Source organism: Bifidobacterium sp. LH_558 (genome assembly GCF_056356295.1).
The window spans coordinates 115,109-172,779 of the sequence record NZ_JBKETZ010000001.1 but is presented as its reverse complement, the minus strand read 5'-3'; the positions used below and the strand labels follow the sequence as shown (position 1 = coordinate 172,779).

Annotated in this window: 50 protein-coding genes and 5 tRNA genes (2 of these 55 running past the window's edge); 33 read left to right on the top strand and 22 right to left on the bottom strand. The window is 60.8% G+C overall.

Annotated elements, in window-relative coordinates:
- The 15 genes from AC1AV0_RS00805 to AC1AV0_RS00735 all read right to left on the bottom strand — a co-directional run.
- Positions 1 to 2,237: the 5' portion of a VirB4-like conjugal transfer ATPase, CD1110 family gene (locus AC1AV0_RS00805; RefSeq protein ID WP_094636093.1), read on the bottom strand. It extends 109 nt beyond the left edge of the window; only the first 2,237 of its 2,346 coding nucleotides appear in the window; the start codon lies at positions 2,235 to 2,237; the stop codon falls past the left edge of the window.
- Positions 2,230 to 2,601, bottom strand: a complete 372-nt coding sequence (locus AC1AV0_RS00800; RefSeq protein WP_072724092.1) for a PrgI family protein — start codon at positions 2,599 to 2,601, stop codon at positions 2,230 to 2,232. The genes AC1AV0_RS00805 and AC1AV0_RS00800 overlap by 8 nt, the downstream gene beginning before the upstream one ends.
- A 9-nt stretch (positions 2,602 to 2,610) precedes the next feature.
- On the bottom strand, positions 2,611 to 3,429 hold the full coding sequence (locus tag AC1AV0_RS00795; protein WP_072724093.1) for a VirB6/TrbL-like conjugal transfer protein, CD1112 family: 819 nt from the start codon (positions 3,427 to 3,429) through the stop codon (positions 2,611 to 2,613).
- 36 nt (positions 3,430 to 3,465) lie between these two features.
- Positions 3,466 to 3,672, bottom strand: a complete 207-nt coding sequence (locus AC1AV0_RS00790) for a hypothetical protein (RefSeq protein ID WP_072724095.1) — start codon at positions 3,670 to 3,672, stop codon at positions 3,466 to 3,468.
- Between the two features lie 159 nt (positions 3,673 to 3,831).
- Positions 3,832 to 8,595, bottom strand: coding sequence for an LPXTG cell wall anchor domain-containing protein (locus AC1AV0_RS00785; protein WP_072724097.1), 4,764 nt, complete (start codon positions 8,593 to 8,595; stop codon positions 3,832 to 3,834).
- A gap of 239 nt (positions 8,596 to 8,834) precedes the next feature.
- Positions 8,835 to 9,884 (bottom strand): colicin transporter, encoded by a 1,050-nt coding sequence (locus AC1AV0_RS00780; protein ID WP_476570618.1) that lies wholly within the window; start codon positions 9,882 to 9,884, stop codon positions 8,835 to 8,837.
- Positions 9,885 to 10,005: 121 nt separating this feature from the next.
- Complete coding sequence (locus AC1AV0_RS00775) at positions 10,006 to 10,827, bottom strand: DUF2786 domain-containing protein (RefSeq protein WP_072724101.1); 822 nt, start codon at positions 10,825 to 10,827, stop codon at positions 10,006 to 10,008.
- Positions 10,820 to 11,041, bottom strand: a complete 222-nt coding sequence (locus AC1AV0_RS00770; RefSeq protein ID WP_072724103.1) for a hypothetical protein — start codon at positions 11,039 to 11,041, stop codon at positions 10,820 to 10,822. Before AC1AV0_RS00770 ends, AC1AV0_RS00775 begins: the two co-directional genes overlap by 8 nt.
- Positions 11,038 to 11,631, bottom strand: coding sequence for a ParA family protein (locus tag AC1AV0_RS00765; RefSeq protein WP_072724106.1), 594 nt, complete (start codon positions 11,629 to 11,631; stop codon positions 11,038 to 11,040). Before AC1AV0_RS00765 ends, AC1AV0_RS00770 begins: the two co-directional genes overlap by 4 nt.
- Positions 11,632 to 11,691: 60 nt before the next feature.
- Positions 11,692 to 12,207 carry a WhiB family transcriptional regulator gene (locus tag AC1AV0_RS00760; RefSeq protein WP_083570119.1) on the bottom strand — a complete coding sequence of 172 codons (516 nt, stop codon included), beginning with the start codon at positions 12,205 to 12,207 and terminating at the stop codon, positions 11,692 to 11,694.
- Positions 12,204 to 13,577 (bottom strand): helix-turn-helix domain-containing protein, encoded by a 1,374-nt coding sequence (locus tag AC1AV0_RS00755; RefSeq protein WP_072724108.1) that lies wholly within the window; start codon positions 13,575 to 13,577, stop codon positions 12,204 to 12,206. The genes AC1AV0_RS00760 and AC1AV0_RS00755 overlap by 4 nt, the downstream gene beginning before the upstream one ends.
- A gap of 169 nt (positions 13,578 to 13,746) precedes the next feature.
- Positions 13,747 to 14,187 (bottom strand): hypothetical protein, encoded by a 441-nt coding sequence (locus tag AC1AV0_RS00750; protein ID WP_072724111.1) that lies wholly within the window; start codon positions 14,185 to 14,187, stop codon positions 13,747 to 13,749.
- A 135-nt stretch (positions 14,188 to 14,322) separates the two neighbouring features.
- Positions 14,323 to 14,523 (bottom strand): hypothetical protein, encoded by a 201-nt coding sequence (locus AC1AV0_RS00745; protein WP_072724113.1) that lies wholly within the window; start codon positions 14,521 to 14,523, stop codon positions 14,323 to 14,325.
- Positions 14,524 to 14,848: 325 nt separating this feature from the next.
- Positions 14,849 to 15,136, bottom strand: a complete 288-nt coding sequence (locus AC1AV0_RS00740; protein WP_072724115.1) for a hypothetical protein — start codon at positions 15,134 to 15,136, stop codon at positions 14,849 to 14,851.
- A 502-nt stretch (positions 15,137 to 15,638) separates the two neighbouring features.
- Positions 15,639 to 15,715: transfer RNA gene (locus AC1AV0_RS00735), tRNA-Leu, on the bottom strand.
- A 153-nt stretch (positions 15,716 to 15,868) separates the two neighbouring features.
- Between AC1AV0_RS00735 and AC1AV0_RS00730 the strand changes: the two genes are divergently transcribed.
- The 6 genes from AC1AV0_RS00730 to glgX all read left to right on the top strand — a co-directional run bounded on the left by AC1AV0_RS00730 (position 15,869) and on the right by glgX (position 24,067).
- Entirely contained in the window at positions 15,869 to 16,468 is a 600-nt protein-coding gene (locus AC1AV0_RS00730) for an NUDIX domain-containing protein (RefSeq protein ID WP_476570617.1), read from the top strand.
- 83 nt (positions 16,469 to 16,551) lie between these two features.
- Positions 16,552 to 17,334 carry an ANTAR domain-containing response regulator gene (locus AC1AV0_RS00725; RefSeq protein ID WP_476570616.1) on the top strand — a complete coding sequence of 261 codons (783 nt, stop codon included), beginning with the start codon at positions 16,552 to 16,554 and terminating at the stop codon, positions 17,332 to 17,334.
- Complete coding sequence (gene polA, locus AC1AV0_RS00720) at positions 17,324 to 20,191, top strand: DNA polymerase I (protein ID WP_476570615.1); 2,868 nt, start codon at positions 17,324 to 17,326, stop codon at positions 20,189 to 20,191. Before AC1AV0_RS00725 ends, polA begins: the two co-directional genes overlap by 11 nt.
- A gap of 84 nt (positions 20,192 to 20,275) precedes the next feature.
- The gene (locus tag AC1AV0_RS00715; RefSeq protein ID WP_476570614.1) at positions 20,276 to 21,187 is read left to right on the top strand and encodes a Nif3-like dinuclear metal center hexameric protein; all 912 of its coding nucleotides are present in this window, start codon (positions 20,276 to 20,278) and stop codon (positions 21,185 to 21,187) included.
- Positions 21,188 to 21,206: 19 nt separating this feature from the next.
- A complete protein-coding gene (locus AC1AV0_RS00710) occupies positions 21,207 to 21,926 on the top strand; it encodes an NUDIX hydrolase (protein WP_476570613.1) in 720 nt (239 codons plus the stop codon).
- Between the two features lie 20 nt (positions 21,927 to 21,946).
- A complete protein-coding gene (gene glgX / locus AC1AV0_RS00705) occupies positions 21,947 to 24,067 on the top strand; it encodes a glycogen debranching protein GlgX (RefSeq protein WP_476570909.1) in 2,121 nt (706 codons plus the stop codon).
- Positions 24,068 to 24,237: 170 nt separating this feature from the next.
- On the opposite strand, the gene AC1AV0_RS00700 is transcribed toward glgX, so the two are convergent.
- A tRNA-Pro gene (locus tag AC1AV0_RS00700) sits at positions 24,238 to 24,311 on the bottom strand.
- 108 nt (positions 24,312 to 24,419) lie between these two features.
- Between AC1AV0_RS00700 and AC1AV0_RS00695 the strand changes: the two genes are divergently transcribed.
- The 3 genes from AC1AV0_RS00695 (at position 24,420) to aroA (ending at position 28,076) form a co-directional block, all read left to right on the top strand.
- Positions 24,420 to 25,592, top strand: a complete 1,173-nt coding sequence (locus tag AC1AV0_RS00695; protein ID WP_476570612.1) for an ABC transporter permease — start codon at positions 24,420 to 24,422, stop codon at positions 25,590 to 25,592.
- Positions 25,593 to 25,722: 130 nt separating this feature from the next.
- On the top strand, positions 25,723 to 26,652 hold the full coding sequence (locus AC1AV0_RS00690; RefSeq protein ID WP_476570611.1) for a hypothetical protein: 930 nt from the start codon (positions 25,723 to 25,725) through the stop codon (positions 26,650 to 26,652).
- Positions 26,653 to 26,702: 50 nt separating this feature from the next.
- On the top strand, positions 26,703 to 28,076 hold the full coding sequence (gene aroA / locus AC1AV0_RS00685) for a 3-phosphoshikimate 1-carboxyvinyltransferase (RefSeq protein ID WP_476570610.1): 1,374 nt from the start codon (positions 26,703 to 26,705) through the stop codon (positions 28,074 to 28,076).
- A gap of 255 nt (positions 28,077 to 28,331) precedes the next feature.
- Here the strand turns inward: aroA and AC1AV0_RS00680 are convergent, their stop codons facing one another.
- From AC1AV0_RS00680 to AC1AV0_RS00670, 3 genes are all read right to left on the bottom strand, one after another.
- Positions 28,332 to 29,558: an acetate/propionate family kinase gene (locus AC1AV0_RS00680; RefSeq protein WP_476570609.1), complete on the bottom strand. Its 1,227-nt coding sequence runs from the start codon at positions 29,556 to 29,558 to the stop codon at positions 28,332 to 28,334.
- 162 nt (positions 29,559 to 29,720) lie between these two features.
- Entirely contained in the window at positions 29,721 to 31,388 is a 1,668-nt protein-coding gene (gene pta / locus AC1AV0_RS00675) for a phosphate acetyltransferase (RefSeq protein WP_476570608.1), read from the bottom strand.
- A gap of 197 nt (positions 31,389 to 31,585) precedes the next feature.
- Positions 31,586 to 34,063, bottom strand: coding sequence for a phosphoketolase (locus AC1AV0_RS00670; RefSeq protein WP_476570607.1), 2,478 nt, complete (start codon positions 34,061 to 34,063; stop codon positions 31,586 to 31,588).
- A 449-nt stretch (positions 34,064 to 34,512) separates the two neighbouring features.
- Between AC1AV0_RS00670 and guaA the strand changes: the two genes are divergently transcribed.
- The 11 genes from guaA to AC1AV0_RS00615 all read left to right on the top strand — a co-directional run bounded on the left by guaA (position 34,513) and on the right by AC1AV0_RS00615 (position 44,277).
- Complete coding sequence (gene guaA, locus AC1AV0_RS00665; RefSeq protein ID WP_476570606.1) at positions 34,513 to 36,075, top strand: glutamine-hydrolyzing GMP synthase; 1,563 nt, start codon at positions 34,513 to 34,515, stop codon at positions 36,073 to 36,075.
- A 498-nt stretch (positions 36,076 to 36,573) separates the two neighbouring features.
- The gene (locus AC1AV0_RS00660; protein WP_476570605.1) at positions 36,574 to 36,888 is read left to right on the top strand and encodes an ArsR/SmtB family transcription factor; all 315 of its coding nucleotides are present in this window, start codon (positions 36,574 to 36,576) and stop codon (positions 36,886 to 36,888) included.
- A gap of 87 nt (positions 36,889 to 36,975) precedes the next feature.
- Entirely contained in the window at positions 36,976 to 37,977 is a 1,002-nt protein-coding gene (locus tag AC1AV0_RS00655) for a permease (RefSeq protein WP_476570604.1), read from the top strand.
- A gap of 16 nt (positions 37,978 to 37,993) precedes the next feature.
- Positions 37,994 to 38,338: a thioredoxin family protein gene (locus AC1AV0_RS00650; protein ID WP_476570603.1), complete on the top strand. Its 345-nt coding sequence runs from the start codon at positions 37,994 to 37,996 to the stop codon at positions 38,336 to 38,338.
- Positions 38,339 to 38,633: 295 nt separating this feature from the next.
- Positions 38,634 to 39,998, top strand: a complete 1,365-nt coding sequence (locus AC1AV0_RS00645) for an ABC transporter permease (RefSeq protein ID WP_476570602.1) — start codon at positions 38,634 to 38,636, stop codon at positions 39,996 to 39,998.
- Between the two features lie 16 nt (positions 39,999 to 40,014).
- Entirely contained in the window at positions 40,015 to 40,662 is a 648-nt protein-coding gene (locus AC1AV0_RS00640; RefSeq protein WP_476570601.1) for a response regulator transcription factor, read from the top strand.
- 67 nt (positions 40,663 to 40,729) lie between these two features.
- Positions 40,730 to 41,896 carry a sensor histidine kinase gene (locus AC1AV0_RS00635; protein WP_476570600.1) on the top strand — a complete coding sequence of 389 codons (1,167 nt, stop codon included), beginning with the start codon at positions 40,730 to 40,732 and terminating at the stop codon, positions 41,894 to 41,896.
- A 54-nt stretch (positions 41,897 to 41,950) separates the two neighbouring features.
- Positions 41,951 to 42,550 carry an ABC transporter permease gene (locus AC1AV0_RS00630; RefSeq protein ID WP_476570599.1) on the top strand — a complete coding sequence of 200 codons (600 nt, stop codon included), beginning with the start codon at positions 41,951 to 41,953 and terminating at the stop codon, positions 42,548 to 42,550.
- 12 nt (positions 42,551 to 42,562) lie between these two features.
- Positions 42,563 to 43,195, top strand: a complete 633-nt coding sequence (locus tag AC1AV0_RS00625) for an ABC transporter ATP-binding protein (RefSeq protein WP_476570598.1) — start codon at positions 42,563 to 42,565, stop codon at positions 43,193 to 43,195.
- 157 nt (positions 43,196 to 43,352) lie between these two features.
- A complete protein-coding gene (locus AC1AV0_RS00620; protein WP_476570597.1) occupies positions 43,353 to 43,754 on the top strand; it encodes a TIGR04076 family protein in 402 nt (133 codons plus the stop codon).
- A gap of 103 nt (positions 43,755 to 43,857) precedes the next feature.
- Entirely contained in the window at positions 43,858 to 44,277 is a 420-nt protein-coding gene (locus AC1AV0_RS00615) for a peptide deformylase (protein ID WP_476570596.1), read from the top strand.
- A 27-nt stretch (positions 44,278 to 44,304) separates the two neighbouring features.
- Here AC1AV0_RS00615 and AC1AV0_RS00610 read toward each other — a convergent pair whose 3' ends face one another.
- The gene (locus AC1AV0_RS00610; RefSeq protein ID WP_476570595.1) at positions 44,305 to 45,096 is read right to left on the bottom strand and encodes a YdcF family protein; all 792 of its coding nucleotides are present in this window, start codon (positions 45,094 to 45,096) and stop codon (positions 44,305 to 44,307) included.
- A gap of 180 nt (positions 45,097 to 45,276) precedes the next feature.
- On the opposite strand from AC1AV0_RS00610, the gene AC1AV0_RS00605 reads away from it, so the two are divergent.
- The 9 genes from AC1AV0_RS00605 (at position 45,277) to AC1AV0_RS00565 (ending at position 52,802) form a co-directional block, all read left to right on the top strand.
- Positions 45,277 to 47,139 (top strand): acyltransferase family protein, encoded by a 1,863-nt coding sequence (locus tag AC1AV0_RS00605; protein WP_476570594.1) that lies wholly within the window; start codon positions 45,277 to 45,279, stop codon positions 47,137 to 47,139.
- 86 nt (positions 47,140 to 47,225) lie between these two features.
- Entirely contained in the window at positions 47,226 to 48,248 is a 1,023-nt protein-coding gene (locus AC1AV0_RS00600; protein WP_476570593.1) for a ribose-phosphate diphosphokinase, read from the top strand.
- A gap of 115 nt (positions 48,249 to 48,363) precedes the next feature.
- Positions 48,364 to 48,434 (top strand) — tRNA-Gln (locus AC1AV0_RS00595).
- A gap of 104 nt (positions 48,435 to 48,538) precedes the next feature.
- Entirely contained in the window at positions 48,539 to 49,924 is a 1,386-nt protein-coding gene (gene glmU / locus AC1AV0_RS00590; protein WP_476570592.1) for a bifunctional UDP-N-acetylglucosamine diphosphorylase/glucosamine-1-phosphate N-acetyltransferase GlmU, read from the top strand.
- Between the two features lie 2 nt (positions 49,925 to 49,926).
- Positions 49,927 to 50,334, top strand: a complete 408-nt coding sequence (rsfS, locus tag AC1AV0_RS00585) for a ribosome silencing factor (protein WP_476570591.1) — start codon at positions 49,927 to 49,929, stop codon at positions 50,332 to 50,334.
- A 48-nt stretch (positions 50,335 to 50,382) separates the two neighbouring features.
- The gene (locus AC1AV0_RS00580; RefSeq protein WP_476570590.1) at positions 50,383 to 51,081 is read left to right on the top strand and encodes a histidine phosphatase family protein; all 699 of its coding nucleotides are present in this window, start codon (positions 50,383 to 50,385) and stop codon (positions 51,079 to 51,081) included.
- Between the two features lie 133 nt (positions 51,082 to 51,214).
- Complete coding sequence (locus AC1AV0_RS00575; RefSeq protein WP_476570589.1) at positions 51,215 to 52,390, top strand: hypothetical protein; 1,176 nt, start codon at positions 51,215 to 51,217, stop codon at positions 52,388 to 52,390.
- Between the two features lie 182 nt (positions 52,391 to 52,572).
- Positions 52,573 to 52,645: transfer RNA gene (locus AC1AV0_RS00570), tRNA-Ala, on the top strand.
- Positions 52,646 to 52,729: 84 nt separating this feature from the next.
- Positions 52,730 to 52,802 (top strand) — tRNA-Ala (locus AC1AV0_RS00565).
- Positions 52,803 to 53,052: 250 nt separating this feature from the next.
- Here AC1AV0_RS00565 and AC1AV0_RS00560 read toward each other — a convergent pair.
- Positions 53,053 to 53,559 carry an LURP-one-related/scramblase family protein gene (locus AC1AV0_RS00560; RefSeq protein ID WP_476570588.1) on the bottom strand — a complete coding sequence of 169 codons (507 nt, stop codon included), beginning with the start codon at positions 53,557 to 53,559 and terminating at the stop codon, positions 53,053 to 53,055.
- Between the two features lie 189 nt (positions 53,560 to 53,748).
- Here AC1AV0_RS00560 and AC1AV0_RS00555 point away from each other — a divergent pair, with 189 nt between their 5' ends.
- From AC1AV0_RS00555 to AC1AV0_RS00540, 4 genes are all read left to right on the top strand, one after another.
- The gene (locus tag AC1AV0_RS00555; RefSeq protein WP_476570587.1) at positions 53,749 to 54,840 is read left to right on the top strand and encodes an NAD(P)/FAD-dependent oxidoreductase; all 1,092 of its coding nucleotides are present in this window, start codon (positions 53,749 to 53,751) and stop codon (positions 54,838 to 54,840) included.
- Positions 54,841 to 54,951: 111 nt separating this feature from the next.
- Positions 54,952 to 55,722 (top strand): DUF1287 domain-containing protein, encoded by a 771-nt coding sequence (locus AC1AV0_RS00550; RefSeq protein WP_476570586.1) that lies wholly within the window; start codon positions 54,952 to 54,954, stop codon positions 55,720 to 55,722.
- Positions 55,723 to 55,850: 128 nt separating this feature from the next.
- Entirely contained in the window at positions 55,851 to 56,255 is a 405-nt protein-coding gene (locus AC1AV0_RS00545) for a pyridoxamine 5'-phosphate oxidase family protein (protein WP_476570585.1), read from the top strand.
- 224 nt (positions 56,256 to 56,479) lie between these two features.
- Positions 56,480 to 57,520: a hypothetical protein gene (locus AC1AV0_RS00540; RefSeq protein WP_476570584.1), complete on the top strand. Its 1,041-nt coding sequence runs from the start codon at positions 56,480 to 56,482 to the stop codon at positions 57,518 to 57,520.
- A 12-nt stretch (positions 57,521 to 57,532) separates the two neighbouring features.
- Here AC1AV0_RS00540 and AC1AV0_RS00535 read toward each other — a convergent pair whose 3' ends face one another.
- Positions 57,533 to 57,671 carry the 3' end of a THUMP-like domain-containing protein gene (locus tag AC1AV0_RS00535; RefSeq protein WP_476570583.1) on the bottom strand. Its footprint extends 1,115 nt past the window's final position, so the window shows 139 of its 1,254 coding nt (coding positions 1,116–1,254); its start codon lies off the right edge, out of view — the gene reads right to left on this strand; it ends in the stop codon at positions 57,533 to 57,535.

Genomic DNA, 57,671 nt, shown 5'->3' with positions numbered 1-57,671 from the left:
GGCTGGACGCCGGTGAAGAACTCGCGCTGCTCATCGGACAGCTTCAGCAGCTCGCACAAGGCGGCCGCGTCGGTCGCGGTCTGGTTCATCAATAGCAGGAACGAACTGTTGGACAGCATCAGCCGCGCCTCGTCGTTCAGCAGCAACTCCTCGATGTTCTGCGTGATGCCGGTGACGCCCAATCCCCATTTGCGACCGCGTTTGTACAGGCGCAGGAAGTAGTCGGCCGCGAACGGATTCGAGAACAGCATGTGGAACTCGTCAACCCACAGCCATGTCCTTCGTCCCTGGGCGCGGTTGCGCACCACACGATTCCAGACTTGATCCAACACGACCATCATGCCGAACGTCTTCAACTCCGCGCCCAGGCCGGACACGTCGTAGACGACCATGCGATTGCGCACATCGACATCCGTGGGATGCGCGAAGGCGTTGAGGCTTCCGGCGGTGTAGATCTCCAACGCTTGGGCCGCCTCGTGCGCGCGTTCCTCGTCCAGGGACTCCAGCATGTCGCGCAGGTCGGCCAGGGTCGGCATCAGGAGGCGTTTGCCGTCGCGCAGGTCACGGTACAGCGTCATCAGGCATCGGTCGATCAGCGCGCGGGCCACCTTGTCCATCCCCTCATCGCCGCCGATCAGCGCGCCGATCATGTTCAACGCGGCCGCGCACTTGGAACGGATCGGGTCACCCTCGGAATCGTCCAGCAGTTCGATGTCCAAAGCGTTGATATGGGACGGGCTTGACTCGCCTATTTCGATGCGCTCACCGCCAAGCTGCATGCACAACGGAGTGAACTCGTGTTCGGGATCGATGACGACCAGATCATCGTCGGGACGGGTCAGAAAGATCTGCGTGATCTCGTTCTTCGCCGCCTGGCTCTTGCCGCTACCGGCCGTGCCAAGGATGAAGCCGTTGGCGTTCATGTTTTGTGCGCGATCATAGACGACCGCATTGCCGCTCCGCGCGTTCGTGCCGGCCATCACGCCACCCGCCTGGAACAGCTCCTGCGTGGTGAACGGCAATAGGATGGCCGCGCCGCTCGTCGTCAGGGTCCGCCGCATCGGCAGCGGGTTGACCCCGAGCGGCAGCACCGCGTTGAGAGCGTCGCCCTGCATGTAGGTGAGCGTGTCCGCGACGCACGATTGCGCGTCGATCACGGCGATCACATCACGCACCAGACGATCCAACCGCTCCTCGGTCTCGGCGCACACATCGATCACGACCAAAGAGGACACCAGACGCTCGCCCTGATGTTTGAGATCGTCGCGCATCTCGGCCGCCTCATCCATCGACTCGGACAAATCATGAGGCAGATAATCGTCCGGCTGATGCCTTTTCCTATTCTTCGACCGCTCGTCGGCCGCCTGCATCTCCATCTCCGCGATCTTGCGGTTCACCAGCTTCAACCCCTCGGCCTTGCCCTCGGGAGTCAGATGCACCGACACGGTGATATCCGCCTTGATATCGGTCAGATCCGCGATCAGCTGGTCGGACAGATAATCGGGAAAATCGCTCACATACAACACCTGATGCAGCATCGACACATCGCCGTCATCAATGGTCAGACGACGCTTGTCCCGCATATCCACCGCCCACGGACACGCGTAATCCTTCGTGCTCGCATGCCGCCGTGCGGCGAAATCATCCTCATCAAACGTGAAGCGGGTGCCCCGGCGCAGCAGCGAATGCAGCACGCGCAGCCGTTCCCGACGGTTCAGCTTCACAGCCTCGCAGCCATACAGGCTGCGCAGTTGCGATTGAACGGACAACGCCTGACGATTCAGCAAATTAATGGCCCGCTCGTGATCGGAATTGGACAGGCTGAACGTCAGGTATTTGTCCGTCACCGTGCTCTTTGACGAACCGGACAGCTGACGGCGCACGTTGCGGTTGAAATCCTCACGCAAATCATCATGCCCGTCACCGGCCGGAGCCATCGTGATCTGGGCGCTCACCCGCTCGGGATCGAGCGTGCGGGTCATGATCGTCTCCTCGACGCTCACCCCGTTGCCCACGGAATTAAGGATCTGACCCCAACGGTCCACGATATCCAACTGCTGATCCTGCGTCGCGATTGCGTAATTGATATCGCCAAGACGCAGCGACACACTCCAGACATCACCGCCGAGATACATCTGACCGCCCGGCAGGAGCGCGTCATAGGCCACAAGCTCCTTGACGGACCTGGGCGCGCCCTGACGGGATGCTTCTTTCTCTGACTTTTCCTTCTTACGCATGTCGCCTCCTTGATTGTGATTGGTGCTCATTAACTGATGGTTTGGCCGATGAGTGATGGCTGGCCGGACCGTCGCGAAACAGCAGATTCGACCCGAACTTGTGCCGCAGCACATAGACGGCGTATTTTTCAGGCATCAGACCTTTCGGCCTCCACCAGCCCCACGCCGCAAGAGGCGCGCACACCACGAACAACAAGGCCGCGCCCAAATTCGTCTGATGCAGGAGCCAGAAGAACACGAACGTCTCCCCGCCACCAACAACGAGCATCAACGCGCCGGCCAGCATCTGCCTCCAGCTCATGCCCCACTGGACCTTCGCCTCGACCCCGTGGATCTCCTTATAGACCCTCATCTGCAAAGCCATAAAACCTCCTCACTCGCCGGCCACCGCGCGGCTCACACGCTGGGAAAGCTGGATAACGAAGAACAACAGCACCGAAGCCATCAACAGTTGGGCGAAATGCCCGGTCACCCAACCGACCATGTCTCCCTCCGCAGCGGACAAACCAACAGCGTCCGCAACGATCGCCTGATAGATCGCCAGACAGATCAACAACGTGACCGCATTAATGCAGGTCCGCGCATACGCCTTGAAATAACCAATCGCGATTGGTTTGGTGTCGTCATGGATCAGCAATGCGAACGGCAGCGACTGGAAGGCCGTCAGCGCGTAGATCTCGATGAAGCGCACGTACATGACCACGGTCGCGATCACACTCGCCAACTGCGACAACAGGAACGGAATAAGCAGCAGAATCAGCAACGCCGCCTGGCCCATGACACCCGCATCCGATATCTGGTCACGCATCTGATCGCCAAGCTCATTGCCGGTCGCGGTGGTGTCGGCGCTCATCTGGTCCGAAACGCCGGTGACAAGCCAGCTGGAAATCGAATTGAAGGCCCGGAGGAACAGATCGGCGTTTTGAGCGGCCAAAAGCACCAATGCCACCTTGAACAACGTTCCGGCCACGATCTTCACTCCAAGTTCGCGATCGGACTCGATACGGGTCGAGTTACGAGAAAGCTCCAGAGTGAACATGATTGCGAGGATCACGCTCGTCAACGGCTTGACCACCACCGAATGCACGCTCAAAGCCAACTGATACAGCGTCGGATTCCATGAGTCCGGCGACGCGGTGAGCAGATTGGTCACGTTCGATCCCAGCCCACCGCCGCCGATCATGTTCAGCATGTTGACGCACCAGTCCTCAAGCACAATGATGCCCTACTAGCTAAGAGCGATGCTGGAGAACAAAGTGCCAGCGGCCAGAATCAGGCCGCCGCCGACAATCTGCCACATGCCGGATTTCATGTCGGGACCATTCTGGTCCTTGAGCGCGCCGCCGAACGACACCACGCCCCACACAAGCCACAGACCACCGCCGATCTGCACGAACCGCACGAACAATTCGAGCACCTGGTTAAGGAAATCCATCCCAACTCCTTGCATATCATCAGGGTCACGCCCGATGCGCGAACCTCATACAACAATGTTCAGGCCAAACCCGCGCGGTTTTGGGCGGACAATTACAAAACAGTCCCTCACAGCTATAAGGCCGTGAGGGACTTGTCATTTATCCGTCAAACCGTCGGATCAGCCCGCGTGACGCGCGGAGTGCGCGCGCTGGCGGCGGACCAGGATCAGGCTGACGCCCGCGCCCGCGATGGCGACGGCGGCGACGATCATGCCGCCGATGGCGACGCCGGTCGAAGCCAGGGGCTTGTCTCGGTAGCCGGACCAGTCGTCGGTGTTGGACGTGACCTGGGTGTCGGCGCACAGCTGCCTGCCGTCGATCTCGACCCTTTCGCCGGTGACGGTGAAGCCGGGATCGACCTCGTCGCCGAACGGGTCGGACGTGTCGGCCGCACATTCGACCAGCGGGGTGCCGGTGACGATCGCGCGGTCGGTGTGATTCGACCCCTCCGAGACGCCCTTGAGCGTGCCCCTGACATCGACGCTCTCACCCGGCTTGAGCACCAGATCATCCCAGCCGTCCGGGTAGACCAAGGAGTCCATATCGATCTGGGCGTCGCCCACGATCGTGGAATCACTCAAATCAAGGTCACTGGCCTTGAACCACGCGCCGTCGCCCGTGTCCGGATCGACACCGCTCGTGTTTGTGATGGTGAAGGTGATCTCCGTGGAGTCGCCGTCCATCTTGAGGGCCTGGTCGGTGGAGTCGCGGTCGCCGGTCTCGATGCCGCTGGCCGTGTCCCACTTCTCGATCGACAGGCTCGGGGTCATGTCGGGCGTGCGGGTCCACACGGTGTTGGACTCGCGCGGCTGGCCGTTGAGCGTTTCGGTCCACACGTTCTCGACCTTGTCCACGACGTTGAGGCGCTTGCACTGGATGTACAGGGTCCAGCCGGCCTCGTGCTCGTTGTCGGCGCTCACCAGATCCAGGTAGGCCTGGGTCGCGTTGACGGTCACCAGGCCGTTGTCGTCGGTCTCGACGGTGAACAGCGCGCCGCCGAACTTCGAGGAGTCGAAGTTGCTTCCGGCGATGCGTTCGCCCGCCTGGGCGATCACCTCACCGTCACGGTAGAGGTCGCGGCTGGCGTAGATGGCCCATTGGCCGGTGTACTCGTCGTTGGCGGTGTCGAGCTGGTCCGTGCCGCCCCAGTCCGTGATGACCGGGTAGGCGCGATCCGTGGGCAGAATCGAGCTGTCGAGCTTGTACAAAAACAGACGATCCTTGTAGACCGAGTGGCCGTTCACGCTGTCGCCGCCCACGCTCACGGTCACGTCCTTGGAGGGGTTGATCTCCTTCAGCGGATTGGTGACGGTGTTCGTCTCGACGCGCGTGTCGTTGGCGATCTGCGTGGCGGTGTTGGAGACCACGTAGCCGTCGGTGACCTTGATGACCGTCATCGGCAGGACCACGGTGTAGGTGTGGCCCAGCAGCGACTGGTCGATCGCGGGATCCGCGAGCGGGTCATAGTCCGCGTCGGTCAACTCGCTGTAGGCCTTGAGGTCCGTGGGCTGGGGGTCGCCCGGCACGGTCTCGCCCGTCGCGTCGATGTACGTGTCCACGAGCTTTGCGAAGGCATAGACCACGCCGTCCTGCACCTGGATGTTGAAATCGGCGGTGTGGTCCACACCGGACTCGTCCAGCACCTCGATGCCGGTCTCGTCCAGGCTCAGATACTCCTCGTCCCAGTCATCGACCATGCCCAAGCGCCACACCTTGTATGCGGCGTTGGAAAGGTCGGTGGCGTCGATGCTGACGCGGTAGTAGACCTTGTCGCCCAGGAGCGCGGTCTTGCCGTCGATGCTGATCGTCGGATCCTTCTGGGTGTCCTGCTTCTTCGGCGTGATGACCGGCGGGTTGTTCGTCACCTCGTTGGACTCGGTGACGCCGTTGTTGACCGTCAAAGCCGCCTTGTTGTCGATGGTCTTGTCGGTCGGGGCGTCGTCGTGCACCTTGGCCTCGAAGCGCAGCAGGAGGCGCGGATTCGAGCCGGCCTGCCAGTTCGCGGCCACCCAATCCTTGCTGAAGGTCACCACGAAGCTGTGAGCATCGTCATCCCACGAGACGGTGTAGCCGGTCTTCTTCGGAATCACCGAGCCGGTGTTGAGGTCCGTGATCTCAAGCGTCTGCTTGTTCGCGGTGGTGTACTCCGAATACGTGTCCGAGAGCTTCAACACAGTCACCTCGTAGGCCTGGTCGGCCGGGATCTGGGGATCGACCCTCACCGTGTACTCCACGGTCTGGCCGGGGAACACGACCTGCTCGTCGATGTCGGACTGGTCGCCGCCCTGGGAGGACTCGGCGATGACCTGCTTGTGGATCGGGGGCACGGTCACGCAGATCTTCGGGCTGTTGGTGTCCACGGTGGAGCCGCCCACGGTCTGGGAGCCGACATTGTCGAGATCCGCGCCGCTCGGGTCAACGCAGGTATTCAGCTCGTCACCCTGCTCCTTGCCGTAGCTTTCGAGCAGTTCGGTGGTGTCGAACTGCACGTCGAAGGTCACCAGCACGGTGATCTGCTTCGCAACCGCGAGATCCTTCTGTTCGGCCTCGTAGTCGTCGTGCGCGTTGACGGTCACCTTGGTACCATCCGTCGTGATGTCGAAGCGGTCGGTGACATCCGTGCCGGTCTTGTTGATGCCGTCGATGCTGGAGGTCTCCGAGGTGGAGGCGTCCTGCTCATAGACACGGATGTTGTCGGCGTCCAGATCGAGGATCGAATCGACGGCCGAATAGTCGTCCGAGAAGCTGATCTCGGGGACACGGCCCAAGCCGGTCGGCAGCGTGCCGTTGATGACCGCCGCCACTCGGTCGCCCAAGCGGAAGTAGTCGTTATCGGCACCAACCATGTCGCTCTTCGTCGGATCGGTCACCGTCACCCAGTCGCCGTCGGAGTCGAGCTTGACCCACGCCTTGTCCGGGTTCGGCGTCCACACGAACACGGGAGGTTCGTTGGTCTCGATGGTTTCGTTGTTCCAGGTCTCGGAGGCGACGTTCGTGAGCTGGATCTTCTTGCCCGCCGTCGCGCCGGCCTTGATGACGCCCTCAAGATAGAACTTCACCTCGGATTCCGAGGTCTTGAACATCGTCGCGGCGATGTAGGAGGCCTTCGCCGTGGCGGTAGCGGTCCTCGCGCCCTGATCGATCACGATGTCGAACTGATCGGTCACGTCCTCGCCGTCCACGAACACCTTGCCGGACTGCCAATCGATCCACTCGGTCGAACCCGTCAGATCATCCGTGATGGAATAGGAAGCGAGAGGATTGAGCAGGTGCGCGGGCAACGTGCCGTTGACCACGACCGCGATCTTGTCACCCACAAGGAACGTCTTCGTATCGACGCCCTCCTGGTTGGTGTGGTCTGGGTCGGCGGCCTCAAGCGCGCCTTCCTCGTCCAGAACCCACACCTTGTCGGGCTGAGGGGTGACCTTGCCCACCTCGTCGCTGTTGCCGGTCTGGCAATCGGCCAGCGAACCCATGCCATTGTCACCCGTCCAGCACGCGATCGAACCATCGGAGATGGTGTAGTCCGAACCGGTCGGCTTCGCGCTCTGAGGAATATTCAACGTGTAGACGCCGGAATGCGGGTTGGTGACGTGGGCCTTGACCACACGCTTGCCCTCCTGGCTGTCATCGATGCTGATGTCGGCGGCGACCACATTGCCGGAGGCGTCGGTCACGGTGACCTTGCTCAGATCATCCGCATCGATGCCGCCGATCACCACGTCCTTGGTCTCGATGGTGTCGTAAATCCAGAACTGCGACGAAGCAGAGGAATGCGCGCTGATGTGCGCGGTGTACAACGAGCCGGACACAATCGAATCATTATCGTCGGTCACGGTCTCGCCCGCAGCGTTCGTCAGAGTCTTGGTCGGCGGCTCGTTCGACGCGCTCCAGGACTCCTTTGCGTCCTGCTCGCCCGCATGGCTCGCAGCGGCGGCCATGTTGCCCTGCTTCGGCACATCGACATCGAACCAGAACGATCCCGCCGGCCACGATTCCCACGACGAATCCACATCACGATAACCGAAAGACACTTGGGTACTGCCGGTGTTCGACGCGGTGAAGCTCTTCGACGCGGTGCGTGTGGACCCGTCGACGCCACGCCAATGCAGCGTCGCGGTGCCGCTCACGTTCTCCACGGTGTTGGCCCCGCCGTTGGAAAGGCTGATCGTGTCCGACACATCACCGGTGTCACCGGCCTTAGTCGTCGTCCCCGACGCCTGCGTCGAAATGCTCAAATCATAGGACGGATCCGCAGGCTCGTACTGATTCAGGGCAATGACGACAAGGGAACCAGTTGATGCGCCGTTGACAAAGTCAGGTGCATATTGGTCTGCAATGATATCAACGCTCATGCCTGGCTGATCGGTAAAGATGTCACTCGTGCTGTACGATTTCCCATTGTTGTAGTAGGGGCCGCCCTGCACGGTCTGATTCCAAGCGTCCATCCAGATGCTATGAGATGCGCCAGCCACATATCCGAACTGGCGAGATGACGTGCCAATCGCTCCGACTGCCACGACACGACAGTTCGCTGTTTCTCCTGGATGGGCTTCATTGAAACGGGCGACACAATTAGAGTTCGCTTCGTTCAGGGCTTCGTTGATCCAAGCGTCGGCACTGCCTTCGATGCGAGTCCAGTCCATTTCGAGGGCTTTGCGCACACTGTTGGTGTCCGTAGCTGATCCGAATCCGCCGTCGTTATTGTCTTGATATCGCCATGACAGGAAAAAACCGCCACCGCCGGTCGGGATTCCTCCGCCTGCGTTGCCGCCGCCTCCTGATGCATAGGCTGTCGCGGTGCCTGCTGCCAGTCCGCCAGCCAGGACCGCAATGGATGCGATCGTAGCGCACGCCTTACGGCACTTGTTCAAAAAAGTCATATCAACCTTTTTCGCTAATTCCAGCCTCCTCGCTTCATCTGTACAGGACTGGCCGGAATCGAGATGAAACCGGCCGTCCCATACATGGTATGAGCGAAAAGGCGCGAGTCGTTTTTTCCCCGAAGGCGTCCCACGGGCGACCCGCAATATCCAGTCTCAGTGATAGGTCAGCTGTTTTTGGGCGGACATGTGCAAAAAATAATGCTCACGTCAAGGTGACATGAGCATTATTCGTTGAGTCAGCCGGCCACGTCAGGAGAGACGGTGCCGGTGCCTTGCCAGCCGGGAACTCTGGTGCTGGAACCACCACCGAAAGAACTTCCTGATGATGATCCGCTGCTCGAACTGGAACTGGATCCTCCGTTGGAGCCGGTACCGGTGTATCCGTAAGTGCCGGTACCGCCTGAATACGAATACGAGGGCGTGTAGGACTGTTGCGCTTGAGCGGCGGCCGCTGCTTCGGCGGCGGCTTGGGCGTCGGCCTCGCTCTTTGCCGTGACGGAATCGTTCACCGTCTGCATCGCGGCCTCCAGCTTCGCGCGCGACTCGTCGTATATGGTCGGATCGTCGCCGTCGATGGCGGATGCCTCGTCGATGGCCGTGGTCAACGATTCGCGGGTCGCATTGTCGGCCACGTTGCCGTCACTCGACGTGAGCAGCGCCCGCGCCTCATTGATTTTTGAATTGAGCGCGTCCTTCGCGGTCTGGAGCGTCTTCGTATCTCGTGAATCGGTGACGGACTTTATGACGGCGGTCAGACTCTTGGTATGCGTCCGATACCAGGTCGTCGCCTCGTCCATATCGTCGGTTGCGGCGGTCAGACCCGCCGTGTCTTCGGCCTCGCATTCCGCGTGGTCGGGAGCCTGTTCGTCCATCGCTTCGGTCAGTGCGTCCAGCGTGTCCGGGTCAGCCACCATGTCAGTGGTGATCGCGGCCGCGTCCGCCGCGTCGCCTTCCAGCAAAGCGGCATATGACTGTTTCGCCTCGCTCACGGTTTCGCTCGCGGTCGCACACGCGGTTTTGGCCGCGTCCAATCGTGCGTTCGACCACGCCAGCCATCCGATCGCGCCGCCGACGGCGAGGACGATGACCGCCACAATCACAGCGAACGCGATCATCCTTTTGCGCTTCCGCTTCGAGTGTTCCGATTTGTCCGCGTCAGCGTTGGCCAACGCCTCGGCCTCGGCTGTGACCTCATCAACCTGATCGTGCGCGATGAGGCCGGCGGTCATATCCTCAACCGTCGATTCGGGCCTATCGTTCGTGCTCTTGTTCGTGTTCTCCGACATGATTCACTCCTTATATATATGCACCTTATCCATATGGACGGAGATGCGGGCTTCGACTTCCTGATTTCTTGAAATAATGACCGCTGGATTTCAAGCATTCATTAATGACTGCCTGCGTCCTCTATGCGTGGATCTCATACCTGCTCCTTTCCGCTTCCGTTTCGGCCAAACCGATACTGGTCATATCGGCATCCTCGCGTCCCGCGCGCACCCCGTCATGGCTGACCGTCAACGCCGGGCACTGCATGGTTTTGAGATCATGGCCGGCCATATAGTCCGAGATGGCGTTGCGGTGGGAAAGCATGAGATCGCTGCCCACGGATTCCATATCTCGGCCGAGCGCGGCGAAACGGGCTTCGATGCGCTGGCAGAAACCGAGGTAGAAGCCGTTGCGGAACGGGGCTTCGGCGCAGCGCTCCCGAGCGTAACGTGCGGGAGACGCCCCCATGCGTTCCATAAGCGCCAAATGGGATGGAGACAGCTCCTTCTCGATGTTCGCCGCGATGCGCGCGCGTTCCCGGCTGAGCGCGATACGCCAATGCGCCGCACGGCGCAGCTCCATGCTCTGCCAGAGCAGCACGGACTTCTCGATGTTCCCGGGCGTCCCGACGAACGTGACGCTCGTGATCACATCGCGATGATTACGCGACGTGTAGGCCGAACAGAACGCATCGCATTGGTTCGCCTCCGCGATGATCTTCGCCAAAGCGGCCTTGTACCGATTGACCGGACTCGCATCGACCGGCACGCACTTCTCGCTGATCCGCTCCACCGGCTCACCGACATGCCGCAGACGCCACGACTCGATGGCATGCTCCTGCATCAGCTTCTGAGCGCGCTCGTAGGCCACTTCGGCCTCGCTGTCACTGCTGGCGGGATCCTCCGCTAAAGCAAGCAAACGACGCACGCGCTCCAGCATCCGCTCGAAACGATCATCACTCATGATCGCCTCCCAACCACTGTTCGAGGGCATCCACCAGGCATTCCTCCATACTCCTGCCTCGTGAGACGGCTTCGGTCTTAAACCGCATCTTGAGGTCGGACGGGACCCTGAGACTCAACATGACCTTGTCTCCATGCGACTGCTGGCCGGAGCCTCCGAAGGCGGCCCCGATGGACGCGCGGTCACGTCGCAAAGGCGAGTAATTGCCCTTCATCGCAACTCCTTATCAATCTCGGTGAGCAGGTCGCGGTACTCGTAGAGCTTGTCGCCGGGATTCGAGCCGAGTCCCTTCTTGATCTCCTGGCGGAAACGGATGACGGTCTCGAAACGGGGCGAGTCCGATTCCTCCAACGCGTCCATCGTGTCCCGGAAGGCGCGGGTGTTGCATTGCGCGCGCACGACCAGCACGGATGCCGGAGTGTTCTTCAACACCTCATCCAATGTCGCCCACGCCTGCTGCAAGTCCATCGGACTGTCCGATGTCGGCACGATCACGAAATCGACTGACCTCACCGCAGCCTCCAGCAACTTGCCCTGGGGAGGGCAATCGATGATGGACCACCGGCCGTCATCGACCGACGCCGAAGCGAGACGACGCATGGTGCTCAGATTCGCGGGCAGCACCTGATACGGCAGCGGGTCGCCCGCGTCGGCCGCTGCGTCCGCCCACAGACTCGCCGACGATTGCGGATCCGCGTCCCACACCTCGACAAGACCGCCCCGATGGGCGATCGTGGAAGCCAGATAAATCGCGGTCGTGGTCTTCGCCACACCGCCCTTCGCGTTCGCGATAGCGATTCTCATGTTCTCCTGCTTTCTTGAAAGTCTGAATGTCTGCATTCCTGCTTGCTTGATTGCCTGCTGTCAGTCGAACAGCGCGGATTGTCCGACGCCGGGGGAGACCCTGGGAAGCGTCTTGATCCGTGGCCGCGATGTTCTACGCCGCCGATTGGTCCGCTGCTCGTTCTCCTGACGGCGCGCCTGATCTTCGGCATGAGGATGCGAGGCGAGCCATCGCATCAGCAGCACGTATCGTTGCTTGGCCGGCAGGTCATTATCCTGCAAGGGCACGCCGGCCTTCTCGGCCAGATGCGCGATACGCTTGCGCGTCGTCCAGGACAATCCGCCCTTGAGTGTGGACCTTTCCCGCTGCACGATTGCCGAAGCCAGGCACTCGATGCGGACCGGGCACTCGCGGCAGACCATAGCGCCGAAGCGCATGGCCTCGCGCCGGGCCTGCTGATCCGCCTCGTCGTCCAATCCCCAAACCAAATCGGCCCAATTCGCCGGGAAGCCCTCGCATTCCGGCCGCCGGTTCCGACCACCCAACAGCGGAGCCGTCCGCACGAACCGCATGGTGTCATCAATCGTCTCGCTCATGACATCACCCCCACTCGTTCGCGCGCGCCGGCGAACATATGCCCACCGTTCAGCTTGCGTTGGCGGGCGAGTTCCGTCATGTCCCGCTCGTGTCGTTCGCGCTCCTCACGCAGCAGGTCGGCGAGACGGGCCACGATCGCCGCGTCGTCGTCGCCCGCGTCCAGCCATGCGAGGACCTGATCAGCGTGGGCGTGGCGTCGGGTCGAGTCAGGGTCGGCATCGACGGCGCGACCGCAGTCAAGCAGCCGGCGCACATGCACGCAGCCGGTGGCGTGGAGGTGCTGGGCGTCCGGCTCCTCGGCGGGCCTGACCGATGTGTGGCGTGCGACGGCGCGCTGCTCGATGGCACGGTCGTCCTCAAGCTCGTCCCACAATCGAGCCAATTGACGGCCGGTGCGGATCCGCCTGGCCCACCAATCACGGCCGATGGCCCATTCCAATGTGGCGACGATCAGGCCGAAAGCATCCAGCGGAGCGTGCAGGGCTTGCAAGCGACGGTGCAGGGCGAGGACGGCCTTGCGGTCGCGGCCGGTCGGCTCGGGCGTGGTCAGTCCCGCGTCGGCGCGGATACCGCGCAGCTTGCGCAGCAGGTCGTCGGCGACGACACCGGACTCGGCAAGACCACTGGTTGCGTCCGGTCCGTCCTCGATTTCGGCGAGGTATTCCTGCCATCCATCGTCATCATCACCGTCGGTCTCCCCGTCGGGGAGATGCCACGTAGTGGCAGAGGGGAGAGGTTTACTTGGAGGGTTAGCCTGTTGGGTTTCTTCCTTTATATACAGCACTGTACGTGGTGCAGAGCTGGCACTGTACGTGGTACAGGACTGGGTCTGTACCTCATGCAGTGCTGGAGTATGGGTGTCCTCCTCTTCTTTTTCCAGCACTGTACGTGGTGTAGAGCTGGGGAATGGCTTATTTTCGCGGTTCTCCGACTTTGCGTCGGGATCAAGCTCCCTGGCTTCGTCGTTATCGGGCAGTCGAGCAGCATCCGGGTCAGGCTGGACACTCATTGTGGTGGAATCGTACTCGCTGGCATGGGTGTTTTCGATCCATGCCAGGGTGGTCGGATCGGAGCCAACATTAAGGTCCCACACGACCTGACAGTACTGGGGCAGTCGGTCGCGTCCGCCTTTGCCGATGCGCGCGTATCGTTGGTCGCCTTTGCGGATGAATCCACGCTCCTGGAGGAGGCGTAGGCTTTTCCGCACGCTCGACTCGGAAAACTCAGTCACCTTCGCGATCGTGTCAATCTTGGGAAACGCGCCGGTCCCGTCGTCAGAGGCGCGGTCGGCCAGATAGATGAGTACGGCCTTGGCGGCCGCGTTGCCCACATGGCACTTGTACGCCCAGCTCAACGCAATATTGCTCATGATCGCCTCCTCTTGGCGGCAATCATGACGGAGGCACGCAACCGGTCCCGTTCGAGTGGCACACGAGGCAAAGGCATGCCAATCATTGTGGACACGTACAGATCCTGCGAGCCGTCCGACGGACTACGCAATATCAACAGTCGGTCGGCCCTCTTCAACGTCAGCGGTTTCACTTCGCCACCTCCGCTAGCTGCTTCTGCAAATCATCGACGCAATGCTCAAGCCGGTTCACACGGCTAAGATGCGCCTCGAACACATGCATCGGCACGAAACCATCATCGGAATGAGCCGGCAGCGGCTCGCCATCGTCCAGACGCATGTCGCAATCGGATTCGAGATCGGCGCTATCGCCGGCGCGAACCGATGTCATGATGTCGGGGTCCTGACGCCATCGGGCGATGCAGCGTTCGATGCGCTTGTAGCCGATAATCGAAGGATCCAAACCGGCATCACGGAAAATGGCGGTGGGATGATCGCCGAGGATATAACGACGCATGCAGTCAAGCTGGAAAGCGCGAGAATACCTGATTTTGGTGGCGGTCACCGATTCCACAGCCGACAGCCTCCGCAGGTACCGCAGCTGCCGCGCATCGAATTCTTTCCTGCTCATTGACGGTCCTCCTCGTCTTCATGACGAAAAACAGCGCGGTCGATTTCATCGCCCCTCTTCGCTGATTGACATAAGGCGAGATTGAAAAGCTGGCCGATGACGATGATCGTGACCCCTGTTAAAATCCAAACCATCTCACGCCTCCACCGGATGCGACGACACCACGCGGGGTTCGCGATGCGTCATGGCCTCGAACTCCTCATCCGAGGGCAGCAACAGCACCTGGACGAAAGCCAGGACGGTAGCGGCAGCCAGCCACCAGAACGATTCGGACAGACAGATCGTAAGACACACGATCAAAGCGGGAACCGTGAACGCGACGCACTTCGTTTTCATCGCCGACCTCCGTTCGCTGGATGCGAGAACATGCAGGCCGCCCGATCGGGGAACGCATCGCGACCATGGCGAGAAAAAACAATTGTCCGCCCAAAACGGAAAACAGTGCTTTTAAAATGGAAAACAGCAGATAGCGCAGGACAAGCGCATGGGCGGTTGGTAAAGTCGAACATGTGTGATGACACTCCTTCGCAATGCAGAGCCGTAAAGGTCATCGAATCTGGCAGGATGGGAGACCTCAAGGCTCGGATTGTTATTACACAGCCGGTTCCGGTGCTCCAACACCGGGCCGGCATTCTTATTAATAGGTAAACAGAGGAATTCGTTAGTGGTTGGTCAGGCACCTCTCAATCTCGTTATGTGAGGCCGAAGCCAACACCCGTTCAACATCATCGGCATCGACCTCCTGGATGAAGTCGTATGTCAAACCCAGTTCCTTACGCAGCAGCACGTAATCGCGGTTCTGCCACTCGACGCGACGATTGACCTTGTCGCAGACAGTGGAAGTCGCCTGACCAAGCAACGCAGCCAGCTCACGATAGGAGGTGCCTGTTGTAAGACACCACCTCTTCATGGGGGACAGGGGCGATTTACTTTGCGTTTGTAAAGTCATACCTGACAGAATAGCATTCGATTTGACCGAACGCAAATTGAATGAGTACTATTGCATCATTCTTCTTGACAAACGGAATGAGGCGCGATGAGTACTCCATATGAACTGCTGCTGCAAACAGACGAAAACGATGACTCATATTTGGATCTGGTCATTGCTTACAACGCTTCCTTGTTTCTAGGTGGGAAGCCTAAAAGCTCACTAGGGGAGCCGTTAAAACTGACTCGTCAGTCCATACAGGGCAAGATGTCTGGGGTAATTCCGTGGCGGGCAATCGATATACAACGACTAGCCAATTACTTTGGCACTACTCCAGCTGCGATGGTGGATGACGGCACGTTTAAGAGGATGAGGGAACTTAGAAGTCATGAAGATGCATCTTTGGTTGCATCCAGCACGGTGAGGTTTCTTGTCGAGCCGACTGATCCGCAGGATGATGGACGACGGAAGCGTGGAATCAAAAACGTCCGGCCACGATGCTTCGTGATGCCGGACGATTGGGTGGTGCCCCCGGTGGGACTCGAACCCACACTGCGCAGATTTTGAGGCTGCTTCCTCTACCAATTGGGATACAGGGGCGTATCACACGAATGGAAAGCATACACCAAATCATGGAATCGCAAAACCGGCAGAGCCATCACGCGCGTCGCGAATCGCTTGGGCGAAACCCGCGCGGGTCCCGCGGCCGCGAACTACAATGGAGCGCAGGTATGTGAGCCAGAAGGAGGCAACATGAGTAACGATACCTATCGCAGATTCGATCCGTGGCGTCCGTCGCCGGTCAAGGAGATCTCGCGCAAGCAGATCATCGAGACCCATTATTTCGACGTGGACCACGTCACCTACGAATCCAACCAGATAGGCTCCTTCGAACGCTTCTTCATCCGTGAGAACAACGGCGAGACCGTGGCGGTGATCGCGCTCACCGAGGACGGGATGATTCCGCTGGTGGAACAGTACCGTCTCGCGAACCACCGCTGGACCTTGGAGATTCCCGCCGGACACGCCAACCTGCCCAGCGAACGGCCGATGGAGGTCGCCGCGCGCAAACTGGCCGAGGAGGCGGGATACGAGGCCGGCAAGCTCACGCAGTTCGCCCGCTTCATGAACACGCCCGGCTATTCCACTCAGCACACGTCGGTGTTCTTCGCCACCGACCTCAAGCCCGTGTCGCGCACGCAGATCGGGCCGGAGACGCCCCGTTCGGACGTGCGCTTGGTCAGCATCGACGACGCCTATCAGATGGCGATCAACGGCACCATCGCCGACGCCAAGTCCGTGGTCGCGATCATGCGTCTGAAACTGGGTATCATCGACCATCTGGACGATTAGTTCGCCCACGCGCGCGACACAGCGGCGGCGAGTACAGCACAGTTGGTATCATCATGCAAGTACTGATTTGGAAAGGGTAAGGTATGACTGCAAGGAAGAAGTCTGACGAAGCGGATATGGCGCTGGACGAGGTGCTCACCAGCGAGGAGCTTCAGGAGGCCGCACGCCAGGACAGCGAGCCCGTCGTCGCCTCCGGCAGCGGCGCTCATACCGTGGTCGTGGCCGAAGACGAGGCCGTGAACCGTATGGATCTGGTCGCCATGCTCGAGGACAACGGCTATGAGGTCGTCGGACAGGCTGCCAACGGTGAGGAAGCCGTCGAACTGACGCGCAAGTTCCGCCCGGACGTGGTGTGCATGGATGTGAAGATGCCCCGTATGGACGGCATCGCCGCAGCCGGAGTGATCTGCGACGAGAACATCGCCCCCGTGGTGATGCTGACCGCCTTCTCCCAGACCGATCTGGTGAAGAAGGCCACCGGCGCGGGCGCCATGGCCTACGTGACCAAGCCGTATGAGGAATCCAAGCTGCTTCCCGCCATGGAGGTCGCCATCGGCCGTTTCGCCGAGATCAACGACCTTCTCGACAACGTCGAGCGCGGCGAACGCCAGCTCAAGGAGGCCGAGCAGCAGCTTCGCGAAGTCGAAGAGAAGCTCAAGAAGGCCGAGGAGACGCTGGAGGAGCGCAAGCTCGTCGACCGCGCCAAGGGCCTGCTGATGGACAAGGCCGACTTCTCCGAGCAGGGCGCCTTCCGCTGGATTCAGAAGACCTCCATGGACCAGCGCATCCCGAAGAAGCGTCTCGCCCAGGCCATCATCGCCAAGTACGGTGATCCCAAGCCGGCGGCAGACGAGGATGAGCGCTGATTTGACGATCCCCGACGGCGAATACCGGGGCACGCTGCTTGTCGTAGACGGTCACTCCCTGGCGTTCCGCGCCTTCTACGGTCTGCCGGCCGAGAATTTCACCACAGACTCCGGCCAGCCGACCAATGCGGTATGGGGTTTCGCGACCATGCTCTCCCAGGTGGTCGAGGCTGAGAAGCCCGACCATCTGGCCGTCGCGTTCGACGTGAAGGGCGGCACATTCCGCAACGATATGCTGCCCCAATACAAAGGCACCCGCGAGGCCGCGCCGGAGGAGCTGCTCAGCCAGCTTCCGCTGATTCAGCGCATGCTCACCGCGTTGGGCGTCACCTACATCGAGCGTCCCGGCTATGAGGGCGATGATGTGATCGGCACGCTCGCCACCATGGGCGAGCAGTCCGGATACCGCACTCTGGTGCTCTCCGGTGACCGCGACGCCTTCCAGCTGGTCGACGAGCATATCACCGTGCTGTATCCCGGCCATCATTTCAAAGACCTCAAGCGTATGACGCCTGAGGCCGTGGTCGAGAAATACAAGGTGACGCCGAGTCAATACCCCGATTTGGCGGCATTGCGCGGCGAAACCGCCGACAATATTCCCGGAGTGCCGGGCGTGGGCGACGGGTTCGCGGCCAAATGGATCAACCAATACGGTTCCCTCGACGAGATCATCGCGCACGCCGACGAGATCGGCGGCAAGAAGGGCGAGGCCCTGCGTGGCCACATCGACCAGGTGCTGCTCAACCGCAAGGTGAACGCGCTGGTGCGCGACATCGACCTGGGCCTGACCGTCGACGACCTGCTTTTCGGTACCGTCGACGCCGCGCAGGTGGAGTCGCTGTTCAAAGAGATGCAGTTCGGCATCCGCACCAAAAACAAGGTGCTGCGAACCTTCAACGGGGGAGTCACGTCGACTGCCGCCTCCGCCGCGCCCGCGGCCGAATCCGATGAGGGTCCGAAGCTGGCGCAAGGCACGCACGTATCCACTGCCGCCGAATTCGTCGCATGGGAGAAAGCGCGCGGCGTCGACGTCACCGAAGCGGTCGAACCCAGTGATGACCAGCCCGTGGATATCGCGCGTCTCGGCGTGCCCGACCTGTCCACCCGCTGCAACGGCGCGTTGGAGCATTCATGGACTCTGCACGTCGAAGGCACTGCGAAACCCGGCGATGTCACGGCCGATACATTGCTGCTGATGCGCGGCGACCAGGCCGCGATCATCGACCTGCCATGCGACGGCGAGCTTCTTGAGCCCATCCAGAACCTGCTTGACGCGGTGCACTCATCCACGGTGGTCCATGGTTTCAAAGAGCAGCTGCATCTGCTGCATGCCGCGGGACTGAACATGGGCGATCCGTTGCTGGACACCAAACTGGCCGGATATCTCATCCTTCCCGACTTCCACGCCGACACGTTGGAACATGCCGCCGCGCGCTTCCTCGACTTCACCGTGGAGCAGCATGAGGAGGCCACCCAAGGCGAGTTGGATTTCGGCGACGATCCCAGCACGGACGAGTCGCGCTCCGACAACCGTCTGCTCACCCACCTCGCGTTGGTGCGCGACCTGGCGGCGACCCTGGCGCCCCGTTTGGACGAACGCGAGCAGTATGGGCTGATGGAGGCGCTGGAGATTCCCGTCTCGCGGGTGCTGCAGCGTATGGAGGAACTCGGCGCCACGGTGGACATCGCCCGCCTGACCGACATGCACGAGCAGTTCTCGGCCGAGGCGAACCAGGCGCAGGAGATCGCTTGGGATTGCGCCGGCACGCGGGTGAACCTGCAAAGCCCCAAGCAGCTGGCGAAGGTGCTGTACGAGGATTTGGAGCTCAAACCCACCAAACGCACCAAATCCGGCTCGTACACGACCAACGCGGCCGTGCTGCAGGAACTGTACGTCAAGTCCTCGAACGAGGGCGACGAGCGGGCCAGCGGATTCCTCGGCGCGCTGCTGAGGCATCGCGAAACCAACAAGCTCAAGCAGATCGTCGCCACGCTGATCGACGCGACGAACCGCAAGGACGGACGCATCCACACCACCTTCGAACAGACGGTGGCGGCGACGGGCCGGTTGAGTTCCGTGGATCCGAATCTGCAGAACATCCCCAACCGCAACGCCGCAGGCCGTGAGATCCGTTCCGCCTTCGTGCCCGGCGAAGGTTACGAGTCGCTGATGAGCTGTGACTATTCGCAGGTGGAGTTGCGCATCATGGCGCATCTTTCCGGCGACGAGTCGCTGATCGAAGCGTTCAAATCCGGCGCGGACTTCCATAAATACGTGGCGAGCCTCGTCTACGCGGTGCCGATGGAATCGATCAGCGCCGACCAGCGCAGCCACGTGAAGGCGATGAGCTACGGTCTGGCCTACGGTCTGAGCACCTACGGCCTCTCCCAGCAGTTGCATATCCGCCCCAGCGAGGCGGACGTGCTGAAGGAGAAGTATTTCGCGACCTTCGGCAAAGTGCACGACTATCTGGAAACCCTGGTGGACACCGCCCGCGACAAGGGCTATACGGAGACGATGTTCGGCCGCAGGCGCTATTTCCCCGCGTTGACCGCGCTGAACCGCACCGCCCGCGAGGCCGCCGAACGCGCCGCCCTGAACGCGCCCATCCAAGGCTCCGCCGCGGACATCATGAAAATCGCCATGATTCGCGCCGACCACGCCCTGCGTGAGCATAACCTCGCCAGCCGCGTCATCCTGCAGATCCACGACGAACTTGTGGTGGAGATCGCGCCCGGGGAAAGCGAGCAGGTCTCCCACCTGATTAGCGACGCCATGGAGCACGCGGTGGAACTGGCCGTGCCATTGGATGTTTCGACGGGCGTCGGTGCCGACTGGCAGCTCGCTGCGCACTAACCGCCTTCGTCTCCGTTCCGTGCCTTTTTAAGAAAAGGCTCGCGGGACGGAGACGACGTCGATTATTCGTCAAAGGAGGACCTTATGCCGAACCTCAAGCAAGTCGTCGACGTGCTGGAAACGCTGTATCCGCTGCGCTACGCCGAAGAGTGGGACGAGCCCGGTCTGATCGTGGGCGATCTGACGCGCGAGGTGCATCGCATCGCCTTCGCCGCCGATCCCACTTGGGCCATCGTCGAACAGGCCGTCGAATGGCAGGCCGACCTGCTGATCACCCATCACCCGCTGTTCTTCCGTTCGGTGCACGAAGTGTCCGGACTGGGATTCCGCGGCGAGATCGTGCGCACGTTGAACACCAACGGCTGCGCGCTGTGGGTGGGGCACACCAATGCCGACGCCGCCCATCGCGGTGTGGGCCAGGCCGCCGCCGACCTGTTCGGTCTGGTCGACCAGCGTCCGCTGGTGCCCATCAGCGATCCCGCATCCGAGCATCCCGTCGGATTGGGCCGCGTCGGCAGGCTTGCCGAGCCGATGACGCTGCGTAGGTTCGCCCAGCGCGTGTTCGAAGCGCTACCCATGCGCACCGCGTACGGCATCCAAATCTGCGGCGATGACGACGCGCCCGTGAACACCGTGGCCGTGCTTCCCGGCTCCGGAGACTCGCTGTTCGATGAAGTGCGGGCCGCCGGCGTCGACGTGTATGTGACCAGCGACCTTCGCCACCATCCCGTCACCGACGCCATCGAACAGGCGCGCTACGAGGCCCGCATGCGCGGTCAGGGCGTCGCCTTGGGGCAGGGCGACGCGCATGTGCGCCCGATGTTCATCAACACCCCGCATGCGGCCATCGAATCGATGTGGTTCCACTACGCCATCGACGACGTGCCCGCCGCCATCGCGCAGGCGACCGGTGGTACGGTCGAAACCAACTGGCTGCGCGACAACACCGACCCGTGGACCCGCGTCATCACCGCGGACGGCGGCGCGCTGAACTAGTCCGGAAGAGGCTCCGATCATGACAGCGACGACGAACGATCCCACCCGCACGCAGCAGACGGCCGACGGGGGAGCGCTTGACGGCATCGACATGACGGTCCCCGCGGTGGTGGAATCCAGCGAAACCGTCTACCGAGGTGCGGTGTTCCGCGTGGACGACATGACCATCGCATTGGCCGACCGGCGCGGCGGGCGGCATATGATCCGCCGGCAGGTGATGCGGCACGCGCCCTGCGTGGTCCTGCTGGTGCATGACACGGCCGCCGACCGCTATCTGCTCGAACGCGAATACCGTGCGGGCAGCGACCTGTTCGCCTACGGGCTGCCCGCGGGACTGATGGATGACGGTGAGGAGCCGATGGCCGCGGCGATGCGCGAACTCGCCGAAGAGACCGGCGTGGTGCCCGACGAGCGCGAACTGCGGGTCGATCTCGTGGGCTCGTTCTACTCGTCCGAAGGCATGGCCGACGAACTGGCCCACATCATGGTGCTCCATCTGGGCGCATGGCGTCAGGAGGAGCGGCATTTCGACGGCGACGAATACGTGGAATCGTCCTGGGTGAGCTGGGACGAGCTGCGCGGCACCCGCATCACCTCATCCAACGGCATGATCGCCATTCAACACGAAGCCCTACGTCGGCTGCGCGACGCGTCCGCGCACGCCGCCGACGACTCATATGACACCCGCAACATTCCCGAACGGCCGCGCCCGGCCGAGGAAGGTGCGATACTGGAATAATGCAAATCAGACCCGGCTCCATGTATCCGCTCGGCGCCAGCTACGACGGCGCCGGAGTGAATTTCGCTCTGTTCTCCCAAGTCGCGCAGAAAGTCGAACTATGCCTGTTCGACGAGCACGACAACGAGACCCGCATCGAAATGACCGAACAGAACTCGTACGTCTGGCATAATTACCTTCCCGGCATCCAGCCGGGCCAGCGCTACGGATATCGCGTCTACGGCCCCTACGATCCCGCCCACGGCCACCGGTGCAACCCGAACAAGCTGCTGCTCGACCCGTACGCGAAAGCCATCGAAGGCAACATCGACGGCCACGAAAGCCTGTTCTCCTACGATTTCTCCGATCCGGACAACGACGGCCTGATGAACGACATGGACTCCACCGCGCACACGATGAAGTCCGTGGTCGTCAACCCCTACTTCGACTGGGGCAACGACCAGCATCCCGGCATTCCCTACCATGATTCCGTGATTTACGAGGCGCATGTGCGCGGCATGACCAACCTGAACCGCGAAGTGCCGCCGGACATCCGCGGCACCTACGCCGGCCTCGCCTACCCGTCCGTCATCGAATATTTCAAGCGGCTGGGCGTCACCACCATCGAACTCATGCCCATCCACCAGTTCGTCAACGACTCCTTCCTGCAGGAGAAGGGGCTGAGCAACTACTGGGGATACAACACCATCGGCTTCTTCGCGCCGCACAACGCCTATTCCAGCTCCGGAGCGCGCGGCGAACAGGTCAACGAGTTCAAATCCATGGTCAAGGCCTACCATCGCGCCGGCATGGAGGTCATCCTCGACGTGGTGTACAACCACACCGCCGAAGGCAACCATATGGGCCCCACCCTGAGCTTCCGCGGCATCGACAACTCGTCCTACTACCGTCTCGTCGAAGGCGACCAGCGCCACTACTTCGACACGACCGGCACCGGCAACTCGCTGCTTATGCGCTCGCCGCACGCCCTGCAGCTCATCACCGACTCCCTGCGTTACTGGGTGACGGAAATGCATGTGGACGGCTTCCGCTTCGATCTGGCCGCCACGCTCGCCCGCCAGTTCCAAGAGGTCGACAAGCTTTCCGCCTTCTTTGACATCGTCGAGCAGGATCCGGTGCTGAGCCGCGTCAAGCTCATCGCCGAACCGTGGGATCTGGGATCCGGCGGCTACCAGGTGGGCGGCTTCCCCTCTAGCTGGTCGGAGTGGAACGGGCGCTACCGTGACACCGTGCGCGACTTCTGGCGCTCGCAGCCCTCCACCCTGCCCGAGTTCGCCAGCCGACTGATGGGCAGCTCCGATTTGTACCAGATGAACGGACGCCGCCCGGTCGCGTCGGTGAACTTCATCACCGCGCACGACGGCTTCACCATGAACGATCTGGTGAGCTACAACGACAAGCACAATATGGCCAACGGCGAAGGCAACCGCGACGGCGAAAGCAACAACCGTTCGTGGAACTGCGGCGTCGAAGGACCGACGAACATCCATGACGTGAACGACCTGCGCGCCCGCCAGATGCGCAACATGTTCTCCACGCTGCTGTTCAGCCAGGGCATCCCCATGATCTGCGGCGGCGACGAGGTGGCGCGCACCCAGCAGGGCAACAACAACGCCTACTGCCAGGACAACGAGATCTCGTGGACCGACTGGAACGCCACGGAAGACAAGAAGGACCTGTTCGACTTCGTTTCGAAGCTGATTCATCTGCGTCTCGACCACCCCGTGCTGCACCGCCGTCGTTTCTTCTCCGGGCGCGAACCCGGCGACGACTCCAACATGATTCCGCAGGTCGAATGGTTCGACCACACCGGCTCCATCATGGATCTCGAGGACTGGCAGAACACGCATGCGCTGTCGATGATGATCTACCTCAACGGTTCGGACATCCCCGAAACCGACTGGTACGGCAACCGGATGGTCGACAACGACTTCATCCTCATCTTCAACGCGCATTACGAGCCGATCCAGTTCACACTGCCGGAGGAACGTTATGGGCGCAAGTGGAAGCTCATTGTGGACACGAACAACCCCAAGGGGCCGGAACTCAACTATGAGGCCGGATTCGCGATCACCGCGCAGTCGCGCAGCTTCCTGATGCTTATGGGCAGCAAAAAGCCCGAGCAAAAGCAGAATTACTGAGCGGACAGCCGCGTTTGCGAGGCTGCGCGCTGCGCTGAGCGTCCAATGCGAGTGATTCGGGTCCGCCCGTTTCACTCGCCTTTTTGTTGTTGGGCATGTGCACGATGCGCGTCCGACTGCGAAAACTGAGAAAAAAGAGGGGCGGAATCGTTGAGATTCCGCCCTTTCGGTCGGGCTGACAGGATTTGAACCTGCGACATCCTGCTCCCAAAGCAGGCGCGCTACCAAACTGCGCCACAGCCCGTTTGCGCCATACCACGTACGGCACAAGGAACCATTGTAGCGGATGTTTGGACGAGGACACGGGTACAATGGACGACCGTCACCGTCACGTATGGAAGGAAGGGGAGGTATGGGTCGTCATCAGCGCGTCGAAACCGCCGGACTCATCTCCTTTCTGATCTGTGCGGTGGCATCCTATGCGGCGATGAACGCCTTTCTCTCCTATGCGCCGGCCATCTGGCAGGTCACGCAACGTCGGTTCATGGTGTGCTCGGGCATCGTCGCGGCCTGCGGCGTCATTTCCTTCTGCATCGGATACGCGCGCCAGTCGCATTCCTGGAGTCTGAAGAACGGCTGGCTCACGCCGATCCGCCGAGTGTTCGAGATCCTTGCATTGTCCGTCGTGTACGCGTCGACGATTTTCCTCTCGTCCTTCGCGCTGATCAACGCGGTGAACGGGATGATGGGCGTTTCGATGTTCGCAGGCTATCTGCCCGCCGCCTGCGCGGGATTCTCCGGCGTGGTCGGCTATATGACCTTCGTGCAGGCGGAGCTGATGAACGCGAAAACCATCGCCTCGCTGCTGCCGTTCTTCGTGATCTCCGGCGTATGCACGGCCGGACTGACCACCGACGATCCGGAATGGTACTACTGGAATTTCTCCCGGCTGGGGGACAGCACCACCTTCGCCGCGCGCATGTTCAACTCCACGCTGATGCTCGCTGGCACCTGCGTGATCATCGTCAGCTACTTCGCCATCTCCGAACTCATCACCACCGAACGCCTGCAGCGCATGTGGCATCAGCGCCACCACCGCGACGCGGACGGCAAACCCGTTTGGGAGATCAAGCATTTCCGCGTGCGCATCGCCATCCTGTCGGTATTGCTCACGCTCTCCGGCCTGGCGTTCATCGGCATCGGCGCGTTCCAATACACGCCGCATAAAACGATCCATAACTTCTTCGCCAAAGGACTGCCCGTGCTGATGCTGGTGCTGTTCCTGCTGCTGCCGTGGCTGGCGCCGCGTCTGTCGAAGGCGATGGCCGTGGTCTCCGACCTCAGTCTGCTCGTATGCGCGGCATTGTGGACCAACATGATTATGGGGCACGACACGCTCACCAACGTCGAAGCTGTGGCGGGCATGCTGTTCCTCGGCTGGTTCATCGTGTTCTCGCGGCAGATCGCCGCCATCGAGGCCGACCGCGTCCAAGCGCAGCTATTGCACGCGCAGGCTTTGGAGGGCGGGCTCAACGAGCCGGATGGCGTCGAAGCCGTCGAATCGCGTATCGCCTCCGACCGATGACGGTCCACCATCCACATGCTGCGACACCTCAGTGGATTCTTGGAGTATGCGTTATAGTGAATAACGGCGTGTTTTCAAGGAAAACCACCTAAAAATTTAGGTATGCGAGTGTCGAGTCAGGGAGGGTGATGTGCGATACGGCAGACAGGACGAGCTGATCAGCGAGGCGGATATTGAGGAACTATTCGCCGATCCCCTCAATCCTGCGTCTTTTGATCGACTCGTCGCGCCGAGGCCCTTGCCGAAGAAACCATGGAACGGGCAGATTCTCGCTGTGCTCACGGCCATCGTGGTGATTGTGGTGTTGGTGGTCCTCATGGTGGTGCGGCCGTTCAGTTCCGTACGGGCGTCGCATTACGCGCAGGCGTCGCAGCAGACGACCACGATGAGCGAAAGCTATATGGAATCATCCGCCGCGTTCACCGACGCCTATTCGTTCCTGTACAGCAACGAGATCGACCCCTCTGCGGTCGACGCCACAAACCTGACCACAACGGTCGCGACTTTTGACGAACAGGTGGACGACTTCGCCGACCTGCGCGCGATGAACGATCAGGAAGTGGCCAGCTCCTACTCCAACTTCCAACGACAAGCCAAGCAATACGTCAAACTGATGAACGCGCTCGCCGATTCCGCCGGCACGTTGGCGCAATCATCCGCGGTCTGCGTGGCGACTCCCACAGTCGTCGAGGGCGATGCGGATTACTACGAGCAATACGAAACCTATATCGCGAACTGCCGGTCGAATGTGGAGACGCTGACGCAATCCGAAGCGTCCGTCCTGCAGGAATACGCGTCCACCACCGTGCAGACGCTGGATCAGATGACCGAGATCATCAACCAGATGCGCGCGATCGGCGACTTCTCCACGGCGGCCAGCGCCGAATATCTGGAACTCGCCGAGTTGGAGGACCAACTGATCGGCCTCGACGCCGGATATGGCGCGTTGAACGATTTCCAAGTCGATCTGCAACAGGCCGTGGAGAATGTGAACCCCATGGAGATGCTGCAGGAGCTGAATACCCTGTTGGGTGACAAATATCAGGAAAAGAGCGAGTAAGTGCGGGTTTTCCGCACGACTTACGACTTACGACGGAGGATCATAGCGAGATGACGAATACCGAGACTTCCCCCAACACCGCCGCCGACCTGTGGCCCGCTCCGCATCCCACGCGCGCATTGCAGGCCATCGTCACCATTCCCGGCAGCAAATCCCTCTCGAACCGCTACCTCATTCTCGCGGCGTTGGGCACACGCCCCGTGACCCTGCGCGGTCTACTGCGTTCACGAGACACCGACCTGATGATCGCCGCCCTGGAAGCGTTGGGCGTGCGTTGCGAGGCCGACGCGGACGAGCCGACCACCGTGCGCGTGACGCCACCCGAAACGGGGCGCTTCCACGGCGACGTCGACGTGTTCTGCGGACTGGCCGGCACGGTGATGCGTTTCGTGCCCGGTCTGGCGCTGTTCGCGGATGGCCCGGTGCGTTTCGACGGCGACGAGCAGGCGTACGCGCGCCCCATGCAGCCGGTGCTGGACGGTTTGGAACAATTGGGCGCACAGGTGACCTATCACGGCGAGCATGGACGCCTGCCGTTCACCATCACACCGAACGGCACGTCTGTGAAGTCTGAAACATCTGGCGCGCAGTCGGCCCGGACCGTGTCCATCGACTCGTCCGGATCCTCGCAGTTCATCTCCGGCCTGCTGTTGGTCGGCTCACGCGTGCCGGGCGGCTTGGAACTGCACCATACGGGGGAGAAGACGCCGAGCCTGCCTCATATCCGCATGACGGTGGCCGATCTGGCCTCATCCGGCGTGCAGGTCGAGGCTGATGAAAACGCACGTGTGTGGAAGGTCGCGCCCGGAGAGGTGCAGCTGCCGCACACGGTGGTGGTGGAACCCGATCTGTCGAACGCGGCGCCCTTCCTCGGCGCGGCGCTGATCGCCGGAGGCACCGTGCGCGTGCCGAATTGGCCCGAGGAAACCACGCAGCCGGGCGGCCTGCTGCCGGGATATCTCGAACGCATGGGCGCGCAGGTGTCGTTCCCTCAAGAGGATGACGTGCGGTATTGCGAAGTGACCTCCACTGGCGCGATCCATGGTTTGGGAGATTTCGATCTGACCGCGGCGGGGGAGATCGCGCCATCACTGGCAGCGATTCTCGTATTCGCGGACGCGCCGACGCGCATGCTCGGCATCGGCCACCTGCGCGGCCATGAGACCAACCGTTTGGAGGCGTTGGTCAACGAGATCACCCGCGTGGGCGGCATCGCGCGCGAACTGGAACAGGGATTGGAAATCACACCGGTCGCGGCCGAATCGTTGCACGGAGCGGTTATGCAGACCTACGCCGATCATCGTATGGCTACCTTCGCCGCGATGCTGGGCCTGCGCATTCCCGGCATCGAAGTTCGCGATGTGGCCACCACGCGCAAAACCCTGCCCGATTTCGTGGGCATGTGGACCACATTGCTGAGCTGAAAAACCACTGCCAACCTCGGGAAAACGAGTTTGGTGTGTCGGGCTGTCGAGCCTCACGCATTTAAAACGATTGATTCTTGAGTTTGGTGTGCGAAATCGCCTCGATTGGGCGAAGCCGACACACCAAACTCGTTTTCCCCCTTGATGGGAACAGGCGAAACGAGCTGAAAGACATATAGGGAGGCCTCCCGCACTCGTGAGAGTGGGGGAGGCCTCCCTATTGCTGTTGGTCAGCGTGTATCAGCGGTGGGCTGATCAGGCGATCTTGTTGCCGTAGGTGTCCTCGCCGGCTTCCGCGATGGCGGCGGACTTGCGGGCGATGGCCAGCTCCTCGTTGGTCGGAATCACGGCGATGACGATGGAGGAATCCGGAGTGGAGATGATGCGCGGTTCCTTGGAACGGGTCGCATTCTTCTCCAGATCCAGCTTCACACCGAACGGGGCGAGCTTCTCGCACACGCGGGCGCGCACGATGTCGTCGTTCTCGCCGACGCCGGCGGTGAAGGTGATCACGTCAACGCCACCCATCTGGGCGGTGTAGTTGCCGATGTAGCCGACGATGCGGTGCACGTAGACGTCGAGGGCCAGCTTGGCGTCCTCGTTGCCTTCTTCGATCTCGCGATGAACTTCGCGCAGATCGCCGTAGCCGGTCATGCCCATCATGCCGGAACGCTTGTTGAACAGGGCATCGAGCTCGTCCACGTTCATGTGGGCGTTGCGGATCAGGTGGAACACCACGGCCGGATCGATGTCACCGGTGCGGCCGCCCATCATCAGGCCCTCGAGCGGGGTCAGACCCATGGAGGTCTCAACCGGCTTGCCGGAGATTTCGGCGGAGGCGGAAGCGCCGTTGCCGATGTGCAGCACAATCTGCTTGAGGCCCTCGGCCGGCTTGCCGACGATGTCGGGCACCACGGAGGAGATGAACTCGTGGGAGGTGCCGTGGGCGCCGTAGCGACGGATGTGGTAGCGGTCGGCGATCTCCTTGTTCAGCGCGTAGGTGCTGGCTTCCTTGGGAAGCTGGAAGAAGAAGGAGGAATCGAACACGAAGACCTGCGGAACCTCGGGCAGGAGAGCGCGCATGACCTCGGCGCCCTTGGCCTCAGGGCCGTTGTGCAGCGGGGCCAGCACGGCCAGATCCTTGACCTGGTTGATGGTCTTGTCGGTCACGAGGGCCGGGTTCGGGAAGATGGAGCCACCCTGCACCACGCGATGGCCGACGGCGACGATGCCGGCCTCGCCCAGGCTCGGGCCGTACTCGTCGAAGAAGCCAAGCACGCGCTTGAGACCCTGCTCGTGATCGTGGATCGGCTCTTCGAGCTCGTGCTTCTCGCCGTTGTACTCGTGCTTGTAGTGGCCGTCGACCGGTTCGCCGATCTTCTCGACGAGGCCGGAAGCGAGACCTTCGCCGGTCTCGAGGTCAACCAGCTGGTACTTGATCGAGCTGGAGCCGGAATTGATGACAAGGACGGTTTTCGCCATTGTGGGCATCCTCCAATTGTGATGTGTGATTTCCGCTGGAACACGGATTACCAAGTTCCAGACTACTCTTTGCTTACTACATTTCTTTCTTTTTCATACGTTTCGAGTGGGTGGCGGAGCGTGTCTTTCTCTCGACACGCTCCGCCACCCACGGTCAACGTATTACTGCGCTTCGATGGCGGTCAGGGCGACGGTATTGATGATGTCCTGGACGAGGGCGCCACGGGACAGATCGTTCACCGGACGGTTGAGACCCTGCAGCACGGGGCCGACGGCGACGGCACCGGAGGAACGCTGCACGGCCTTGTAGCCGATGTTGCCCGCGCACAGGTCGGGGAACACGAACACGTTCACATGGCCGGCCACATCGTTGCCCTTGGCCTTAGAGGCGGCGACGGTGGGGGACCAGGCGGCGTCGAACTGGATGGAACCGACGACGGCGAGTTCGGGGGCCTTCTGCTTGACGATGGCGGTGGCCTCTTCGACGATGTCCACATCCGGGCCCTTGCCGGAGCCGAGCGTGGAGTAGGAGAGCATGCCGACCTTCGGTTCGATGCCGAACGCGGCGGCGGTTTCGGCGGACTGGATGGCGATGTCGGCCAGCTGCTCGGCGTTCGGGTTGAGGTTGATGGCGCAATCGGCGAACACGGCCACATGGTCCTTGAAGCACATGAGGAACGCGCCGGAGACGAGCGACTGGCCGGGCTTGGTCTTGATGACCTGCAGGGCGGGACGCACGGTGTTGGCGGTGGAGTTGATCGAGCCGGAGACCAGGCCGTCGGCCTTGCCGAGCACCACCAGCATGGTGCCGAAGTAGCTGGCGTCGGTCAGGGTCTTGCGGGCCTGCTCCTCGGTCATGCCCTTCTTGGCGCGCAGCTCGCACAGCTTGGCGACCATCGGCTGCAGCACCTCTTCGTCGTCCATGGCCTGGAAGATGGCCTTGTCGAGGCTGTTCAGCCCGAGTTCGGCGCCGCGGGCGAGGATGGCGTCCTTATCGCCCACGATGATCAGATTCACGATATCGCGTTCGAGCAGGTAATCGGCGGCCTTGATGATGCGGTCCTCTTCGCCTTCAGGCAGCACGATGGTCTTCTTGTCAGCCTTGGCCTTGCCCAGCAGGCTGTACTGGAAGGCGTACGGGGTGAGGGGGGCTTCGAAGTCGGCTTCGAGGGCGGCGAGCACCTCGGCGGCGGGCGCGTTCTCGGCGAACGCGGCGGAGGCCTTTTCGGCCGCGCCTTCCTCGTCGAAATCGACCTTCGGCATCACCCACACCGGAACGTCGCCGGCGAGGGCTTCCTTGAGCGGGGCGACCTGATCGGATTCGGCACCGGTGATGAACAGGCCCAGCACCTTGGTGCCGGCCTTCTCGACGGTGGCGACGCAGGCGTCGACGGTGGCCTTGACCTGCTCGGGTGTGCGGTTGATGGTGCACACGGCGAGGAACACGGGGGACTTGAGATCGGCGGCCACGTCGGCGTTGAACGCGAACAGGTCGGGATCGTTGATGGGGGACTTGTCGGTGCCGACGATCACCATCGCCTCGGCGGCGGACTCGGCCGCGGCGGTCTCGTACGCGGCGACGATATCCGCACGGGAGCCGTCCTTGTCGGCGCGGGCGCGCTTCGGACACACGCCGGTGGCCTGCTCACGGGACTGTCCCGCGTTGGCGGCGGCGAGCAGCGTGTCGGTGAAGGTCTCCTTCTTGCACACGGCCGGACGGAACACGCCGGTCTTCTTGGCCGAGGCCAGGGCGTTGACGACGCCGAGCGCGACGACGTTGCGGCCGTTGGCTGCTTCGGGGCTGATGATGGTGACGCTGGTAAGACTCACGTTTTGTCTCCTCTGTTGCGAACTTCTGTGTGACCGCTTTGCTCACACCACTTGCCATTGTAGACCGCGCTTGCTCGTGCACGCTGGGTGTCGCCACGAGTTGCGGTGTGTGATGCATCACAGTTCATAGAAAAAGGCCTTCCGGAATAATCCGGAAGGCCTTTTTCTATCGCTTAACCGAAGTCAGCGGGAGTGAATCACTCGTTGTCGCCGGCGGTGGCGGCGGTGGCGGTGACGGCACCCTGCTTGTCGGTCTTCACATCGGAGTACACCCAGTCGGTGTAATCCGGGTGATCGTAGCCCTTCTCGACCGCGAACTCGAAGGCTTCCTGACGGAAGGCCTCAAGCTCGTCGATCTTGGCGGCGTACTTCTCGGCGTCGATCATACGCAGAGCCTCGGCGACCAGTTCGTAACGATCGATGTTGTTCACGCGAACCATGTCGTACGGCGTGGTGGTGGAGCCCTGCTCCTCGTAGCCGTGGACATTGAAGTTGTCGTGGTTCGGACGATCGTAGATCAGGCCTCGCACGTCGCGGGCGTAGGAGTGGTACGCGAACAGGACCGGCTTGTCGGCGGTGAAGATCTCAGCGAACTCCTCGTCGGACAGGGCCTCGTTGTTCTCCTTGGCGGACTGCAGCTTGATGAGATCCACCACGTTGACGACCTTGAACTTGATGCCCAGCTCGTTGAGCTTGTCGGCGGCGGCCATGATCTCCTGAGCGGGGACATCGCCAGCGGAGGCAAGCACGATCTCGGCTTCGTCGTTGGAGGCGGCGGTGGAAGCCCACTTCCACTCGGCGGCACCCTTGGCGAGCTCCTCACGGGCCTCGTCCAGGGTCAGCCAGGTGGCGGCCGGCTGCTTGCCGGCGATGATCGCGTTGATCATGTTGGTGGACTTGTAGCACTTCTCGGCGACGGCCAGCAGCATGTTGGAATCCACCGGGAAGTAGATGCCGATGACGTGGTCGTTGTTGAAGCACTTGTTCAGCAGCACGGAGGTCACACCCGGATCCTGATGGGAGAAGCCGTTGTGATCCTGACGCCACACGTGCGAGGAGACCAGCAGGTTCATCGAGGAGATCGGCTTGCGCCACGGGATCTCACGGACGGTGGCCTCGAGCCACTTGGCGTGCTGGTTGAGCATGGAGTCGATCACGTGCACGAAGGACTCGTAGGAGCTCCAGATGCCGTGACGGCCGGTGAGCAGGTAGGCCTCGAGGAAGCCTTCCATCTGATGCTCGGACAGCTGCTCGGTGACCTGACCGGTGACGGCCATGTGCTCGTCGACCAGCTCGGAGAGGTAGCCGGCATCCCACTGCTTGTTGGTCACCTCATAGGCGGCCTGCAGACGGTTGGAAGCGGTCTCGTCCGGTCCGAAGATGCGGAAGTCGTCCGGGTTGTTCTTGATGATGTCGCGGGTGTAGGTGCCCAGTCGACGGGTGGCCTCGAGCTGGCCCCAGCCGTGGCCGAACTCCTTGACTTCCTTGACCTCGTAGGCGTCGAGCTCAGGCAGGACCAGATCCTTGCGGATCACGCCGCCGTTGGCGTTCGGGTTGGCACCGATACGCAGCTCGCCTTCCGGCATGAAGGCGGTCACGTCGGCCTTCACGGCGCCGTTGGCGTCGAACAGCTCTTCCGGCTTGTAGGACTCGAGCCAGTTCTTGAGGACCTCGAAGTGGGCCTCGGTATCGCGGGCGGAAGCCAGCGGCACCTGGTGCGAACGCCAGGAGCCCTCGGTCTTCTTGCCGTCGATGTACTTCGGGCAGGTCCAGCCCTTCGGGGTGCGGAAGATGATCATCGGGTAGAACGGACGATGCATGTCGTCGGTCTGGGCCGCGGCCTTGATGTCGCAGATCTCGTCGAAGACGGTCTCGAACAGCTCGGCGAAGCGACGGTGGATCGACATGTGATCCTCATCGTCGAAGCCGGCGACGAACTCGTAGGGCTCGTAACCCATGCCGTGGAAGAACTCGTGGAGCTCTTCGTCGGAGATGCGGGCCAGCAGGGTCGGGTTGGCGATCTTGTAGCCGTTGAGGTGCAGGATCGGCAGCACGATACCGTCGGTGCGCGGGTTCACGAGCTTGTTGGACTGCCAGCCGGTGGCCAGCGGGCCGGTCTCGGCCTCACCGTCGCCGACGATGGCGGGCACGAAGAGGGACGGGTTGTTCATCACAGCGCCGTAGGCGTGGGACAGGGCGTAGCCCAGCTCGCCACCCTCGTGGATGGAGCCCGGGGTTTCCGGAGCGTAGTGGGAGGGGATGCCGCCCGGGTAGGAGAACTGGCGGAAGAACTTCTGCAGACCGGCCTCGTCCTTGGTGATCTTCGGGAAGGTCTCCGTGTAGGTGCCGTCGAGGTAGGACTGCGACGTACCCGCCGGGCCGCCGTGGCCCGGGCCCATGATGATCACGGTGTTCTGGCCGTGGTCAGCGATGAGGCGGTTGATGTGGCCGATGAGGAAGTTCAGGCCCGGGGTGGTGCCCCAGTGGCCGACGAGACGGTGCTTGACGTCCTCGCGGGTGAAGGGCTCCTTCATCAGCGGGTTGCTGCGAAGGTAGATCTGGCCGATGGACAGATAGTTCGAGGCGCGCCAGTACTTGTCAACGCCTTCCAGGGCTTCCTCGGAAACCGGGGTGTCCAGCTTCTTCCAGGGGGTGCCAATAACAGGATTCGTCATGTGTACTCCTGTACTCCTGCACTGTGTAGTGCTGTTGGTTATTATGGTTCGGTTGCGAGCCCTAGAAACCGTGTGGTTTCGCGGATTCTCACTCCCAATCGCTCCCAATCCTACGGGGACAACACGACTTTTGGCAGTTTTTTTGCATGTGTGTTCGAAAATGATGCGTTTTCTGCGCATTTTGTGCGATTCGGCCGGATGATTGTCCATATTGGATTTTGCTCTGAAGAGTGTGAGAATGGCTCTATGTCAACGAAAACCGGCTATCGAACGCGTTTGTTCACGTTCGTTTCGAGATGTGAAGATTCGGCGTGTTGTGGCGCGGCTCGTATGGGTGTTGTTCGTTTTGCGAACACGCGCGTCGCCTTTCGATGCCTTGTCTCGTTGGCCGACGATAATCGTTGGGTTACACCTTAAGAACCATCCCGATGAACGTTAGGGGAATACCAATGGCAAACGGTCCTGTGCTCGTCGTCGACTTCGGCGCCCAGTACGCCCAGCTCATCGCCCGCCGCGTGCGCGAGGCGAACGTCTACTCCGAGCTGGTGCCCCACTCCATGCCCGTCGACGAGATGCTGGCCAAGGATCCGAAGGCGATCATCCTGTCCGGCGGTCCGGCCTCCGTGTTCGAGCCCGGCGCGCCGACCATCGACAAGAAGGTGTTCGACGCCGGCGTTCCGGTGCTCGGCATCTGCTACGGCTTCCAGGTCATGGCCCACGAGCTCGGCGGCGACGTCGACAAGGCCGCCCTCGGCGAATACGGCAAAACCCCGACCGCCATCGACAAGGCGGAGGGTCTGCTCGCCGACTCGCCGGCCGACCAGAACACGTGGATGAGCCACGGCGTGGCCGTCAAGCAGGCCCCCGAAGGCTTCGAGGTGCTCGCCCACACCGAAGGCGCGCCCGTCGCCGCCATGCAGGATCCCGCCCGCAAACTCTACGGCGTGCAGTGGCATCCCGAGGTCAAGCACACCCCGCTCGGCCAGAAGCTTATCGAGACCTTCCTGCACGAATGCGCCGGATTGGGTGATGACTGGGACGCCTCCAGCATCATCGAGGACCAGGTCGCCAAGATTCGTGCCCAGGTCGGCGACGCCCAGGTCATCTGCGGCCTGAGCGGCGGCGTCGACTCCGCCGTGGCCGCCGCCCTCGTGCACAAGGCCATCGGCGACCAGCTCACCTGCGTATTCGTGGACCACGGTCTGCTGCGCAAGGGCGAGGTCGAGCAGGTCAAGCACGACTTCGTCGAAGCCACCGGCATCAAGCTCATCGCCGTCGACGCGGCCGACGACTTCCTCGAGGCATTGAAGGGCGTCTCCGAGCCCGAGCGCAAGCGCAAGATCATCGGCGAGAAGTTCATCCGCACCTTCGAGAAGGCGCAGCGCCAGGTCATCGCCGAGGCGGGGGAGAGCGGCAAAGAGGTCAAGTTCCTCGTGCAGGGCACCCTCTACCCGGACGTCGTCGAATCCGGCGGCGGCGACGGCGCGGCCAACATCAAGAGCCATCACAACGTCGGCGGCCTGCCCGACGATCTCAAGTTCGAACTCGTCGAGCCGCTGCGCACCCTCTTCAAGGATGAGGTGCGCGCCATCGGCACCGAACTCGGCCTGCCCGACGAAATGGTCTGGCGCCAGCCGTTCCCCGGCCCGGGCCTGGGCATCCGCATCATCGGCGAGGTCACCAAGGAACGTCTCGACCTGCTGCGCGAGGCCGACGCCATCGCCCGCGAGGAGCTTTCCAAAGCCGGTCTCGACCGCGACATCTGGCAGTGCCCGGTCGTGCTGCTGGCGGACGTCCACTCCGTCGGCGTGCAGGGCGACGAGCGCACCTACGGCTCGCCGATCGTGCTGCGCCCCGTCAGCTCCGAGGACGCCATGACCGCCGATTGGTCGCGTCTGCCCTACGATGTGCTTGCCGCGATCTCCACGCGCATCACCAACGAATGCCGCCAGATCAACCGCGTCGTGCTGGACTGCACCTCCAAGCCTCCGGCAACCATCGAGTGGGAATAATGAAATTGGCGGTTGTTGGTGTATAGATTCACGATAGTGGGAAATACATCCCGATAAACGCAATATTTGCTATGTGGGCTCCAATCGGAAGATTGGAGCCCATATGCGTTTGTTCAAAGCTGCGAGGTGAGCATGAGGCGCGGCGGCAATCTGGAGTGCGACTTCATCCTGCGCGACGGCGAGATGGGATATGCGTACGTCTAGGTGGCGATGACCATCATGAACGACAGTGCGACCGAGGGTCGCGAGTACCGTCCTCTGGGGAACATCAAGGACAACTGCCCCAAGCTCGTCATCACACGCAACGACCTCATCCAGAGTATCGTGCGCGAGAGCATTACGGAGCTGATCGGAAAGTGGCGGGCGTCATCTGTATGCTCGTTTGCGAAGGGAGTCCGGCTTCGCGCTCGAGCATAGCGGCGAACATCGGATTGTTGACAGACGTGATGTCGATGCATATACTGAACGTATCAAAAAAATTTGATACGAGGTGAATGTATGAAAACTCACCAAGATAATGCAAAAGTGTTCAAAGCTCTTTGTGATCCGAAACGTCTCGCTATTTTGGAACAACTTCGCAGCGGTGAAAAATGTGCCTGTGCTCTGCAAGAGCCGATGGATTTGACCCAATCGGGCCTTTCCTATCATATGAAGATTTTATGTGATTCCGGGCTTGTGGTAAGCCGTCAGGAAGGCAAGTGGACGCATTACCGTTTGAGCGAGGCCGGGAGAGAAAGAGCGGTGAAACTGTTGCTGGCCCTTACGACGCCGCAAGCGGGGTCGGAAGGTGCTTGTCCTGCACGTGGCAGATAAACGTCATCTTTTCGATGGCGTTTGTTTCGGCGCAACACATCAAATTTTCTTGATGTGCTGTCCGGAAAAAGAGAGTGAGGTTTCTCCATGGGTGTATGGCAGTTCATTCAAGACCAAGTTCTGGGTATGAAATGGCTGAACGAATTGATTGGGAGCGGCCTCTCCATGCTGGGACTGGATGTTGGAGGGCGTATCGGCGGCAGCGTTCAGTTTTTCCTTTACGATACGTTGAAAATCACGGTGCTGCTTTGTTTTTTGATTTTCGCAATTTCCTATATCCAAAGCTACTTTCCGCCGGAGCGGAGCAAGCGCATTTTAGGACGGTTTCGCGGAATCGGAGCTAATGTCGTGTCCGCCCTGCTGGGGACGGTGACGCCGTTCTGCTCCTGTTCGTCCATCCCTCTGTTCATCGGTTTTACCAGCGCTGGGCTGCCCCTTGGCGTGACGTTTTCTTTTTTGATTTCCTCTCCGATGGTAGATTTGGGCAGTCTCGTTCTGCTCATGAGCGTCTTCGGGGCAAAAGTGGCGATTATCTATGTGGCGGTCGGTCTGATCATTGCCGTGGTGGGCGGCGCAATCATTGAAAAACTGCATATGGAACAACATGTCGAAAGTTTTATCGTATCGGCGAGCGGGGGAGACGTTGAATCCCCCGATTTGACCCGGCGTGAGCGTGTGGTGTATGCGAAAGAACAGATGTTCGGAACATTCAAAAAGGTGTTTCCTTATATCCTCGTCGGTGTCGGCATTGGGGCGTTCATCCACAATTGGATCCCCGAACACTGGATTGAGGCCGTCCTAGGTAGCAACAATCCCTTTAGCGTTATCTTGGCTACGTTGGTAGGCGTGCCCATGTATGCGGATATTTTCGGCACCATTCCCGTGGCGGAGGCCCTGCTCTCCAAGGGCGCGCAACTCGGCACCATCCTGTCCTTTATGATGGCCGTTACTACCTTGTCCCTGCCGTCCATGATCATGCTCCGCAAAGCCGTAAAGCCTAAACTACTGGCCTTGTTCATCGGCATTTGCGTGGTAGGCATCGTTATTGTGGGCTACCTGTTTAATGCGTTCCAATTCATCGTGATGTAGTTAGGAGGTATTTACTGTGGGACTGTTTGGAAAAAAGAAAGAAGAATCAGCGTCTTGCTGCCGCGGAAGCAGCTGCGCCCCGGAAACGACGGCTCAAGCGGAGGCGGTCGAGTCCGCCGCGGGGGTCAAGGTGCTGGGATCTGGCTGCGCCAAGTGCAAGGCTTTGGAGGACTCCACCCGTGCCGCGCTCTCGGAGCTGGGCATGGAGACCACCATCGACCATGTGACTGATTTTACGCAGATCGCTGCCTATGGGGTCATGACCACCCCTGCGCTGGTGGTGGATGGCAAGGTGGTGTCTTACGGCAAGGTGTTGAAAAAGGACGAAGCGAAAGCCCTTATTCGGGAAGTTCGCGACTAAAATCCGTCTCGCGGTGGGACATGTTTCGGCAAAGCGGGCCTCGCATTGAGGCCCGCTTTGCCGAATTGCCTCTCAAATTGAGGCGTAATTCGGGCGCTACTTCACTTGAATGCATTAAGAAATACACAACATGCTTCAATTCGAATAAATGTGTGGTTGGGAACAAGAGCCAAGTCGAGAGAAAGTGCCGCTGATATTTCATATACGTTTCACATTGCCGGGATAGCCTGCGTGCAGAATGTGCGGATATCAGGTTGAGGTATGCCGCAGAATGACGAGAACAAGGAGTGCGGCAATGGTGAAACGAGCGTGGCTGTATATCACAAGGAAAAGAATCAAAACGTTGGTTCTGCTTCTGGTGCTGTTTGTGATGGGAACGTCGCTGATCAGCGCGTTGGCCATTCAAAAGGCGGCGGCGGTCTCGGAGGAGCAGATGCTGGAACGAATCGGTTCGGGATTCTCCATCTCCAACAATCTGCAGTACAACTTGGGAACGAGCCGGGGCGAGGGCAATGTGCCGGCGCAGGCGATTGACGCGATCTGCGAGGTGGAGGGCGTCACGAAGTGCCTGAAGCGCATGAACGGCATCGCCGAAATGGAGAACGCGAAGCTGGTTTCGCTTTCCGGAGCGACGGGCCGTTCAGAGTCGCAGGAATATGAACGGGTATTGTCCTTTACCGGAGAGAACGATTCCTCCCTGGATAAGAATTTCACAGGCGGCGTTCTCAAGCTGGAAAAGGGGCGGCATCTGCGCGAAGGGGATCGCAATAAGATGCTGGTGCATGAAACCTTTGCCGAGCAAAACGGGTTGAATATCGGCGACGTGCTGACCTTGTCGCCCAGCGCGTATGATCAGGAGAACCACAACCAGTCCGGACAGGCGGTGGACGTGGAGATTGTCGGACTGTTCTCGGGAACCAATCCGATAGCGCCGACCATGCGGGAGGAGATGTGCGAGAACACCGTGTTCAGCGATCTCGATACGGTGAAGCAGCTGTATGCGTATGACGAGGGCGAAGAGATCTATCAGGACGCGACCTTCTACACAACGAGCGTTTCCGCCACGCCGGACATCATGAACAAGGCGAAGAAGCTGGACGTGGACTGGAAATCCTACGAATTGACGCAAAACGGAAGCGATTATGTGGCGCTTGGAGAATCCGTCGAGACGCTGGGCAGGATGATCCGCCTGATGCTGGGCGGGAGCATTATCGTCGGAGTCGTGGTGCTGTCGTTCTTCCTTTTCATGTGGGTGCAGGGGCGGAAAAAGGAGATGGGAATCCTGATCTCCGTAGGCATCTCGAAGGGGAAAATCGCAGGACAGCTGTTGTGCGAGGCTCTGTTCATCGGGGTGGTCGGACTGGGACTGTCTTACTTCGGAGGGCAGGCGATCGCCAAGTCGGTTGGAGCGTTTTTCATGGACCGGGTGTCTCAGGAGAGCGTGAACAACTTAAATAACGGACTTGGCGGTATGCTGGGAGCGGATCTGGAATCGGCCGCCACGGCGCAGACGATAGACCATCTTGACGTTATGATCGGCAACGAGGAGGTTATCGCGCTCTTTGCAATCGGTATGGCCGTGATTATGGTGGCGGTTTTCGTCTCCGTTATGCCGATCTTGAGGAAAAAGCCGAAAGAGATTCTGACGCAGATGAGCTGAGAGGGGATGTGGCGGAATGAAGATATTGGTGGTGGAAGACGAGGAATCGATTAGAGAGGGAATCGGTGAGTTTCTAAAAAGCCAGGAATATGAGGTTGAAGAAGCCGCAGACGGCGTGGAAGGACTGGAGGTTTTTCGGAAATTCCAGCCGGATCTGGTGATCCTCGACATCATGATGCCGAGGATGAACGGCCTCGCCATGCTGAAGGAGATTCGCAAAACAAGCCGTTTGCCGGTGCTGATGTTGACGGCGATGAGCGATGAGAAAACCCAAGTGGTGAGCTTTGACGCTCTGGCGGACGATTACATCAGCAAACCGTTTTCCCTGCTTATTTTGAAGAAGCGCGTGGAAGCGTTGCTTCGCAGAAGCGGCAAGTCCGAATCCGTGTGGACATGCGGAGAGGCGAAAGTCGATTTTGACGGATTCCAAGCCTGGTATCAGGATGAGGAAGCGGATCTCAAGCCGAAGGAGATCCGGCTTTTGAAGTATCTGGTAGAGCATAAGGGGCAGGTGCTCACCCGGCAGCAGATGTTGGATCAGCTGTGGGATATGGAGGAAGCGCCGTTCGACCGGGTGATAGACGTCTATATTAAAAATCTCAGGAAAAAACTGCATCTGGAATGCATCACAACGGTGAAGGGAGTCGGATATAAAGTCCAGTGAGAAAAAATACAAAGATCTGTTTCGGAAAACATTTCTTTGGGTTTTGCTTCTGTTCGGATGCATCATTATGGTGGTGCATCTGGCTTTTTACGTCTTGTTTCCGGCCTTTTACACGCAGCAGATACGGACGGGATTGGATCGCGATGCGGCGGTCATAGGCGAGATGCTGCGGACAAGCGACCGTGATTCGGGCGAGGAGTTTCTCCGGACCTATGCGACGAGGAACCACTTGGACGTGCTCGCGGAATTCGATGATGAGACGGTCTCTTTTCAGGAGGGGACGATCGCCGTTCTGGAGTTTCTGGACTCCGGAGAAGAACTGTCCGTGCAGGGGAGCGGAGATGTCGAGACGATTCTGACCGCGCGCGGAGAGGAAACGCTGACGGATGGAACGGCCGTGCGGTTCCAAGTTATGGAAAGCACTGCGCCGGTGAAAGAAGCGTGGCGGATCATGCGTCTTGTGCTTCCTGTGACGATTCTGCTGTCACTGGCGATATCGTTCGCGTTCTCATGGCTGTATTCCAGAAAAGTGACCAGACCGGTGCTTGCCATGATGGAGGAGACGCGAGAAATGAAGGTGAATTTCCTCCGCAGCGCATCCCACGATCTGAAGACGCCTCTGGCGGCGCAACGGATTCTTCTGGAAAACATGCTTTTGGGTGTAGGGAAATATAAGAATCGCGAGAAATATCTGGAAGAAGCGATCGGACAGGTGGATCAGCTCACCAATATGGTGAAGGAGATTCTGGACACATCCAGAATGTCGGAGATCTATCAGGAGACGAGCCGCATCTCCATCCCGGAGAAGCTCCATTCCATGGTGGCGGAGCAGGAGATGCGGATTCAGCGGAAAGGACTTGAGGTGGAGCTTCAGGTTCCGGAACGGTATACCGTCACCATGAACGAGACGCTCGTTGACTGCATACTCGGAAACCTCATCGACAATGCGGTGAAATACTGCGAGGATGAGGGACAAGTGGAGATCACATTGGAGGGGGGCGTCCTGCGGATCTTCAATTCCTGCGTGCCGCTTCAAGAGGCGGAACTGGAGCAGGTCTTCGAAGCGTTCTACAGGCCGGAATATTCGAGGCATACGCATGCGGAGGGGAACGGTCTTGGGCTCTACATGGTAAGGGAAGGACTGAGGCTTTCGGAGATTCCTTACACGTTCCAAGCTCAAGACGATGGCATGTGTTTTCAGATGAATCTGAAAAAGGTTCGTAATTTCATATAGGTTTCATATACGCCGGTTAACGTCCATATCGGAATACAGCAAGGAGACACGTGTATGACGATATGGAGACAAGCTTGGCATTATGTTGCCAGAAAACGGGAAAAAACCATGGTCGTGGTGGCGATACTGGTCACGATCATGGTTTTGCTCAGCGCGGTTCTGACTATGCAACAGGAGGAGTCCGGCAGGTGGTTGGAATCCGGACAAGGCGTGCAGCAGTTTTCGACTCAAGTGGACATGACGCAAGTCGAGACGGTCAAGGCCATGGAAGAGACGAGCAGTACGATGCAGTCCCTGCTCCAGATCATGGTTGTGATTCTGATCGTCATGAGCATTGTGGTGCTGTCCTGTCTGCTGGTTTTCCGAATCCGAGAGAGAAAATATGAGATCGGCATTCTCATTTCGATAGGAAGAAGAAAAGGACAGATCGTAGCGCAGCTTGCGGTGGAAATACTCTATCTGATGGGGATGGCGATTCTCCCGGCGTTGGTCGTGAGCGTGGGCCTGTTGCAGCTCTTGGGCTACGGGATTCACATAGTGAGTTTTCTGGAAGCGATCGGCATTTGGATAGGGACGGTATTGGTGTCCCTTGTCGTATCCGCTCTGGGAATCATGACCAAAAACGCAAAAACGATCTTGATGCAAATCGATTAGGAGGATAACAGCATGTTGCAATTACAGCAGGTGGGGTACAGCTATCATAACGAAGCCCAGAAACAGGTTCTGAAAAACGTGACCCAGACGTTTGAACCGGGGAAATTCTATGCGATCGTCGGAAAATCCGGCGCGGGAAAGTCGACCCTCCTGTCGCTCCTGGCGGGACTCGATGAACCGACCACCGGAAAGGTGTTGTTCTGCGGAGAAGACATCGCAAAAGGCGGATTCGAGAGGCATCGCAAAGAGCACGTGTCGCTGATTTTCCAAAGCTACAACCTGATCGATTATCTGACCGCGTTGGAAAACGTGCGTCTGGTCCATCCCAAAGCCGGAGTGGACGTTCTGGAAAAGCTGGGAATCAACGCGGATGAAGCCAAGCGGAACGTGCTGCAGCTATCCGGCGGCCAGCAGCAGCGAGTGGCTATCGCGCGGGCGATGGCGGCCGATACGCCGGTGATCCTGGGAGACGAGCCGACCGGAAACCTGGATGAGCAAATGGCGGCGGAGATCATCACCATCTTGCAGAAGCGCGCGCACGAGGAGAACAAATGCGTGATCGTCGTCACGCATAGCAGCCAGGTCGTCAAAGGCGCGGACGTGGTGTTGGAGCTTTCGAAGAAAACACTGGTTCCCCGTTCCTGAGCGGCTTTTCGACACGGATCGCGGACTTGTTGTTGGTTTTGCCTATGGACTCATGAGGTCTCTCCGCCGCAATCAAGGAATGGCCTACTCGATACGCTTACAATGGCGATATGAGAGAAAGGCCTCTCTTACGTATCACCCAATATAAGGAGGAACGATGGGTTACAAGGTAAAGGTAACGGTGATAGACAAGAAATGCTATGCGGACCTTCAGGCGCAATACTGCGCCGATCCGACCTGTGGCGCTTGTCCCATCTACAACGTGGGAGATGAGTTCGTTTTCCGCAGCGATGGCGAGCGAGAGGATTTTTGGCATATGGGATTGAACACCCTGACCAAAACCGACGCTGATCCAAACACCGTGGCGGGAGGCCCCACGATGCCTCATTGCTCAGAGGCTTGGGATGCCATTTCCAGATATATCTACACCGGACTTCAGGGTGGCTCGATCCTGAAGGGGTGGATGAAGGAAGACAACATGATGATCACCTGCTGCTCCGATGGTACAAGGCCTGTTATTTTCAAAATCGAACGGATTGATGACGAAGATGAGGAATAACAGGTAGTCCAAACATCTTCATATCCCCTCATCAGTGGGATAGCATGGGACGGTGCCGTTCCGTACGGCTGATTCACGACCGTCGTCAAGGCAAGGAGTGGTGATGCAGCGCCCGATTATGACCTCCCGTTCGTTCCTGCGCAGGCCATGCGCCGAGGCCGGCCCCGGCGATGAGTCCGTGGCGCAGGATCTGGTGGATACGCTGGAGGCCAATCGGTCGCGCTGCGTCGGCATGGCGGCGAATATGATCGGCGTGGACAAGCGGATCATCGTGTTCGTGGATGAGGAGATGGACGGGCGTATCAGCGTGATGTTCAATCCGGTGATCACCGCCTGCGACGGCGCGTTCGACACCGAGGAAGGCTGCCTGTCTCTGAACGGCGAACGCCGCACATTACGCTATCGCCGCATCGAAGTCGACTATCAGGACCGCCGCCTGCGTGCGCGCCACGCCACCTTCACCGGTTGGACCGCGCAGATCATCCAGCATGAGGTCGACCACTGCAACGGCATCGTCATCTGAATTCGCCTAAGGCGGCGAAGAGGCTCGTCAGCCGGCCAATGAACGCAGAAGGAATTTGATCTCGGCGAAGAACTCTCGCACCATGTTGTTGACCAGCATGTCGGGCGTGGAGCCGGCCGGCAGTCCCTGCGCCTGCGGCAGACCTTGGGCGTGCGCGATCTGCAACGCGCGGAACATATGGAAATTATTGGTGACCAGCCCCACGGAGGCATCCGCCGGGCTTGGAGCCTCATCATCCGACGCTTCATCGATCAGTTCGAGACTGTAGCGGATGTTCTCCTCGGTGGTGGTGGATTCGCTCTCCTCAAGGATGCGCTCGCCGCTGATGCCGTGTTCCTCGAGATATTCCGCCATGCCTTGCGCTTCGGGGAACGGTTCGTTGGATCCCTGCCCGCCGGAGACGATGCATATGGTCCGCGGATTGTCGTTCAGATAGTCGATCGCCGTGTTCAGCCGGTACCGCAGCACGCGGCTGGGGCCGCTTTCGCGCACCTGCGCACCCAACACGATTACATAGTCGAGTCCGTCAGCGGCGGTGGCGTTCATCGCGGCGATGATGCGCGCCTCCACCACACCGAAGCACAACGCGCCTACAACCAGCACCGCGACGATCGCATTGCGCGCAATCTTCGGCATCATCGCCCACCAATGGAACAGGAAGCTGAACCCCAGCAGCGCGAAGAACACGGCGAACGCCAGCCAAGCCATCCAGAAGCCGGTGCCGGAATTCGTGCCGAGCACGGCCATGGCGTAGACGACACACGCCACCGCCACCACCATGCAGACGGCGAATGCGATACGACCGACGATTTCCCCCATAAAATCAGGCCTCCTTGTGTCCTGAGCCCAAGCCTAGCACCGGTGGAATGGCGCGGGAGGGGAAGCGGTATGGAGGTGTTCTGCAAAAGCGGAGTTTTTGCCTGTGGACGGATGGCATGGTGGCGATGGTGGTGTATGCTCTGGCAAGGTTTGAGTGAGATAGAGAATAAGGACTACGGAGTGAGCAGCCAGAAGTTCGTCGGATTGGATGGCGTCAAGGGATTCGCCCTGATCGCCGTCGTGCTGTACCACTGCAGCCAAGGCACGCTGCCCGGTGGATTCTACGGCGTGGACGTGTTCTTCACCGTATCCGGATTCCTTACGGCGTTGGGTCTGGTGCGCGCCCTCAATCGGGGGAGGGGCCTTGATCTCGCCCGATATCTGCCCCGCCGCGCCACACGCATCTACCCGGCGCTGCTGCTTATGATACCGGCCGTCGTTGCCCTCGCCTGGCTTATCGACCGTGATCTGCTCGTCGGCATCCGCGACCAGATCATCACCGCGGCTTTGGGCTGCTACAACTGGTACGCCATTGCCAACGGACAAAGCTATTTCGAACAAATGAGTCCGCAGATCATGCGCCACCTATGGTATGTGGGCGTGCTCATGCAGTTCATGATCGTACTGCCCCTGATCGTCGGCGTGATGTGGCTGATCCGACACACGCGGCTGTCATTGTTGATCCCCCTCGGACTCGCCGCGGCCAGCGCGACGGCCATGTGGCTGCTCTACATACCCGGTGGCGATCCCACCCGCGTGTACTTCGGCACCGACACCCACGCCTGCGGACTGATGCTTGGCGTCGCGCTCGCATGGATTATCGCGTACGACGGCAAGCCTTCCGCGACGGATGGTGAGCCCTCCGAACCGGACGATGAGTCCTCCGCGACGGACGACGAGCCCCGCCCCAGTATCGGCGCACGGGTGTGGCGCGCGCTCGCCCCCACGCTGGCGTTCCTCAGCCTGATCGCGTTGATCGCGCTCGCCGTCACCGGCGACCAGAACGAATTCGCCTTCCGCGGCGGCATCATCATCGCCAGTCTGCTCGCGGTGCTGCTGATCGCCGGCACCATATCCACGGACTCGTGGATGCAGGATCTTATGGTGTTCAAGCCATTGGCCGCATGCGGACGCTACTCGTACGGCATCTACCTATGGCATTGGCCGATGTGGCTGCTCAGCCTCTCCATCGTTCCCCGACTCATCCCCACTCCCGGACCTTGGGCGTGGGCCTTCGCCGCGATTCTTACCGCAGTGGCCGTGGCCGCGTCGTGGAAGCTGATCGAGCAGCCGGCCGGCGCATATGGCGCGGTGTTCGTGCTGTGGCCAGGCAAACGGTTCGCCAACCGGCAGATCGCCCGCGCCGCCATCGTGGCGCTGCTGATTGTGGGATCAGTCGCCGGATGCGTGCAAGGCGTCACGGACGCGCCCACCAAAACCTCGATGGAAATCCAGCTCGAACAGCAGGCGGCGGAACTCAAACGCATGCAGGAGCTGAACGGCACCATGGTAAGAACGGCCGTGCCCCAGCCGCGCAAACCCAAGCACACCATGCCATCCGGCGGCGAGATCACCGCCATAGGCGACTCCGTCATGCTCGCCAGCAGCAACGGCCTGAACGCCGTATTCCCCGGCATCCAAGTCGACGCCGAGGTCTCCCGTAGCATGGGCAGCGGGCTTGGACTGGTGAGCAAACAGCTTGGCGAAGGAACGCTGCGCCAATGGGTGGTGCTGGGAATCGGCACGAACGGTCCGGCCGATGCCGGCCAACTCGACCAGATCAGCGCCGCCCTCGGTCCAGATCGGGTGATGGTGCTGGTGAACGTGCACGGCGACCGCTCGTGGATTCCGCCGAATAACCAGCTGTTCGCCGACTACGCGGCGTCGCATTCCGACTCCGTGGTGCTCGTCGATTGGAACGCCATGGCCGAAGAGCATCGCGGCGATCTGGCCGCGGACGGCATCCACCCCGGCATGACCAACGATTACTACGCGCAGGCCGTCAAACAAGCCATCGAGAAATGGATCGCAGCCGGCCACTGACGGACGCGACGCGGCGGTGACCGGTCCCGTCTCGCGCCGTGGTTAGACTGGGGGCTGCACTTCAACGAGACCACACGTTGGGAGACATGGTGAGCGCAATCCTCGAAGGAAAGCCCGATAAGAACCTGATTCTCGTCACTGGACGAATCCACCCGAAGCTGGCCCAAGACGTCGCCGAACAACTCGGCATCGATGTGTTGGAGACCACCGCCTACGATTTCGCGAACGGCGAGATGTACGTGCGATACACCGAATCGGTGCGCGGCGCCGACGTGTTCGTGCTGCAAAGCCACTACCAGCCGATCAACAAGGCCATTATGGAGCAGCTCATCATGATCGATGCGCTCAAGCGTGCCTCGGCCCGCTCCATCACCGCCGTGTGCCCGCTGGTCGGCTACTCGCGTCAGGACAAGAAGCATCGCGGACGCGAGCCCATCTCCTGCCGTCTGGTGTTCGACCTGCTGAAAACCGCCGGTGCGGACCGCATCATGTCGGTGGATCTGCACGCCTCGCAGTCGCAGGGCTTCTTCGACGGTCCGGTTGACCATCTCATCGCCATGCCGGTGCTGGTCGACTACATCCGCGACCGTTTCCAAGGCCAGCTTGACAACGTCGCCGTCGTCTCCCCGGACGCCGGCCGTATCCGTGTGGCCGAACAGTGGGCCCAGCGTCTGGGCGGCGGCCCCCTCGCCTTCGTGCATAAGACGCGCGACATCACGCAGCCGAACAAGGCCGTCGCCAACCGTGTGGTCGGCGATGTGGTGGGCAAGGACTGCGTGCTCGTCGACGATCTGATCGACACCGCCGGCACCATCGCCGGCGCATGCACCGTGCTCAAGAACGCCGGCGCCAAGTCGGTGACCGTGGTCGCCACGCACGGCGTGCTGTCCGGTCCGGCCATCGAGCGCCTGAAGGAAAGCGGAGCGCGCGAGGTGGTGCTCACCGACACCGTGCCGATTCCCGAAGAGAAGCGTTGGGACGGACTCACCGTGCTGTCCATCGCGCCGCTGCTGGCCGCCGCCATCCGCGCCGTGTTCGACGACGGTTCCGTGGCGGAGCTTTTCGACACGTATCCCGAGCATCACGGACAGGGTTTCCTGTTCGCCTGACGCCTTGGAACGACTGGATTTGAGTGTCGCATGCGTCATAGCGGCGACACCAGAGCCGTCGTTCTGTCAAGAGGTATGGCATAATGAACACTTGGCGGGATTGCCTCCCGCCGATTCCCCCATGGTGTAATGGCAGCACACGGGTCTTTGGAACCCTTTGTCTTGGTTCGAGTCCAGGTGGGGGAGCGAGCCTGACGGCCGACCGCATGCGATGCAAACGGTCGGCCGTCACTTGTTTATCCCGCGGAAGATCTCCACGGTTGTGATGTTGAAGAACTGGAGCAGGCCCTATGGCACTATCCGCCGCAATCATCCTCGCCGCGGGCGAGGGCACCCGCATGCGTTCGTCCAAGCCGAAGGTGCTGCACACCTTCTGCGGCAAGACCTTCCTCAACCGGGTGATGGCCGCCGTGCGCGCGCAGAATCCGGAAATTCTCGCCGTGGTGGTGCATTTCCAGGCCGAGCGCGTGGCCGAGGCCGCGCGTTCCTATGACGCGGACGTGACCATCGTCAACCAGGACGACGTGCCCGGCACCGGACGCGCGGTGCAGTGCGCCATGGCCCAGTTGGGGCAGATGCGCGAGCTCGATGGCCCCGTGCTCGTCGCCGCCTCCGACATGCCCCTGCTCGACGCGGACACGCTCCGTCAGCTGCTGGCCTACCATACCGACAGCGGCAACGGCGCGACCGTGCTCACCACCATCCTCGACGATCCGACCGGGTACGGACGCATCATCCGCGACCGCGACGGCAACGTGCTGCGCATCGTCGAACAGAAGGACGCCAACAGCAGCGAACTGGCCGTGCATGAGGTGAACACGTCCGTGTACGTGTTCGATGCCAAGGTGCTGGCCGAAGCCATCGCAGGGCTGAAGTCCAACAACGCGCAGGGCGAGTTCTACCTCACGGACGCGTTGGAGACCGCCAAGGCCGCCGGTGCCGTCGGCGCGTTCGCCGCGCCCGACCCCTTAAGCGTGGAAGGCGTGAACGACCGCGTGCAGCTGGCCGCGCTCGCCAAGGCGCACAACCGCCGCATCTGCGAGCGTTGGATGCGTGAGGGCGTGACCATCCTCGACCCGGACAGCACTTGGATCGAAGATGATGTGACGATCGCGCGCGACGCCACCATTCTGCCGGGATGCTTCCTGCAGGGCGAGACGGTGATCGGCGAGGATGCGCTGATCGGCCCCGACACCACGCTGATCGACGCCGTGGTGGACTCCGAAGCCGTGGTCGAACGTTCGCGCGTGCAGGAATCGCATATCGGCCGCGCCGCGAACATCGGCCCGTGGACCTATCTGCGCGCCGGCAACGAGTTCGGCGAGGGATCCAAGGCCGGCGCGTTCGTCGAAATGAAGAAGGCGCATATCGGCAACAGCACCAAAGTACCGCACCTGAGCTACGTGGGTGACGCCGAAGTGGGCGACGGCACCAACATCGGCGGCGGCACCATCACCGCGAACTACGACGGCGTGCACAAGAACCGCACGCGCATCGGCGCGGGCGCCCATGTGGGCGCGGGCAACCTGCTCGTCGCGCCCGTCGAAGTGGGAGACAACGTGACCACCGGCGCGGGTTCCGTGGTGCGCCATGACGTGCCGGACGACGCCATGGTGTATTCCGAGAACACGCAACATATAGTGGAGGGCTGGAAGCCCGCCTGGGAGAGGAAGTGAACATGCCCGCAGTGCAGGAATCCATCGACGAGATCCGCATCGCCGCCGAAGCGGCCGACCGACTGAAAGCCACCGATATCGTGGCCTTCGACGTGACCGAGCCGTTGGCCATCACCGACATTATGATGATCGCCGGCGCGTCCAACGAGCGTCAGGTGCTCGCCGTGGCCGAAGAGGTGGAGAAGGATCTGTACCTCAAATGCGGCAAGCGCCAGCCGCGTTCGCGCGAAGGCCTGACCGAAGGCCAGTGGGTGCTGCTCGATTACGGTGATTTCGTGATCCACATCATGCACGACGAATCGCGTGAATTCTACAATCTGGAACGCCTGTGGCGCGACTGCCCGCAGATCGAACTCGCCCTGGCCCACCCGGAAAGCTCGCTCGAAGCGGGCGACGAGACGAACGACTGATTCGTTTTCAAAAACCGACCTTCGTGACCCCAAGGAGCTGATCGACCGATGCCGCAGCATGTCCGTTCCATCACGCTGGTGCGCCATGGACGCACCTCGTATAACGCCGAACGCCGCTTGCAGGGGCAAATCGATATCCCGCTCGACGAAGTGGGGCGATGGCAGGTCGGGCAGACCGCCGCGGCGCTGAAGGAACTCTACGTCGACCGCAGGCCGGAGGTGACGAACCATCTGGTCATCTGCTCCGATCTGGGACGCGCGGTCGACACGGCGAAGGCCTTCGCCGACCTTATCGGCGTCGAGGCGCATCCCGACGCGCGTGTTCGCGAACGCAGCTTCGGCGACTGGGAGGGAATGAGCGGCGAGGAATTGGCCGAACGGTATCCTGAGGATTTTCGCCTCTGGCAGGAGCATCGCGACGGCGAACTCAAGTACGGCGCCGAGCCGAAAAGCGAGGTTGGGCGCCGAGGCGTCGACGCGCTGCTCGACTGGTCCGCGCGCGGCGGCGACGATACCGACCTGTACGTGTTCTCGCATGGGGCATGGATCTCCGAAACCCTACAGACGTTGATGGGCCTGGATGTCACCTACCCGGATTTCGCCAGCATCCTGTCGATGCGCAACGCCCACTGGAGCCGTCTGATTCCTTTGGACTTCGCGGACGGCGGCGTGCGTTGGCGTCTCGCCGACTACAACCACGGACCCCATGTCGCACGCACCGACCAGTGGGAGCATCCCGCGCTCTGACGGCTGCAAATCGTGCACGGATTGCCTTGAGTCATGCGCAGACGTAGAGATTTTGCGCGCACAAGGTAAAAACATGGTGACGTTCACCGTCGGCGCAGCGCGTTTCTAGTGTTTGCCGGTACGGTGTCGTGGTGTGATGAAATTTCTTAAGGGTATCTCATTCGCACAGCTCGCCGCCGGCGCGCTCGCCGCGGTGACCTCGTTCCTCCTATCGAGCAAAATCGGCATCGCGGGATCGGTGATCGGCGTGGCCGTCGGTTCGGTGGTGTCCGCGATCTCGTCGCAGGTCTATCAGAACGTACTCAAAGCGTCGGGGGAGAAGCTACAATCGGCGTTGCCGATCGCGGACGGGGGCGACGGTGACACTGGAAGCGACGATGCGTCCGACTCCGGTAAGACCGCAGCCGGTGAGACCGAAACCAGCGAGACTGAAACCGGCGATGACACCGCCGACCGCGACGGAACCGATATCGCCGATGGTTCCGAAACCACCGTCATAGACGCTCGTGAGAGCGATGCGGAACCAACGGACGATACGACGGTCGTCGCCGACGCGACGGCAGTGCTGGACGCGACGACGGTCTCGAAAACACCTCTCGGACGTTCCGTTACAGGACGGGCCGGTGCTGGCGAACACGGAACGAGCTCGACCTTCGACAAATCCGATACGCGGCTCATCTCCAGCCGCCGCGCCAAGCGCAACGCCATCATCGTGGCCGTCGTCAGCGCATTGGTGGCCGTGGGACTGACCGCGGCGGTGATCATGCTGATCACCCGCGGCGAAGGCACCGACAGCGTGGTGCGAGATCTCGTGCAGCATCCCAGCGTCCAGCAGACGCCGCTGACCACGCAGGACCCTTCTCAGGAGCAACAGGGCGGCCAAGGGGCGACCGATTCATCCACCGATAAGAAGGGCACCTCGTCTACGGATGATACGACGAGCGACACCGATTCGGACGATTCGAGCGACTCAAGCAGCAGTTCCAGCGATTCCAGCAACTCCGGCGACTCCAACGGAAGCAGTGGGTCGTCCAGCGGCTCCACCGGCGATTCGTCCAGCGGCTCCGGTTCAAGTTCCACGGATTCAAGCGGTTCCGGAAGCTCTTCCGGAACCGACTTGGGGACAACCTCCGGCAGCGGAGGATCAACGGGAACCGGAACAGGCGGGTCCACCAGCGGCTCGACCGGCTCGGGGAGTGGGACGGAGAGTGGAACGAGCGGCAGCGGCTCATCATCCTCCGGCTCGTCGGGCAGTTCCAGCGGCACGGCCTCGTCGGCAAGCGGATCCTCGTCAAACGCAAACGAATAGTGCGCAGGATGCCCGCAGCTGGACGCCGTGAACCGCGGTTTGGCGCGGTTGCGGGAGCTGTGACGAGGCAAGTGGCGTGTCGCCAAATCACACCGATGGCATTTGGCGACACGCCGGTCTTGCCGAGTGGGCGAGTCCGTCGTAAACTATCCAAGGTTCAAAACGAACGACAACTGAACAACGGGGCTATGGCGCAGCTGGTAGCGCATCTCCATGGCATGGAGAGGGTCAGGGGTTCGAATCCCCTTAGCTCCACTTCGAGGTGTTCCTTGTGGAATATTTCACCACTGGCTTCGTCGGGCGGCATGTTCTGCTCGCGAAGTCCAGATAATTGCAAACGGGGCTATGGCGCAGCTGGTAGCGCATCTCCATGGCATGGAGAGGGTCAGGGGTTCGAATCCCCTTAGCTCCACAGATTGAGAGGCTTGGAAAGCGTTGATTTTCCAAGCCTCTTCTCGTATTCACACCGTCTGCGGTAAGGCCTGCGGCCCCGGTTTGACCACAAGCTCCAGCAGAAGCTCCGACATGGCGAGTCAGAGCAGGTCGAGATCGTCGTCGAACAGATCAGCGTACTTGTCAACGCTGCTGGTATTTCTACGAAAAAACCGCCGGACGTGTGGTCCGGCGGTCGTGGATTGAGCGTGGAATGCCGAAGAAACGGTTCAGTTCGTGGCTGCGGCGGAAGACGAGGCGTTCGTCGCGTCCGCCTTGACTTTGTCGATGGCGACGACCAGCGCCACAATCAGCGTTTCCAGAGTGTCCTCATGTACCGTGACCTCGTAGGTGTCACCCCAACTGAGCCAGCGTTGCGCGACCTGGGCCACGACGGCACCGCCGCGGCGCACCGTGAAATTCATATTCCACCAGTCGCCTTCAATATCAAGACCTTGCGCGTCGATACGGTATTTCGGTTTGAAGAGGGAGATCTCCTTGTCGATGCTGGCCACCGGAGCGCCGCCCATCAGCACGTCGAAACGCGGCGTCAAACTGAGCACCTTCTTTTCGATGATGGCCACCTCGAGACCTGTGCCCGCGTCGAGGATGCGGAACTTCTTGGGAATGCTCATGAAGCTGCCCTCGACGGTGAAACGCGGATTGCCGGCCGCGTCGCTGACCGTGAACTTCTCGCCGATCGAGAACACCTTCTGTTTGATATACAGCTGTCGCATGGGTCATCCTTTCCTTTTTTCAACAGTGAGCACAAGTCTATGCGAAAGCAGGCGTCTTATGCCGCAGGTCGGAGCCGGCAAACGCGGATTATTGCTGTGAGCCGGAGGCGTAACCGGCGTGGGACGTGCGGTAGTGTGAGGTCGTAGACGAACGATGAAACGACGGAACGATGACGGATGGGGAGAACCATGGCGGAGACGAGGAACGCGACCGACGAACGCGGGGTGCTTGACGCGCTGATCATCGGATCGGGACCTGCCGGCTATACGGCGGCCATCTATCTGGGGCGCGCCGGATTCTCTCCTCTGGTGGTCGCCGGCGCGCTGACGCCGGGCGGCCAGCTGGTCAACACCACCGAGGTCGAGAACTATCCGGGATTCTCGGACGGGGTGATGGGTCCGGAACTGATGGAGTCCATGCGTAAGCAGGCCGAACGGTTCGGTGCGGAGTTCGTATATGACGATGTGACTGAGGTGGATTTCGATGACACGATCAAAACCGTCGCGTTGGCGTCGGGGCGAACGATTCGTGCGCGTGCCGTGATTGTGGCGACCGGCTCGCAAGTGCGCAAGCTGGGCGTGCCCGGCGAAGAGGAATATTCCGGCCGGGGTGTCTCCTATTGCGCGACCTGCGACGGCTTCTTCTTCAAAGACAAGCCGATTGTGGTGGTCGGCGGTGGCGATTCCGCGATGGAGGAGGCCGACTTCCTCTCGCGTTTCGGCTCATCGGTGACCCTGATCCACCGTCGTGACGAATTCCGCGCATCGAAAATCATGTTGGACCGCGTGCGCAGCAATCCGAAAATCACCATACTCACCAACACCGTGGTCACCGCGGTGCGGGGAAGCGGCGTCGCGCCGGCCGTTGCCGAGCCATCGCCCGCGTTGGGAACCGGGCTGAAGATAGCGTCCGCCCCTGGGGGTGCCATAGGCCTGAACGCGGGCTCGCCTGCCATCAGCATCGGCCTCTCCCGCGCGAAACCGGCCGACTCGGTGGCTTCGATCGACATCCGTGACACGGTGACCGGCGAGACCGGCACGATCGAGGTCAACGGCCTGTTCGTGGCCATCGGGCATACGCCGGCCACGGGATTCCTTGCCGGGCAGGTCGACATGGATGATGACGGTTACGTGCTGGTCGAAGGCGCGGGCACCCGCACGTCGGTGCCGGGAGTGTTCGCCGCAGGCGATTGCGTGGACCGCGTCTATCGGCAGGCCATCAGCGCCGCCGGTATGGGCTGCCGCGCCGCCCTCGACGCGCAGACCTACCTCACCGCATAGCTGTCGCGCCCCGCACGGTCGATGATTGTTCGACTCATAGTGAGACATGTCGCCGTCTGATAGTCCTGCTAATCGTGCTGTTAGACTGTGCTGAGGAGGTGGCGAGGGGATATGGCGCAGCATGTCGGTATGAGTGGGGGAGTTCCGCGCACGCGCCGCTGGCCTGTGGCGGTGAGTCTCGCGGCTGTGATCGTGGTGGCGGTCGTGGTGGCGGGGACGCTGGTGTGGAGGCATTTCGGTGGCATGCCGCCGGTGGATGGCATGGTTGCCGCGCCGCAGAGCATGACGGATACGCAATATCCCAAACTCACGTCAGACGTTGATTACGATGGCGACGGCATCGACGACTACACCGACATCCGCCAGGGCGCGCAGGCCGATTCTGCCGCCAAACCCACCTACGATTCCGGCTATTATGACGGCGGATATCCGCCGGACGACCGCGGAGCCTGCACCGACGTGGTATGGCGCGCGTTCAAAAACGCCGGCTATGACCTCAAAGCCATGGTCGATGCCGATATCGAGGCCGATCCCGCGGCCTACGCCGACGTGGTCTCCGCTCCGGATCCCAACATCGATTTCCGCCGCACCGGTGTGCTTGACGTGTTCTTCAGCAAGTACGCGCAGATTCTGACCACGGACACCACAGACTATGCGCAATGGCAGCAGGGCGACATCGTCGTATTCCAAAACGTCAAACACATCGGCGTCATCTCCGACAAGCGCGATCGGAACGGCACCGCGTTCGTCAACCACAACATGGGCCAGGAGCAACGCGAAAACGATTATCTCGCGTTCTCCACGCGCATGGCCGTTACCGGACATTACCGGTGGGATGCGAGCCAGGTGCCCCAATCCGTGCTGCGAGAATGGCAGGCGTGACGAAGCGGGGATGCCGGGCGCATCCTGGGGCGGCGGGTGGTGAGGTTCGTCACACTCGGCGTGAAACCCGCGCGATCCTTGAGGATGTTCGCTAGGCTGGAGGGACGAGCTTTTGAAAGGAGCCTGTTATGGCAACACTCACCGCTGAGATGAAAACCTTCATCGAAAACAATCTGGGCTGGGTCGCCACCGTCTCCAAGGACGGCGAGGTCGATCTGGGGCCGAAGATGAGCATGTACGTGCTCGACGACAGCCACATCGCCTACCATGAGCGCACCGCCGGCCAGATGTACCGCAACCTGCTGGACGGCTCGCAGCTGGTCATCGCCGTCGCGAATCTTGAGACGAAGACGGGCTACCGTTTCCGCGGTAACGTCGTGCTGCACGTCGACGACGATATCTACGACGCCCAGGTCAAGGTGGCCGAGGAGAACGGCACCAAGAAGCCGGCCGTCATCCCCGTGCTGGAGATCACCGAGATCCAGGATCTCACCGCCGGCGCCAAAGCCGGTACGACCATCGTTAAGGACTGACTGACAGACGGTTCCCTTGCTTGACGACCCGTGGGTGGTATCCCGCGGGTCGTTTTTATTTGATGTGGATGAATGTGAATAGTGTGATTTTATCCACCGCCATCCACAGGTTTTTCGAGGCGCTTGCATGCGATGAAATGACTGTGCGATGCTGTCTGCGATCGGGCGAGGACGCCCGGTTCCCGGCCCGGTGCCGGGAAAACAAGGAAAGGCAGGCGGTGAACATGGACGAGACGAATGAGATGGAGGACAACCCGTGGGTGAGGCGTTTCCTCGATGATGTGGACACGCAACGCGTGTCCGAGGAGCAGGTGCCGCGTGTGGAGAAACTGCTCCGTCTGATCGCCGACGAGGCCATGCGCCGCGGGTACGCCGTATTGCGTCCAGATGATGTCGAGACGGTGGAACGGCATCAGGAGGATCTGGCTTGGGCGCATATCGCGATACGCAAGGAGGATGTGACGTATTTCATGCAGGTCAGCGAATCCTCCCAGCCCGGCATGCCCGCCCGCGAGCCGTTCTCGCGCAAACCCGGGCAGACGGACGAATGCCCGGCGTGGATGGACGCGCGCAACTATGAATTCGCCGGCACGGGCGTACTGACGCTGGCGATACGCAGTGAGGTCTCCCAATGGCATCAGCGCACATGCAAGGATTCCGACCGCACCCATATCGAGGATCGACTCGGCAAGGTGTTCGATTCCCTGGATCTTGGCAACAAGCGGCGGGAGCAGGAACGCCGGTATCGAGAGGAGCGCGAACGGCGCAAGCAGGAGATGTACGCGGCATACCGGCTGGAAAAACTCGCCGAAACATTGAAACAGCGCTCCGGCGACTATCAGGAATGGCTGCAGCAGGGAGAGTACCTGAACATGCTCGAACGCGCGGTCCTGCGTCAGGATGGTGTGATCTCGACGCCCGTCCAGAAAGACATCGATACGCTGCGCGAGCATCTGCGCGCCTCCAACCCATGGAACGACGAGGACAATCTTCTCTTCGAGATTCCCAAACCCTCGGACTACGAGCTGGAACTGTTCGAACGCCAACGCGGCGGCACCCGCCAATCATACGGATTCAATTCGTTCGCCGCGAACAACGCGGCATCGTCGTATAGGGATGGCACGTGGTCGTATCCGTCGAACGGCGCGAACCGGTACGAGTACGCGGGCTCCATGTCGGCGGAGCAGCGCTCCGCCCACGGATACTCGCCGGTGCCGGTCACGGTGAACCATATCGAGCCGGAATACGCCGAGGATCCCTTCTGACGCGCCCGGCGGTCAGCCGAGTTTGCCGGTGCGGATGACGCGATGGACGCCGGCGGAGTCGGTGGTGGCGAACAGATAGGTGTCGCCGCCGTCTTTGAGCTTGAGTTTGGCGCGCAGTTGCGGGGCGCTGAGCGGAAAGTTGCGTACGGCG

What these genes read in the sequence shown, in the direction of transcription:
- AC1AV0_RS00740 (WP_072724115.1), bottom strand. Translation starts at nt 15,136, where the DNA reads ATGACTTTACAAACGCAAAGTAAATCGCCCCTGTCCCCCATGAAGAGG.
- AC1AV0_RS00580 (WP_476570590.1), top strand. Translation starts at nt 50,383, where the DNA reads ATGCCGCAGCATGTCCGTTCCATCACGCTGGTGCGCCATGGACGCACC.
- AC1AV0_RS00655 (WP_476570604.1), top strand. Translation starts at nt 36,976, where the DNA reads ATGGGTGTATGGCAGTTCATTCAAGACCAAGTTCTGGGTATGAAATGG.
- AC1AV0_RS00645 (WP_476570602.1), top strand. Translation starts at nt 38,634, where the DNA reads ATGGTGAAACGAGCGTGGCTGTATATCACAAGGAAAAGAATCAAAACG.
- AC1AV0_RS00660 (WP_476570605.1), top strand. Translation starts at nt 36,574, where the DNA reads ATGAAAACTCACCAAGATAATGCAAAAGTGTTCAAAGCTCTTTGTGAT.
- AC1AV0_RS00610 (WP_476570595.1), bottom strand. Translation starts at nt 45,096, where the DNA reads ATGGGGGAAATCGTCGGTCGTATCGCATTCGCCGTCTGCATGGTGGTG.
- aroA (WP_476570610.1), top strand. Translation starts at nt 26,703, where the DNA reads ATGACGAATACCGAGACTTCCCCCAACACCGCCGCCGACCTGTGGCCC.
- glmU (WP_476570592.1), top strand. Translation starts at nt 48,539, where the DNA reads ATGGCACTATCCGCCGCAATCATCCTCGCCGCGGGCGAGGGCACCCGC.
- AC1AV0_RS00620 (WP_476570597.1), top strand. Translation starts at nt 43,353, where the DNA reads ATGGGTTACAAGGTAAAGGTAACGGTGATAGACAAGAAATGCTATGCG.
- AC1AV0_RS00695 (WP_476570612.1), top strand. Translation starts at nt 24,420, where the DNA reads ATGGGTCGTCATCAGCGCGTCGAAACCGCCGGACTCATCTCCTTTCTG.
- AC1AV0_RS00800 (WP_072724092.1), bottom strand. Translation starts at nt 2,601, where the DNA reads ATGGCTTTGCAGATGAGGGTCTATAAGGAGATCCACGGGGTCGAGGCG.
- AC1AV0_RS00715 (WP_476570614.1), top strand. Translation starts at nt 20,276, where the DNA reads ATGCCGAACCTCAAGCAAGTCGTCGACGTGCTGGAAACGCTGTATCCG.
- AC1AV0_RS00550 (WP_476570586.1), top strand. Translation starts at nt 54,952, where the DNA reads ATGGCGCAGCATGTCGGTATGAGTGGGGGAGTTCCGCGCACGCGCCGC.
- AC1AV0_RS00615 (WP_476570596.1), top strand. Translation starts at nt 43,858, where the DNA reads ATGCAGCGCCCGATTATGACCTCCCGTTCGTTCCTGCGCAGGCCATGC.
- AC1AV0_RS00600 (WP_476570593.1), top strand. Translation starts at nt 47,226, where the DNA reads ATGGTGAGCGCAATCCTCGAAGGAAAGCCCGATAAGAACCTGATTCTC.
- glgX (WP_476570909.1), top strand. Translation starts at nt 21,947, where the DNA reads ATGTATCCGCTCGGCGCCAGCTACGACGGCGCCGGAGTGAATTTCGCT.
- AC1AV0_RS00545 (WP_476570585.1), top strand. Translation starts at nt 55,851, where the DNA reads ATGGCAACACTCACCGCTGAGATGAAAACCTTCATCGAAAACAATCTG.
- AC1AV0_RS00730 (WP_476570617.1), top strand. Translation starts at nt 15,869, where the DNA reads ATGAGTAACGATACCTATCGCAGATTCGATCCGTGGCGTCCGTCGCCG.
- AC1AV0_RS00775 (WP_072724101.1), bottom strand. Translation starts at nt 10,827, where the DNA reads ATGAGTGATGATCGTTTCGAGCGGATGCTGGAGCGCGTGCGTCGTTTG.
- rsfS (WP_476570591.1), top strand. Translation starts at nt 49,927, where the DNA reads ATGCCCGCAGTGCAGGAATCCATCGACGAGATCCGCATCGCCGCCGAA.
- AC1AV0_RS00560 (WP_476570588.1), bottom strand. Translation starts at nt 53,559, where the DNA reads ATGCGACAGCTGTATATCAAACAGAAGGTGTTCTCGATCGGCGAGAAG.
- AC1AV0_RS00710 (WP_476570613.1), top strand. Translation starts at nt 21,207, where the DNA reads ATGACAGCGACGACGAACGATCCCACCCGCACGCAGCAGACGGCCGAC.
- AC1AV0_RS00790 (WP_072724095.1), bottom strand. Translation starts at nt 3,672, where the DNA reads ATGGATTTCCTTAACCAGGTGCTCGAATTGTTCGTGCGGTTCGTGCAG.
- AC1AV0_RS00765 (WP_072724106.1), bottom strand. Translation starts at nt 11,631, where the DNA reads ATGAGAATCGCTATCGCGAACGCGAAGGGCGGTGTGGCGAAGACCACG.
- AC1AV0_RS00635 (WP_476570600.1), top strand. Translation starts at nt 40,730, where the DNA reads ATGGTGGTGCATCTGGCTTTTTACGTCTTGTTTCCGGCCTTTTACACG.
- AC1AV0_RS00625 (WP_476570598.1), top strand. Translation starts at nt 42,563, where the DNA reads ATGTTGCAATTACAGCAGGTGGGGTACAGCTATCATAACGAAGCCCAG.
- AC1AV0_RS00770 (WP_072724103.1), bottom strand. Translation starts at nt 11,041, where the DNA reads ATGAAGGGCAATTACTCGCCTTTGCGACGTGACCGCGCGTCCATCGGG.
- AC1AV0_RS00745 (WP_072724113.1), bottom strand. Translation starts at nt 14,523, where the DNA reads ATGAAAACGAAGTGCGTCGCGTTCACGGTTCCCGCTTTGATCGTGTGT.
- AC1AV0_RS00680 (WP_476570609.1), bottom strand. Translation starts at nt 29,558, where the DNA reads ATGGCGAAAACCGTCCTTGTCATCAATTCCGGCTCCAGCTCGATCAAG.
- AC1AV0_RS00780 (WP_476570618.1), bottom strand. Translation starts at nt 9,884, where the DNA reads ATGTCGGAGAACACGAACAAGAGCACGAACGATAGGCCCGAATCGACG.
- guaA (WP_476570606.1), top strand. Translation starts at nt 34,513, where the DNA reads ATGGCAAACGGTCCTGTGCTCGTCGTCGACTTCGGCGCCCAGTACGCC.
- AC1AV0_RS00640 (WP_476570601.1), top strand. Translation starts at nt 40,015, where the DNA reads ATGAAGATATTGGTGGTGGAAGACGAGGAATCGATTAGAGAGGGAATC.
- AC1AV0_RS00555 (WP_476570587.1), top strand. Translation starts at nt 53,749, where the DNA reads ATGGCGGAGACGAGGAACGCGACCGACGAACGCGGGGTGCTTGACGCG.
- AC1AV0_RS00725 (WP_476570616.1), top strand. Translation starts at nt 16,552, where the DNA reads ATGACTGCAAGGAAGAAGTCTGACGAAGCGGATATGGCGCTGGACGAG.
- AC1AV0_RS00785 (WP_072724097.1), bottom strand. Translation starts at nt 8,595, where the DNA reads ATGACTTTTTTGAACAAGTGCCGTAAGGCGTGCGCTACGATCGCATCC.
- AC1AV0_RS00760 (WP_083570119.1), bottom strand. Translation starts at nt 12,207, where the DNA reads ATGAGCGAGACGATTGATGACACCATGCGGTTCGTGCGGACGGCTCCG.
- AC1AV0_RS00540 (WP_476570584.1), top strand. Translation starts at nt 56,480, where the DNA reads ATGGACGAGACGAATGAGATGGAGGACAACCCGTGGGTGAGGCGTTTC.
- AC1AV0_RS00630 (WP_476570599.1), top strand. Translation starts at nt 41,951, where the DNA reads ATGACGATATGGAGACAAGCTTGGCATTATGTTGCCAGAAAACGGGAA.
- polA (WP_476570615.1), top strand. Translation starts at nt 17,324, where the DNA reads ATGAGCGCTGATTTGACGATCCCCGACGGCGAATACCGGGGCACGCTG.
- AC1AV0_RS00750 (WP_072724111.1), bottom strand. Translation starts at nt 14,187, where the DNA reads ATGAGCAGGAAAGAATTCGATGCGCGGCAGCTGCGGTACCTGCGGAGG.
- AC1AV0_RS00755 (WP_072724108.1), bottom strand. Translation starts at nt 13,577, where the DNA reads ATGAGCAATATTGCGTTGAGCTGGGCGTACAAGTGCCATGTGGGCAAC.
- AC1AV0_RS00670 (WP_476570607.1), bottom strand. Translation starts at nt 34,063, where the DNA reads ATGACGAATCCTGTTATTGGCACCCCCTGGAAGAAGCTGGACACCCCG.
- AC1AV0_RS00795 (WP_072724093.1), bottom strand. Translation starts at nt 3,429, where the DNA reads ATGCTGAACATGATCGGCGGCGGTGGGCTGGGATCGAACGTGACCAAT.